52 protein-coding genes and 2 tRNA genes (1 of these 54 only partly in view) are annotated in these 57063 nt (G+C 68.0%); 29 read left to right on the forward strand and 25 right to left on the reverse strand.

Annotated features, from left to right (window positions below; all coding sequences use genetic code 11):
* Positions 1-1149: DUF4185 domain-containing protein (locus ACAM49_RS00005; protein ID WP_369633355.1), on the forward strand; the 1149-nt coding region annotated here is incomplete at its 5' end.
* A gap of 7 nt (positions 1150-1156) precedes the next feature.
* On the opposite strand, the gene ACAM49_RS00010 is transcribed toward ACAM49_RS00005, so the two are convergent.
* Genes ACAM49_RS00010 through ACAM49_RS00020 form a run of 3 tightly spaced genes read right to left on the reverse strand, consistent with a single transcriptional unit; the run spans position 1157 to position 3525 of the window.
* On the reverse strand, positions 1157-2041 hold the full coding sequence (locus tag ACAM49_RS00010) for a biotin-dependent carboxyltransferase family protein (RefSeq protein WP_369633356.1): 885 nt from the start codon (positions 2039-2041) through the stop codon (positions 1157-1159).
* Positions 2038-2757, reverse strand: a complete 720-nt coding sequence (locus tag ACAM49_RS00015; protein WP_369633357.1) for an allophanate hydrolase subunit 1 — start codon at positions 2755-2757, stop codon at positions 2038-2040. Before ACAM49_RS00015 ends, ACAM49_RS00010 begins: the two co-directional genes overlap by 4 nt.
* A 15-nt stretch (positions 2758-2772) precedes the next feature.
* Positions 2773-3525 carry a LamB/YcsF family protein gene (locus tag ACAM49_RS00020; RefSeq protein WP_369633358.1) on the reverse strand — a complete coding sequence of 251 codons (753 nt, stop codon included), beginning with the start codon at positions 3523-3525 and terminating at the stop codon, positions 2773-2775.
* A 130-nt stretch (positions 3526-3655) separates the two neighbouring features.
* On the opposite strand from ACAM49_RS00020, the gene ACAM49_RS00025 reads away from it, so the two are divergent.
* Positions 3656-4567, forward strand: a complete 912-nt coding sequence (locus ACAM49_RS00025; protein ID WP_369633359.1) for an NAD-dependent epimerase/dehydratase family protein — start codon at positions 3656-3658, stop codon at positions 4565-4567.
* 17 nt (positions 4568-4584) lie between these two features.
* On the opposite strand, the gene ACAM49_RS00030 is transcribed toward ACAM49_RS00025, so the two are convergent.
* Genes ACAM49_RS00030 through ACAM49_RS00050 form a run of 5 tightly spaced genes read right to left on the reverse strand, consistent with a single transcriptional unit; the run spans position 4585 to position 9342 of the window.
* A complete protein-coding gene (locus tag ACAM49_RS00030; RefSeq protein ID WP_369633360.1) occupies positions 4585-5742 on the reverse strand; it encodes a sulfate/molybdate ABC transporter ATP-binding protein in 1158 nt (385 codons plus the stop codon).
* Positions 5735-7354 carry a DUF885 domain-containing protein gene (locus tag ACAM49_RS00035; protein ID WP_369633361.1) on the reverse strand — a complete coding sequence of 540 codons (1620 nt, stop codon included), beginning with the start codon at positions 7352-7354 and terminating at the stop codon, positions 5735-5737. Before ACAM49_RS00035 ends, ACAM49_RS00030 begins: the two co-directional genes overlap by 8 nt.
* 10 nt (positions 7355-7364) lie before the next feature.
* Positions 7365-8165, reverse strand: a complete 801-nt coding sequence (locus tag ACAM49_RS00040) for an ABC transporter permease (RefSeq protein ID WP_369633362.1) — start codon at positions 8163-8165, stop codon at positions 7365-7367.
* On the reverse strand, positions 8162-8914 hold the full coding sequence (gene modA / locus ACAM49_RS00045; RefSeq protein WP_369633363.1) for a molybdate ABC transporter substrate-binding protein: 753 nt from the start codon (positions 8912-8914) through the stop codon (positions 8162-8164). The genes ACAM49_RS00040 and modA overlap by 4 nt, the downstream gene beginning before the upstream one ends.
* Before the next feature lie 14 nt (positions 8915-8928).
* A complete protein-coding gene (locus tag ACAM49_RS00050; RefSeq protein WP_369633364.1) occupies positions 8929-9342 on the reverse strand; it encodes a molybdopterin-binding protein in 414 nt (137 codons plus the stop codon).
* Positions 9343-9482: 140 nt separating this feature from the next.
* Here ACAM49_RS00050 and ACAM49_RS00055 point away from each other — a divergent pair, with 140 nt between their 5' ends.
* Complete coding sequence (locus ACAM49_RS00055) at positions 9483-10310, forward strand: hypothetical protein (protein WP_369633365.1); 828 nt, start codon at positions 9483-9485, stop codon at positions 10308-10310.
* A gap of 18 nt (positions 10311-10328) precedes the next feature.
* Here the strand turns inward: ACAM49_RS00055 and ACAM49_RS00060 are convergent, their stop codons facing one another.
* The gene (locus ACAM49_RS00060) at positions 10329-11795 is read right to left on the reverse strand and encodes a CCA tRNA nucleotidyltransferase (protein WP_369633366.1); all 1467 of its coding nucleotides are present in this window, start codon (positions 11793-11795) and stop codon (positions 10329-10331) included.
* A 173-nt stretch (positions 11796-11968) separates the two neighbouring features.
* Between ACAM49_RS00060 and ACAM49_RS00065 the strand changes: the two genes are divergently transcribed.
* From ACAM49_RS00065 to ACAM49_RS00100, 8 genes are all read left to right on the forward strand, one after another.
* Positions 11969-12523, forward strand: a complete 555-nt coding sequence (locus tag ACAM49_RS00065; RefSeq protein ID WP_040814463.1) for an NUDIX hydrolase — start codon at positions 11969-11971, stop codon at positions 12521-12523.
* The gene (locus ACAM49_RS00070; RefSeq protein ID WP_369633367.1) at positions 12520-15045 is read left to right on the forward strand and encodes a DUF6049 family protein; all 2526 of its coding nucleotides are present in this window, start codon (positions 12520-12522) and stop codon (positions 15043-15045) included. The genes ACAM49_RS00065 and ACAM49_RS00070 overlap by 4 nt, the downstream gene beginning before the upstream one ends.
* A 548-nt stretch (positions 15046-15593) precedes the next feature.
* Positions 15594-19409: a murein biosynthesis integral membrane protein MurJ gene (murJ, locus tag ACAM49_RS00075; RefSeq protein WP_369633466.1), complete on the forward strand. Its 3816-nt coding sequence runs from the start codon at positions 15594-15596 to the stop codon at positions 19407-19409.
* Between the two features lie 248 nt (positions 19410-19657).
* Positions 19658-20206: an RNA polymerase sigma factor SigM gene (gene sigM / locus ACAM49_RS00080; protein WP_369633368.1), complete on the forward strand. Its 549-nt coding sequence runs from the start codon at positions 19658-19660 to the stop codon at positions 20204-20206.
* A 101-nt stretch (positions 20207-20307) separates the two neighbouring features.
* A complete protein-coding gene (locus tag ACAM49_RS00085; protein ID WP_369633369.1) occupies positions 20308-21240 on the forward strand; it encodes a hypothetical protein in 933 nt (310 codons plus the stop codon).
* Positions 21241-21351: 111 nt separating this feature from the next.
* On the forward strand, positions 21352-22335 hold the full coding sequence (gene trxB / locus ACAM49_RS00090) for a thioredoxin-disulfide reductase (RefSeq protein ID WP_369633370.1): 984 nt from the start codon (positions 21352-21354) through the stop codon (positions 22333-22335).
* Between the two features lie 11 nt (positions 22336-22346).
* On the forward strand, positions 22347-22685 hold the full coding sequence (gene trxA / locus ACAM49_RS00095) for a thioredoxin (RefSeq protein WP_369633371.1): 339 nt from the start codon (positions 22347-22349) through the stop codon (positions 22683-22685).
* Positions 22686-22906: 221 nt separating this feature from the next.
* Positions 22907-24103: an N-acetylmuramoyl-L-alanine amidase gene (locus tag ACAM49_RS00100; RefSeq protein WP_369633372.1), complete on the forward strand. Its 1197-nt coding sequence runs from the start codon at positions 22907-22909 to the stop codon at positions 24101-24103.
* A gap of 71 nt (positions 24104-24174) precedes the next feature.
* On the opposite strand, the gene ACAM49_RS00105 is transcribed toward ACAM49_RS00100, so the two are convergent.
* The 9 genes from ACAM49_RS00105 to rpmH all read right to left on the reverse strand — a co-directional run bounded on the left by ACAM49_RS00105 (position 24175) and on the right by rpmH (position 30878).
* Complete coding sequence (locus tag ACAM49_RS00105) at positions 24175-24894, reverse strand: GNAT family N-acetyltransferase (RefSeq protein WP_369633373.1); 720 nt, start codon at positions 24892-24894, stop codon at positions 24175-24177.
* Between the two features lie 161 nt (positions 24895-25055).
* Complete coding sequence (locus ACAM49_RS00110) at positions 25056-26072, reverse strand: ParB/RepB/Spo0J family partition protein (protein WP_040814476.1); 1017 nt, start codon at positions 26070-26072, stop codon at positions 25056-25058.
* Between the two features lie 46 nt (positions 26073-26118).
* A complete protein-coding gene (locus ACAM49_RS00115; RefSeq protein WP_051179641.1) occupies positions 26119-27141 on the reverse strand; it encodes a ParA family protein in 1023 nt (340 codons plus the stop codon).
* 253 nt (positions 27142-27394) lie between these two features.
* Positions 27395-28153, reverse strand: a complete 759-nt coding sequence (gene rsmG, locus ACAM49_RS00120) for a 16S rRNA (guanine(527)-N(7))-methyltransferase RsmG (RefSeq protein WP_369633374.1) — start codon at positions 28151-28153, stop codon at positions 27395-27397.
* A gap of 109 nt (positions 28154-28262) precedes the next feature.
* Entirely contained in the window at positions 28263-28805 is a 543-nt protein-coding gene (locus tag ACAM49_RS00125) for a protein jag (RefSeq protein WP_369633375.1), read from the reverse strand.
* A 30-nt stretch (positions 28806-28835) separates the two neighbouring features.
* Entirely contained in the window at positions 28836-29939 is a 1104-nt protein-coding gene (gene yidC / locus ACAM49_RS00130) for a membrane protein insertase YidC (protein WP_369633376.1), read from the reverse strand.
* 4 nt (positions 29940-29943) lie between these two features.
* Entirely contained in the window at positions 29944-30255 is a 312-nt protein-coding gene (gene yidD, locus ACAM49_RS00135) for a membrane protein insertion efficiency factor YidD (RefSeq protein ID WP_083913986.1), read from the reverse strand.
* A 5-nt stretch (positions 30256-30260) separates the two neighbouring features.
* Positions 30261-30647 (reverse strand): ribonuclease P protein component, encoded by a 387-nt coding sequence (rnpA, locus tag ACAM49_RS00140; RefSeq protein ID WP_369633377.1) that lies wholly within the window; start codon positions 30645-30647, stop codon positions 30261-30263.
* Between the two features lie 87 nt (positions 30648-30734).
* The gene (rpmH, locus tag ACAM49_RS00145) at positions 30735-30878 is read right to left on the reverse strand and encodes a 50S ribosomal protein L34 (protein ID WP_033085250.1); all 144 of its coding nucleotides are present in this window, start codon (positions 30876-30878) and stop codon (positions 30735-30737) included.
* A 582-nt stretch (positions 30879-31460) separates the two neighbouring features.
* Between rpmH and dnaA the strand changes: the two genes are divergently transcribed.
* From dnaA to ACAM49_RS00210, 13 genes are all read left to right on the forward strand, one after another.
* A complete protein-coding gene (dnaA, locus tag ACAM49_RS00150) occupies positions 31461-33413 on the forward strand; it encodes a chromosomal replication initiator protein DnaA (RefSeq protein ID WP_369633378.1) in 1953 nt (650 codons plus the stop codon).
* Between the two features lie 812 nt (positions 33414-34225).
* Complete coding sequence (gene dnaN, locus ACAM49_RS00155) at positions 34226-35395, forward strand: DNA polymerase III subunit beta (RefSeq protein ID WP_369633379.1); 1170 nt, start codon at positions 34226-34228, stop codon at positions 35393-35395.
* A gap of 58 nt (positions 35396-35453) precedes the next feature.
* A complete protein-coding gene (recF, locus tag ACAM49_RS00160; RefSeq protein ID WP_369633380.1) occupies positions 35454-36662 on the forward strand; it encodes a DNA replication/repair protein RecF in 1209 nt (402 codons plus the stop codon).
* Between the two features lie 102 nt (positions 36663-36764).
* Complete coding sequence (locus ACAM49_RS00165) at positions 36765-37355, forward strand: DUF721 family protein (RefSeq protein WP_369633381.1); 591 nt, start codon at positions 36765-36767, stop codon at positions 37353-37355.
* A 399-nt stretch (positions 37356-37754) separates the two neighbouring features.
* The gene (gyrB, locus tag ACAM49_RS00170) at positions 37755-39797 is read left to right on the forward strand and encodes a DNA topoisomerase (ATP-hydrolyzing) subunit B (protein WP_369633382.1); all 2043 of its coding nucleotides are present in this window, start codon (positions 37755-37757) and stop codon (positions 39795-39797) included.
* A 53-nt stretch (positions 39798-39850) separates the two neighbouring features.
* Positions 39851-42364 (forward strand): DNA gyrase subunit A, encoded by a 2514-nt coding sequence (gene gyrA / locus ACAM49_RS00175; protein ID WP_369633383.1) that lies wholly within the window; start codon positions 39851-39853, stop codon positions 42362-42364.
* Positions 42365-42409: 45 nt separating this feature from the next.
* Positions 42410-43390: a DUF3566 domain-containing protein gene (locus tag ACAM49_RS00180; RefSeq protein ID WP_369633384.1), complete on the forward strand. Its 981-nt coding sequence runs from the start codon at positions 42410-42412 to the stop codon at positions 43388-43390.
* Between the two features lie 152 nt (positions 43391-43542).
* Positions 43543-43616 (forward strand) — tRNA-Ile (locus ACAM49_RS00185).
* A gap of 31 nt (positions 43617-43647) precedes the next feature.
* A tRNA-Ala gene (locus tag ACAM49_RS00190) sits at positions 43648-43720 on the forward strand.
* Positions 43721-43798: 78 nt separating this feature from the next.
* The gene (locus tag ACAM49_RS00195; RefSeq protein WP_218003181.1) at positions 43799-43906 is read left to right on the forward strand and encodes a DLW-39 family protein; all 108 of its coding nucleotides are present in this window, start codon (positions 43799-43801) and stop codon (positions 43904-43906) included.
* An 86-nt stretch (positions 43907-43992) separates the two neighbouring features.
* A complete protein-coding gene (locus tag ACAM49_RS00200) occupies positions 43993-45018 on the forward strand; it encodes an adenylate/guanylate cyclase domain-containing protein (protein WP_369633385.1) in 1026 nt (341 codons plus the stop codon).
* Positions 45019-45466: 448 nt separating this feature from the next.
* A complete protein-coding gene (locus tag ACAM49_RS00205; RefSeq protein WP_369633386.1) occupies positions 45467-46459 on the forward strand; it encodes an ATP-binding cassette domain-containing protein in 993 nt (330 codons plus the stop codon).
* Positions 46460-46509: 50 nt separating this feature from the next.
* Complete coding sequence (locus tag ACAM49_RS00210) at positions 46510-47304, forward strand: ABC transporter permease (RefSeq protein WP_369633467.1); 795 nt, start codon at positions 46510-46512, stop codon at positions 47302-47304.
* Between the two features lie 25 nt (positions 47305-47329).
* Here the strand turns inward: ACAM49_RS00210 and ACAM49_RS00215 are convergent, their stop codons facing one another.
* From ACAM49_RS00215 to ACAM49_RS00225, 3 genes are read right to left on the reverse strand one after another with little or no spacing between them, the layout of a single operon-like run.
* Positions 47330-47509, reverse strand: a complete 180-nt coding sequence (locus ACAM49_RS00215) for a hypothetical protein (protein ID WP_040802205.1) — start codon at positions 47507-47509, stop codon at positions 47330-47332.
* A 55-nt stretch (positions 47510-47564) separates the two neighbouring features.
* Positions 47565-49403: a glutamine--fructose-6-phosphate transaminase (isomerizing) gene (gene glmS / locus ACAM49_RS00220; protein WP_369633387.1), complete on the reverse strand. Its 1839-nt coding sequence runs from the start codon at positions 49401-49403 to the stop codon at positions 47565-47567.
* Positions 49404-49417: 14 nt separating this feature from the next.
* A complete protein-coding gene (locus ACAM49_RS00225; protein WP_040802209.1) occupies positions 49418-49687 on the reverse strand; it encodes a hypothetical protein in 270 nt (89 codons plus the stop codon).
* Between the two features lie 133 nt (positions 49688-49820).
* On the opposite strand from ACAM49_RS00225, the gene ACAM49_RS00230 reads away from it, so the two are divergent.
* Positions 49821-50357 carry a peptidylprolyl isomerase gene (locus ACAM49_RS00230; RefSeq protein WP_369633388.1) on the forward strand — a complete coding sequence of 179 codons (537 nt, stop codon included), beginning with the start codon at positions 49821-49823 and terminating at the stop codon, positions 50355-50357.
* A gap of 27 nt (positions 50358-50384) precedes the next feature.
* Positions 50385-51278 (forward strand): rhomboid family intramembrane serine protease, encoded by an 894-nt coding sequence (locus tag ACAM49_RS00235; protein WP_369633389.1) that lies wholly within the window; start codon positions 50385-50387, stop codon positions 51276-51278.
* On the opposite strand, the gene ACAM49_RS00240 is transcribed toward ACAM49_RS00235, so the two are convergent.
* Positions 51275-51718, reverse strand: a complete 444-nt coding sequence (locus ACAM49_RS00240; RefSeq protein WP_369633390.1) for a PH domain-containing protein — start codon at positions 51716-51718, stop codon at positions 51275-51277. The genes ACAM49_RS00235 and ACAM49_RS00240 overlap by 4 nt on opposite strands.
* A gap of 88 nt (positions 51719-51806) precedes the next feature.
* Positions 51807-52073 (reverse strand): cell division protein CrgA, encoded by a 267-nt coding sequence (gene crgA, locus ACAM49_RS00245; protein ID WP_040802213.1) that lies wholly within the window; start codon positions 52071-52073, stop codon positions 51807-51809.
* A 149-nt stretch (positions 52074-52222) separates the two neighbouring features.
* Here crgA and ACAM49_RS00250 point away from each other — a divergent pair, with 149 nt between their 5' ends.
* From ACAM49_RS00250 to ACAM49_RS00260, 3 genes are read left to right on the forward strand one after another with little or no spacing between them, the layout of a single operon-like run.
* The gene (locus ACAM49_RS00250) at positions 52223-52864 is read left to right on the forward strand and encodes an aminodeoxychorismate/anthranilate synthase component II (RefSeq protein ID WP_369633391.1); all 642 of its coding nucleotides are present in this window, start codon (positions 52223-52225) and stop codon (positions 52862-52864) included.
* A 13-nt stretch (positions 52865-52877) separates the two neighbouring features.
* The gene (locus ACAM49_RS00255; protein ID WP_369633392.1) at positions 52878-53561 is read left to right on the forward strand and encodes a RibD family protein; all 684 of its coding nucleotides are present in this window, start codon (positions 52878-52880) and stop codon (positions 53559-53561) included.
* Positions 53551-54012 carry a dCMP deaminase gene (locus ACAM49_RS00260; RefSeq protein ID WP_369633393.1) on the forward strand — a complete coding sequence of 154 codons (462 nt, stop codon included), beginning with the start codon at positions 53551-53553 and terminating at the stop codon, positions 54010-54012. Before ACAM49_RS00255 ends, ACAM49_RS00260 begins: the two co-directional genes overlap by 11 nt.
* A gap of 84 nt (positions 54013-54096) precedes the next feature.
* Here ACAM49_RS00260 and pknB read toward each other — a convergent pair whose 3' ends face one another.
* Together pknB and ACAM49_RS00270 are read right to left on the reverse strand one after the other, a co-directional pair.
* The gene (pknB, locus tag ACAM49_RS00265) at positions 54097-55992 is read right to left on the reverse strand and encodes a Stk1 family PASTA domain-containing Ser/Thr kinase (protein ID WP_369633394.1); all 1896 of its coding nucleotides are present in this window, start codon (positions 55990-55992) and stop codon (positions 54097-54099) included.
* A protein-coding gene (locus ACAM49_RS00270; protein WP_369633395.1) for a protein kinase crosses the window boundary here: on the reverse strand, positions 55989-57063 show its 3' portion. 521 nt of this gene lie beyond the right edge of the window; the window shows 1075 of its 1596 coding nt (coding positions 522-1596); its start codon lies beyond the right edge, outside the window; its stop codon occupies positions 55989-55991. The genes pknB and ACAM49_RS00270 overlap by 4 nt, the downstream gene beginning before the upstream one ends.

The raw sequence follows: 57063 nt of genomic DNA on the forward strand, positions 1-57063 counted from the left end.
CTGCCGCAGTTGCCGAAGGTGCAGTTCGATCAGATCCCCGAGACCGTCCCGATTCCGATGCCCGGCGGCGAGCCCGAGCCACCGCAGGCCCAGCCGACCCCTGCCATGCAGCCGCCGGCACCCGCGCCGGTCGCCGCACCCGTGGCCCCGCGCGAGCTGGACTCGCTGGACCTGGTGAATCAGGTGACCGGACACGGGTCGACCAATCGCACGGATATGCGCTGGTCGGTGGACGGCACCGATCTCGGAATCCTGTGGGAGACCAAACCCGGACAGATCGCGGTCGCGTTCGGCGACACCTTCGGCAAGGGCTGGGTGCCGCCCGCGGCGGGCACCTGGGACCAGGACTGGCGCAGCAACACCATTGCCTTCAGCAGCAATCGCGATCTGTCCCAGGGGCTGAAGCTGGACACCTTCGCCCAGGACAGCCGCTGCCACGCGGCCGAGATTCTGGGCAGCCGCAAGGTCGACAACTTCGAGGTCACCACCATCCCCACCTCGGGCTTCGCGCTCGAGGGGCGGCAGTACCTCACCTATATGTCGGTGGCCCGGTGGAGCCGCCACAAGCCCGGTATGTGGTGGACCAATCTGGGCGGGCTGGCCTGGTCCGACGACGGCGGCAGCACCTGGACCAAATCCGAATGGGCGCGCTGGGACAACTTCTTCGGGCTCGGACGGTTCCAGGTCATGGGCATGGCGCCGCACGACGGATACGTCTACATGTTCGGCACGCCCAACGGACGATTCGGGACCATCGGGTTGGCGCGGGTGGCGTCGGATCAGGTGCTCAACAAATCGGCGTATCAGTACTGGATCAACAACACCTGGGTGCCCGCCATCGGGCCCGACGAATTGCTGGCCACGCCACTGGTTTCCGGGACGGCCGGGGAGCTGTCGGTGCGCTATGACGAGTCGAGCGGACAGTGGCAGATGCTCTATCTGGATCTGGACCGGCACGCCATCGTGCTGCGCACCGCCGCGGAACCGCAAGGGACCTGGACCGATCCGGTCACCCTGGTCGACACCGACGACTATCCGTCGACCTATGGCGGATACATCCATCCGTGGTCGACCGGGAATGATCTGTACTTCACCATGTCGGCCTGGAACAGCTACAACGTGTATCTGATGCACGCGAAGCTGAAGTGACGCAGAGTTATTCGATCCTCCGGAACCGGAGCGGCTGACCCGGCCGGGCCTGCGCGACAGTGTCGACGTCGGCGTCCACCACCACGGCGATCACCGGATAACCACCGGTGATGGGGTGATCGGCGAGGAACACCACCGGCTGTCCGCTGGGCGGCACCTGGACCGAGCCCAATGCCATACCCTCCGTGGGCAATTCACCCTTCACGCTGCGCCGCAGATCCGGCCCGCTGCGCCGGTCCAGGCGCGCGCCGATTCGATCGGTGTCCGAGGACACCGACCACTCACCGGCGAAAAGCGCCGCGGCGTCGGCGAACCAGTCGGCGCGCGGACCCGGGACGGCGCGCACCGTGAGCAGGTCGTTGCCCAGTACCGGAACTGGCGCGACATCCACGATCGGCCAGCTGCGCGGCGGCTTCCCCACCGGCAGCAGATCGCCGGATCGCAGGGGTTCGGGGCCGATGCCCGAGAGGGTGTCGCGGCTACGGGAGCCGAGCACCGGCGCGACCTCGATGCCGCCGCGCACCGCCACATAGGTGCGCAGGCCGGTGGCCGCGTACCCCATCCGAAGCCGTTGCCCCTCTTCCATTTCCAGCACGCTGGCCGGACCCATCGGGCGGTCGTCGACGGTGACGGGGGCCGACGCGCCCGTCACGGCGACCGTCACGTGCCGCCGCGCCAGCAGCTCCAGGCCGCCCAGCAGCACCTCGATACCGGCCGCGCCCTCCGGATTCCCGACCAGCCGATTGGCCAGCCGCAGCGAGGCGCGATCCGCCGCACCGGCGGTGCCCACCCCGGAGTCGAACCAGCCCGGGCGGCCCAGATCCTGAATGGTGGCAAGCGGTCCCACCCGCTCCACCCGTAAACCGGGCTCGGAGATTTCAGTCGAATTCATGAGTGCGCCCCCACATCTACGAATCGAACCTCGGTACCGGCCCGCACCAGGGCGGGCGGATCCCGATCCACCTGCCACATCGGTAGTTCGGTGGTGCCGATCAACTGCCAGCCGCCGGGACTGCTGCGCGGGTAGACGGCCGAATAGCCACCCGCCAGCGCCACCGCGCCCGCCGGGATGGCGGTCCGCGACTGGGTGCGGCGCGGCACGCTCAACCGGCCGTCCGGGGATTCCAGATAGCCGAAGCCGGGCGCGAATCCCACGAAGGCGCAACGCCATACGGTGCCGGTGTGCTGTGCGATCACCTCGTCGGTGGTCAGCCCAAGCAGGCGGGCCACCTCGGCGAGATCCGCGCCGTCGTAGCGGACCGGCACTTCCAGGGGTTCGCTCGCCACATCATCGCCGTCCGTCGAGCGCTCGGCACGATCCGGCCGCCCGGGCAGTGCGCGACCGCCCGCGCTGACCCGCGCCGCCGCGTCGAGGTGAGCGAGCAAGGCCCGCAGCTGTTTTCGTACGTCCTCGGCGACGGCGGGTGAGGTCAGGGTGACCAGTACGGTTTCGGCGGCGGGCAGCACATCCACCACCCCGGCCGGGCGGGTACGCAAGGCCGACACCAGATCCGCGACCATTTCGCGCAGCGGCGGAATCACCAGCAGCGCACGGTCACCCGCCGCCCGTATCTCGCCCGCGATTTCGGATAGTTCGGGATCGGTCATGGCCGCTCACCCCGCTCAGGCGAAAGCCCGGACGGGCGTGCCGGATTCGTCGAGCGCGGCGCGAATCCGGCGGGCCATCTCGACCGCCGCCGGAGTGTCGCCGTGCACGCAGATGCTCGCCGCCGACACCGCCACCGTGCCGCCCTCCACGCTGGTGGCCTTGCCGTCGCGGGCGATCGACAGCGCCTGCGCCACCGCCGCATCCGCGTCGAGCACCGAACCCGGCAGTCCGCGCGGGGCCAGCAAGCCCTCCGGCGTGTAGGCGCGATCCGCGAAACCCTCACCGATGAAGGAGATTCCGGCCGCTTCGGCGGCGTGCTCGAGTTCGGTTGAGGCCGGGCCGAGCAGCGTCAGGCCGGTACCGAAATCACGCATGGCCGCGACGATGGCATCGGCGAGCGCGCGGTTGGCGGCGGCCTGGTGATACAGCGCGCCATGGGGTTTCACGTAGCGCACCCGGTCGCCGGCGGCCCGGGCGAAGCCTTCCAGCGCGCCGATCTGATACAGCGTCTCGTCGCGCAGATCGGCCGGGGTGACGGCGATGGCGCGGCGGCCGAATCCGGCCAGATCGCGATGGCCGACATGCGCGCCGATGCGGACGCCCTTCTCCACGGCCAGCGCGCAGGTGCGGCGCATGATGGCCGGATCCCCGGCATGGAAGCCGCAGGCGATGTTCGCACTGGTGACCACGTCCAGCATGGCGGCGTCATCGGCCATCACATAGTCGCCGAAGCCCTCGCCGAGGTCGCTGTTCAGATCCAGCGTCATATGCGTCCTCCAGCTGTCGTCGTGATCCGATTGTGGGCGCACCCGCATCCGGCGACAAGAATCTCACGCCCAAAACTGTGTCATGGCTCACACAGGTGTGGTGTCACTTTCCAGGGGCACCCCTTGTCCCATGGACATGAATGACACCAAGCAGATCCTCCTGGCCGGTGCGAGCGGAGTCCTCGGCGGACACATCGCCCGGGCCCTGCGGCAGCAGGGCTACACCGTGCTCTCGCTCGGCCGCGGCATGGGCAACGATGTCGTCGCCGACCTCATGAACCGCGATCAACTGCTGCGCGCGGTCGAAGGGGTGCGGGCCGACACCGTGGTGCACGCGGCCACCGCGCTGCGCAAGGCGCCCATGCGGCACCGGGACATGTTCGCCACCGACGACCTGCGCATCACCGGCACCGAGAACCTGGTGGAGGCCGCGGGACTGGTCGGCGCCCGGCGGATGATCGCCGAATCCATGGTCTTCGGCTACGGCTACCGCGACTTCGGCGACCACGTCATCACCGAATACGACGAATTCGGCCGCGGCGGCAAGGGAGCCGACGCGCGGCACCTGGAAGGCATGCGGGTCAAAGAGGACCTGATGCTGAATACCCCCGGCATCGAAGGCATTTCGCTGCGCTACGGCTGCTTCTACGGTCCGGGCGGCACCGAGGCGATCGTGGACATGCTGCGCAAGCGGCAGCTGCCCGCCGTCAACGACCACGGACGGGTACTGCCGTGGGTGAATCTCGTCGACGCGGGCACCGCCGTCGCGGCCGCCGTCGAGGGCGGCGTGCCCGGCGCGGCCTACAACATCGTGGACGACGGTCCGCTCGGATTCGGGGCGCACGTGCAGCTGGTGGCCGAAACCTTCGGCACCCCCAGGCCGTTCACCGTGCCGGGTCTGCTGCTGCGGCCGCTGTCGTACCTGTACGAGATGACCCGGGCGAGCATGCTGGTCTCGAATGCCAAGGCCAAGGCCGAACTCGGCTGGAAGCCGCAGTATCCGACCTGCGCCGACGGACTGCGCGCGCTGGCCGCCGCCTGAATCCAGGGGCTACCCGATCAATAGGGGTAGACGTCCACTTCGGTCGCCTTCACCGCGAAATACACATCCATTCCGGGGGTCAGCCCGAGCTGGGCCACGGCGGCGGGAGTCAGATCCGCCGCCAGGCCCGCGGCCGCCCCCGGACCGTCCAGCGCGCGCACCCGCACCAGGCCGCCGCGATCCTCCAGTTCGGACACCCGCACCCGGAACACATTGCGGGGACTGCCCTCCGGATGCTCCACATGCACCGCCACGGCCACCGGCGAGAACACCGCCGCCGCCCGGCCGCCGATCGGCCACTCGCCCTCGGACCTTCCGAAAACCTCCGACGTTCCCTCCACCACCGCGCCCAGACCGGCGCTGCCGCCGCTCGCCGCGGTGCCCAGAATCAGGTTCACGCCCGCGATCCGCGCGGCGAACCGGCTGCGCGGACGGGCCAGAACCGTTGCCACCGGACCGGATTCGATGACCCGTCCGGATTCGATGACGGCCACCCGATCGGCCAGGGTGACGGCGTCGATGATGTCGTGGGTGATGAGAATGGTGCAGGTCGGACGCGAATCCGGCAGGGCCACGGGATGTTCCGAACCCGCGCCCCCGATGGTGTCCCGCAGGACTCGCCGCAATAGGGTGCGCATGGCGGGGGCGGCGGTCACATCCAGTGCGGCCATGGGTTCGTCGAGCAGCAGGACCTGCGGATGCACCGCGAGCGCCCGGGCGAGGGCGACCCGCTGCGCCTGACCGCCGGACAGCGATCCGGGCGACCGCTTCGCGAATTCCCCGGCGTCCACGGCCCGCAGCCATTCGCGCGCCAGCGTCAGCGCCGCACTGCCGCGCAGGCCCCGGCTGCGCGGGCCGAAGGCCACATTCGCTTCGACCGACAGATGCGGGAACAGCAGCGCGTCCTGCGCCAGCAGCGACACCGCCCGCTGATGCGGCGGCACCGCAATGCCTTTCGCGGTGTCGGTGAGCACGCGGTCGCCCAGCCGGACCTCGCCCTGGTCCGGAACCACCAGGCCCGCGACCACATCCAGCAGGCTGGACTTGCCCGCGCCATTGGGTCCGAGCACCGCCAGCACCTCACCCGGCGGAACCTCCAGGGCCACCTGGAAATCCCGGTCGTCCAGCCGCGCCGAAACCGTCAGGCCCCCGGCCGGTTTCGACGGCTCAGCCATCGTCGACTCCCAGCAGGGTGCGCAGGTGACGCGGGGCGGGGGAGCCGTGGTCGAGCATGGCGTCGTGCCATTCGCGCTGGGAGGTGACCGTCGGGCGGTCGGCGGCCAGCGCCGCCACCTCGGTATAGCCGACGAAATAGGTGGAGAGCTGGGTGGAACTGAGCAGGGTGCGCCGCCATTTGCCCGCGGCCTCGCCCTCCTCCTGGAAGCCGCGGTCCAGCATGAGCCGCATGGCGTCGGCCCGCGTCATGCCCTCGCAGTGCACCGACTGGTCGAGGATGGCGTTGATGGTCATGCGCAGGTGGGACTTCAGCTGCTGCAGTCGCACCGGGAGACCGCCGAATCCGGTGTCCGCCATGAGCTTTTCGGTGTACACGGCCCAGCCCTCGATGAAGGTGCCGCTCCAGCACAGGGCGCGGATCGGGGTGGAGCCGCGGAAGCGGCGGGCCCGCGCGAGCTGGAGATAGTGGCCGGGCATGGCCTCGTGCACGATCAGATTGCGCATCATGTGGTTGTTGTATTCGCGGTAGAACGAGGTCACGCGGTCGGGCGACCAGTCCGCGGGGGTGGGTGCGATGGCGAAGAAGGTTGGCAGCTCGGCGGTTTCGAGCGGACCGACCGGATCGCAGTAGGCCACCGCCACACCGCGCGCGAACTCCGGCATCTCCTGGATCACCAGCGGATCGTCGACCAGGCTCGCCAGCTCGTGGTCACGGACGAAGGCGGTGGCCTCCGCCAGCGCGTCCGCCGCGACCGCCACCACGGTGTCATCGGCGGGATGCTCGGACGACAGGCGATCGATGGCCTTGCGCACGGTCTCGTCGTCCGGATTCGCGACACCCAGCAGTTCCCCGGCGGCGGCGCGGATTTCGCCGGTCAGCTGCTCGAGGTGCTGGTGGGCGCGCTCCAGGATCTCCCGCGAGCTCAGATTGGTGTCGAGGGTGTGCCAGAGCTTGGCCTCCCACAGCCGTCGACCCAGGCGCGGGTCGCGATCCGAGCCGTCCAGCCGCTCGGTGAGCCAACCGGTGAATTCGCCCAGCGCCGAGATGGCCTGGGCCGCGGCCGGTTCGATCTCGAAGCCGGGCGCCTCGGCCGCCAGTTCCGGGACCTGCTCGCGGATCAGCGCGGCCACCCCGCCGAACTGCGCGATCGCGGTCTCGACGTGCACGCGGGGTGAATCGGCGAGCACCGAGCGCGCCGTGGCCAGCGCGTCTGGCAGCGCCGTGAGCCGGGCGCGCAGCGCCTCCAGCCGCACCTCGGCGGGTGCGAACGGGCGCGCCAGCAGGTGATAGAGCAGCGGTCCGGGATTGTGCAGCAGGGGATTCCACTCGTGCTCGCGGGTATCGGAGAGCTCGAAGAGCATGCCGTCGACCCGCTGCTGCAGCAGCGCCAGATCGACCCGGTCCTCGGCACCCAGATCCTCGTCGTCGATCTCGGCCAGCGCGTGCGAGGCCTCCCGCAGCATGGCGACCCGGCCGCGCACCGCGGCCCGGGAGAAGTCGGGGAGCCGATCGTCGGCACGGTGATCACCGACCGAGGCGGCCAGGTGCGGATCGGCGGTCAGCAGCGCATCGACGATGCGCTGCGCGCGGGGCACGAAAATCGACGACATGCCAGCCACGCTAGCTCGCACCCGCGGGCGCTCGGTCCGCGGCGAGACCCGGACGGCGGTAGGCCACCAGCACGATCACCGCCGCCACCAGCACCAGCAGCAGCGAAAGCGCCACGGCGGCATCGGGATCGGATTCACGCTGCAGATAGATCTCCAGCGGCAGGGTGCGGGTCCTGCCCTGCAGGCTGCCCGCGAAGGTCAGGGTCGCGCCGAATTCGCCCAGCGCCCGCGCGAAGGCCAGGATCGTGCCCGAGATCAGGGCCGGGCGCAGCAGCGGCAGGGTCACCCGCCACCACACGATGGACGGGCGCGCGCCCAGCGTCGCGGCGATCCGCTCGTAGCGGTCGCCCGCGGTCCGCATCGCACCCTCCAGGGTTATCACCAGGAAGGGGAGCGCCACGAAGGTCTGCGCCAGCACCACGGCCGTCGTGCTGAACGCGATGCGAATGCCCATCGACTCCAGCTCCCGGCCCACCAGGCCGTGGCGGCCGAACAGGTACAGCAGGGCCAGGCCGCCGACCACCGGCGGTAAGACCAAGGGCAGCAACACCAGTGCGCGCAGCACCGGCATCAGCCGCCAGTCGAAGCGGGCGAGCACCGCCGCCATCGGCACACCCAGCAGCACGCACAGCACGGCGGCGGCGAGCGAGGTGCGCAGGCTCAACTCCAGTGCCACGCGCGAGGATTCGGAGGTGATCAGGCCGAAGAAGTGCGACCAGTCCACCGCCCCGGTCAGCGCCACCAGCGGACCGGCCACCAGCACGAAGCCGATGGCCGCCGGAAGCAGTAGCCAGACCGGGGGTTTGATCATGGCTTGCCGAAACCCGCCTGCTGCAACGCCTGCTGGCCCTCCGGACCGGTGACCAGCGTGACGAAGTCCTTGGCCGCGGCGGCGTTCTTCGAATCCGCCACGGTGGCAATCGGATAGGTGTTGACGGCCTTGGCCGATTCCGGGAAGTTCACGGTCTGCACCTTGCTGCCCGCCCCGGTCGCGTCGGTGACATAGACCAGTCCGGCATCGGCCTGACCGGAGGTCACCTTGGCGAGCACGTCGGTCACCGAGGACTCCTCGCTGACCGGCGAAATCGCCACGCCCGCATCGGTGGTCACCTTCTTGGTGGCCGAACCGCAGGGCACCTGCGGCGCGCACACCACCAGACGCAGGCCGGACTGCGACAGGTCCGCGAGCGAGTTGATGTGCGCCGGATTGCCCGGCGGCGTCACGATGGTCAGGGTATTGGTGGCGAAGGTCTGCGGCTTGTCGGTGATCCGGCCGCCCTTCACCGCCTTGTCCATATTGTTCTGGTCGGCCGAAGCGAAGACATCCGCGGGCGCGCCATTGTTCAACTGCGCCACCAGATCCGAGGAACCGGCGAAGGAGAAGGTCACCTTGGTGCCGGGGTGCGCGGCCTCGTACTGGGTGCCGAGCTGAGTGAAGACCTGCTTGAGCGAGGCGGCGGCGAAGACCGTGATGGTCTTGGTGTCACTGCCGGTCGAGGAGTCGGAGCCACAGCCCGACAGCAGGCCCGCGCCGAGCACCGCGGTCGCGGCCAGCGCCACACCGGACTTCGAAACTAGGCCGTGCCACCGGCCTCGGCGGCCGTCTCCACGACCACCGTGGTGGCCTTGACGCTCGCCCACGCCACGCTCCCCGGCTGCAAGCCCAGCTCGCGAACCGACTCGCTGCTCATCAACGAAACGACTGTGAACGGTCCGCATTGCATCTCCACCTGTGCCATCACGGTATCGGCCACCACCCTGGTGACCAGTCCCGGAAACCGATTGCGTGCCGAACTGGCACTGCCCATCCGGGTCTGCGGAGTGCGGGCCTGCTCGACGGCCAATTCCGCGAGCTGCTTGCCATCCACCACCAGGCGACCGGATTCGTCCTTGCGGGCCGACAACGTTCCACTGTCGATCCAGCGGCGCACGGTGTCATCGCTGACGCCCAGCAGCTGGGCGGCATCGCGAATCCGAATTTCGGGCATATAGGGAAGGATATGTCCGCAGATGCGGAACTACTAATCGTATATATCCGTAGATACGGATCAAGCGACAGGAATCGGTGTTCCTGTTCACGCTTCCGACACCCACACCCCCATCGCCCGCCGGTACGCTCGAAGCAATCATGGCCACGTATTTCGATCCGAAGGCCTGGTCGCCTCTGCGCGCGGTGGACCTGGGGATGGATCTCGGAAGACGCTTGTTCGACCAGAGCTGGCTGGATCAGTGGACGAGCTTCACGACCGCCTGGCTCGAGCCGGCCGCCGACTTCGGCGCCGGGACGGTCACCGCGCTGATGCCCGATGTCCTGATGACGCTGCTCTCGGAGGGGATCCTCAGCCAGTTCGGGGGGCGGGAGGTCAGCGCCACCCTGCTCGGCCACGATCTGCGGGCCACCCTGCACACGCTCAAGGTGCGCAGGCGCGGGGCGCATTTCCAGACCAAGACCGTGCTCACCGGACTGCACTGGAACCGGCATCCCATCGAGGAATTGACCGTCATCGCGCACGGGGTGCGGCTGGTGCCCGGCGTGCCCACCAAGGTGCGGACCTCACAGCTCGACCTCAATGGCGTGATATCGCTTGCGGCGCTATTGGATTGGATCAACGGCTGGCAGCCCGACTGGGAGCTGGCACCCGCTCCCGACGGGCTGATCCTGGCCAGGCATCGCCGCCGCCGGATCAAGGCGCTCGCCGAGGCCGAGGTCACCGACAATGTCCTGTCCATCACCGTGCATCAGGCACATTGGCGAAAAGTGCGCGCGCCCAAGCGATTCACGACCTTGAATCCGATTCCCTTGACCGGCTTGCCCAGTGAGGCACGGATCAAGCGGGCACAGCGCGTCGGCGATCACGTCATCTTCGCCGCGGACCTGCCCGCCATCACCGGATCGTTCGATCTGGCGCAGATCCGCTCGGCGATCGTCGCCGGGACCACACTCATCGTGTTCTGAACGGGAACCCCTGCGGGACTAGGACTTCTGGGTCGGCCACCACTCGAGCAGGGCGGCCTCGGCCTCGTCGCGGCTCATCGGTCCCCGATCCAGGCGCAGCTCCTTCAGGAAGCGCCACGCCTTGCCGACATCCGGACCCGGCTGCAGGCCGAGCAGTTCCATGATGGCGTTGCCGTCCAGATCCGGGCGCACCCGCGCCAGATCCTCCTGCTCGGCCAGCCGCGCGATCCGGACCTCCAGATCGTCGTAGGTCGAACGCAGCAGCGCGGCCCGGCGCTTGTTGCGGGTGGTGCAGTCGGCGCGGACCAGCTTGTGCAGGCGGGGGAGCAGCTCGCCGGCGTCGGTCACGTAGCGGCGCACCGCCGAATCGGTCCACTGGCCCTTGCCGTAGCCGTGGAAGCGCAGGTGCAGGTACACCAGCCGCGCCACGTCCTCGGTGAACTGCTTGGGATACTTCAAGGCGCGCAGCCGCTTTCGCACCATCTTCGCGCCCACCACCTCGTGGTGGTGGAAGCTCACGCCGCCGCCGGGCTCATTGCGCTTGGTGGGCGGCTTGCCGATGTCGTGCAGCAGCGCGGCCCAGCGCAGCACCAGATCCGGATCGCCCTGCTCCTGGTCGATGGCCTGGCGCAGCACGGTCAGCGAATGCTGGTAGACGTCCTTGTGCTGGTGGTGCTCGTCGATCTCCAGCTGCATGGCCGGCACCTCGGGCAGCACCCGCTCGGCCAGGCCGGTCTCGACCATGATGTCGATGCCGTCGGTCGGGTATTCGCCGCCGATCAGCTTGTCCAGCTCGGCGTGCACCCGCTCCGCGGTGATGCGATCGATCTCCGGGGCCATCTCGACAATGGCCGCCCGCACCCGCGGGGCCAGCTCGAAACCCAGCTGCGAGACGAAGCGTGCGGCGCGCAGCATGCGCAGCGGATCGTCGCGGAACGAATCCTGCGGCAGCGCAGGCGTATCCAGCACCCCGGCCAGCAGGTCCTCGATCCCGCCCAGCGGATCCACGAATTCCAGCTCGCCCAGTTCGCCGATGCGCACCGCCATGGCGTTCACCCGGAAGTCGCGGCGCACCAGATCACCCTCGAGGGTGTCGCCGAAGGTCACCTCCGGATTGCGCGAGACCCGGTCGTAGGAGTCACTGCGGAAGGTGGTGATCTCCAGCTGCTGCCCGGCCTTGGACGCGCTGACCGTGCCGAAGGCCAGGCCGCCGGTGTCCCAGAGATTGTCGGCCCAGCCGCGCATCATCTCCTGCACGACCTCGGGGCGGGCATCGGTGGTGAAGTCCAGATCGGTGCCGAGCCGGCCCAGCACCGCGTCGCGCACGCTGCCGCCGACCAGGTACAGCTGGTGATTGTGCTGGGCGAACAGTTCGCCCAACGGGGTCAGCACATCCGAGAGCCGACCCAGAGTTATCGCCGCCGCCGCCAGCAGGCGAGTACGACGATCCTCCACGGCTGCTTCCTCGGACTTCGGCGAAACCACGAGGACGGAGCTTAGTCGCTCGGGTGTCCGATCCCCGAAAAGCATCCGGCCACCCGCGGCCGGGACCCGGCGTGCCGCCCCGTGACCGGCGTCTACCTGCTGCGAGAGCTCCGTATATATGGGAGGCACCGCGGTGGGGCGGGCGTAGCGGTCATCACCTATAGACTGGCGCAGTGTCCCCGGCCGATCGCGCGAACAGTCGACGCCGCCAGCCTCGGCGGCGCGGTTCGGGCGGTAATGCGGCCAAATCCACCGGCGCGGCGAAACCGCGCATGCGCACCGTCCGCGAGACCTCCGCGGGCGGCCTCGTGGTGGACGGGCTCGACGGCCCCAGCGAAAAGCGCTGCGCCGCCCTCATCGGCCGGACCGACCGGCGCGGACGCCTGCTCTGGTCGCTGCCCAAGGGGCATATCGAAGAGGGCGAGACCGCCGAGCAGACCGCGATTCGCGAGGTGCAGGAGGAGACCGGCATCCACGGCACCGTGGTCGCCGAACTCGGCAGCATCGACTACTGGTTCGTCACCGAGGGCCGACGGGTACACAAGACCGTGCACCACTATCTGATGCGCTCGCTCGGCGGTGAACTCTCCGATGCCGACGTCGAGGTCACCAAGGTGGCCTGGGTTCCCTTGAGCGAACTGGACTCCCGGCTGGCCTACGCTGACGAACGCAGGCTGGCCGAAGTAGCCAACCGGCTGATCGACCGGATGGAGAACGGCAGACAATGACGCGTGCGGGATCGCAGCGCACGCTGCTTTCACTCGTCGCGGTAATGCTGGCGGTGCTCACGACACTGGGGCTCGGACCCGGAATCGGCACGCCCATTGCCGCCGCCGAACCCACCGGCAGCGGGAACGGACAGTCCAGCGGGCCGAAATTCCTGAAACTGTCGCTGGATTCGGTCACGCCCACCGCCGTCACCGCCACCAGCGACCCCTACTTCGTGGTGTCGGGGACCGTCACCAATATCGGCGATCGGCCGGTGGACGACGTCAGCGTGCGCATTCAGCGCGGCGCGGCGGTCACCAGCCCCAGCGGGCTGCGCTCCGCGCTGCGGCTGGACCAGATCAACTACGACGTCAACGGCGAATTCCAGGATGTCGCAGAGCGATTGACGCCCGGGCAGCGCAAGCAGTTCAGCCTGACCGTCGCCCTGCGCGCGGGAACCGAACTGCCCAGCGGGATCTCGTCGGTCGACATCACCGCGCCGGGCGTGTACCCGCTGCTGCTCAATGTGAACGGGCAGCCCGCCTACGGCGGCCAGGCCCGCCTCGACGACGCCCGCTTCCTGCTGCCGGTGCTCGGCGTGCCCGGCGGCGCCGACGCCAAACCCGCCGCCGCCCAATCCTCCTCGACCGCGCTGCCCGCCGCCGACGCGCCGCCGGTGGCCACCACCATGCTGTGGCCGCTCGCCGACCGCCCCCGCCTGGTGGCCGGGCGGCCCGGCTCACCGGACGGACCGGCACTGCTCACCGACGACGACCTGGCCGCGTCACTGGCCCAGGGCGGACGGCTCGATCAATTGCTGTCGGCGCTGGAGAGCACCGTCAAACCCGACAGCGGCCGCGACCGCACACTGATCAACGCCATCTGCCTGGCCGTGGATCCGGACCTGCTCAACACCGTGTCGGATATGACCAGGGACTACCTGGTGCTGGCCAGCCCCTCGGATCCGGAGGGACCCACCCGGACCGGCACGGGGACCCACGCCGCCAAGGCCTGGCTGGAACGGCTGAAGGCGCTCGCGCACGGAATGTGCGTGGTGGCACTGCCGTTCGCGCAGGTCGACCCGAACGCGCTGGCCGCCGTCGGGGACGTCACCCTCGCCGACCGGGCGCTCAACGCGTCCGCTGATCGCGTCGACGAGCTGCTCTCGGTGAAATCGCTGCGCGGCGTGGCCGTTCCGGACGCGGGCACCGTGGACACCGAGGGCGCCACGCTGTTCGCGCATCACGGATACACCAGCGCGGTGCTCGCCGACAGCGCGGTCACGACCGGCGAGGGACGCGCCAACCTCACCTCCACCAAGGCACCCGCAGCGCCGGGCGCGACCACCGCCGAAGCCGGAACACCCGATGTGGTGAACCTGGCCGACGTGACCCTGCCGCCCGCCGCCGGTGCGACGCCGCCGCCGGTGCCCGCCGACCTGCGCGGCGTCACCTTCGACATCTGGGCCGCGACCGCGCTGGCCGCCATCGGATCCAATCCGCCGACACCGCCTTTCACCCCGGACAAGGTCCGCTACGACGTCACCAACGACTCCCGCGCCGCCCGGCTGCAGGACGCGCTGGGTGCCATCGCCTGGACCTCGCTCAATCCGCAACCGGGGCGGCCGCGTTCGGCGCTGCTGGTGCCGCCGCAGCAGTGGGGCGCCAACCGCGACGAGGCCTCCGCCGTGCTCGGACAGCTGGACCTGCTGCTGAAGAACAATCTCGCGACCCCGCGGCCCTTCACCGAACTGCTTGCGCAGCAGCCGGATCCACAGCCCTACGGACTCGACTACCTCAGCGCCGCCGCCGACGAGGCGGTGCCCGCGCACTTCACCGAACCCGTGCACCAGCAGGCCCAGCGCATCACCGAGCTGATGAGCGCGCTGGTCGACGTGCCGCAGCAGGAACTCAGCCCGCACGACTTCCTCACGCCGCTGCGCGACGACCTGATCCGGGTGCTGACCCTGTCCGACCGCCGGGCCGGCGCCTCCGCCGCGGACACCAATGCCCAGCGCCGCCTGGACCAGACCACCAAGACCATGGACAACCTGTTCGGATCGGTGACCGTGCTGCCGCCGGGCGGCGTCTACACCCTCGCCTCGGAACAGAGCCCGCTGCTGCTGGTGGCCCGCAACGACCTGCCGGTGGCCATCCGGGTGCGCTTCAAGATCGACGCCCCGGCCGAGACGAACATCACTGATATCGGCGAACAGCAGCTGCCCGCCAAGGGAAATCGGTCCTTCCAGATCCCCACCGAGGTTTCCGACAGTCGAAACCTGGTCATTCCCATCGGACTTACCACACCCGACGGCGTGCCGCTCGGCAATGCGGTGTCGGTATCGGTGCGATCCAACGCCTACGGTCAGGTGTTGGCAATAATTACTGCGTGCGCGTGCGCACTGCTGCTCCTGCTGGTCGGCCGCCGACTGTGGCACCGCTTCCGCGGCCAGTCCGACCCGGCCGACGAGGGGTTCGACCCGAGCACACGGCAGAGCAGGCGCGCGCGTAAGCGGGAGTTGAAACGACAGGAGGCACGGTGAGCGAGTACGGCGGGCCGCGCTCATCCGGCCGACCCGAGGGACCGGACGGGCCGCCGCCCCGGCGCGCGCCCTCGGCCCCGTGGGAACGCGGTGTACCCGGCGAACGCGGTGTGCCGCGCCGACCGCAGGGACCCGCCTCGGGGCAGCAGCCCCGGGTGCCAGGTCAGCAGTACCCGCCCTCCGGACAGCAGCCCCGGGTACCGGGTCAGCAGTATCCGCCCTCGGGCCAGCAACGCGCGGTTCCCGGTAATCCGCAAGGGAATCCGGGCCGTCCCTATCCGGGTCAACCGTCCGGTCCGCAACGGCAGGTGCCGCCCGGACCCGAATCCGGGCCCATCATGCACCGGCCCCGGCAACAGCCGCCGCAGCCGCAACCGGCACGACGACCCGATCCCGCGGCAGGACGCATTCCGCCCGAGGAGCGCTACCACTGGGGACACCAGGGCGGCGAGGGCAATCGCCCGCCCGGCCCCGGCCCCCAGCGCTACCCGACGCCGCCGATGTCGAATCCGCGACCGGGACCGCCGAGCGGAACCCAGCGGCAGGTCATGCCGCGCCGGCCCGCGGCGACCGCGGAAGTCGTTGAGAAGCCGGACAACTCGAACGCCAAGCTGGTCCGCGACTCCGGGTCGATGGCCATCGCCACCCTGCTCAGTCGTGTCACCGGCTTCGGCAAGCAGCTGCTGCTGCTGACCGTGCTCGGTCCGGCCATCGCCTCGGCCTTCACGGTCGCCAGCACCCTGCCCGCCATGATCTCCGAGCTGCTGCTCGGCGCGGTCCTCACCGCGATCGTCGTGCCCACCCTGGTGCGCGCCGAAAAAGAGGACGCGGACGGCGGTGCGGCCTTCGTCCGACGGCTGTGCACGGCCGCGTTCACGGTCCTCGGCATCGGCACCGTCATCGCCCTCGTCTCCGCGCCCCTGCTGACCAGCCTGCTGGTACCCGACGACGGCAAGGTGAACTCGCCGCTCACCACCGCACTCACCTATCTGCTGCTGCCCGCCATCCTGCTCTACGGCATGTCGGCACTGCTGATGGCGATCCTCAATACCCATCAGGTGTTCAAACCCGGTGCGTGGGGACCTGTTCTGAACAACCTCGTGGTGCTGGCCGTGCTCATCGTCTACTGGCTGCTGCCCGGTGAGATCACCCTCGACCCGGTCCGGATGGGGGAGCCGAAACTGCTCCTGCTCGGCATCGGCGTCACCTTCGGCGTCGTCGTCCAGGTCGCGAACCTGCTGCCGGCCATCCGGCGCGAGGGCATCGATCTGCGACCGCTGTGGGGAGTCGACGCGCGGCTCAAACAGTTCGGCACCATGGGCGCGGCCATCATCCTCTACGTGCTGATCAGTCAGATCGGCTGGATGGTCAGCACCCGCGTACTGTCCGGCGTGGACACCGCCGGTCCCGCCATCTACCAATTCGCCTGGCTGCTGCTGCAATTGCCGTGGGGCGTGCTCGGCGTGACGCTGCTGACCGCGATCATGCCGCGGCTCTCGCGCAATGCCGCCGCCGACGACACGCCCGCGGTGGTGGACGATCTCGGCACCGCCACCCGGCTCACGATGATCGCGCTGATCCCCATCGTCACCTTCATGACGCTGGCGGGACCGCAGATCGGCACCGCGCTGCTGTCGTACGGCCGATTCGGCGCGCATGACGCGCACCGGCTCGGCGAGGCCGTTTCGTGGTCGGCGTTCACCCTGATTCCCTACGCGCTGGTGCTGATTCACCTGCGCGTGTTCTACGCGCGTGAACAGGCCTGGACACCGACCTGGATCATCCTCGGCATCACCGGTGTGAAGATCGTGCTGTCGGTAATGGCGCCGATGTTCTTCTCCGATGACATGGTGGTCGTCGCGCTCGGCGCGGCCAACGGCCTCGGCTTCGCGGCCGGTGCCCTCATCGGCGGCTGGCTGCTGCACCGCAGCCTCGGCGATCTCCGCATGACCAATGTCGAGCGCACCATCAGCCGGGTGGTGCTGGCCTCGGCGGCGGGCGGCGCGGTAATGCTCATCGTGGACAAGGTCATCGGCCTGAACCGGCTGTCGGAATCCTTCGGCGGCATCGGCTCGATCATTCGGGTCGCACTCACCGCCATCGTCATGTTCGGCGTGGCCTTCGGCCTGATGCGACTGCTCGGTATCCCCGAGATCGTGGCTATCACCGTCGCCGTCTCGCGCCGGCTCGGCTTCACGCCGCCCGCACCGGATCTCGATCTCGACGGCACGCCGCTCGAGGACATCCACGAGACCACCCTGCTGCCCAAGCCGGATCTGCGCGCCGCGCCGTACTACTACCGCTTCGACCCGTACCTCGACGCGCAGACAATGGTGCTGCCCGTCATCCGGCCCGATGCGGTTGACATCACCGGGACGGGCGAGTTCCCGTACCCTGTTCCGCAGGCAAACGCAACTGCCCGATCCGGCATGCCCGCGGACGGTCCCCGCGGCAAACAGGAGAGTGGTTTCCGCATGACATCGGATGCCGACGCGGCGGTTCCGGCTCCTGCACATCGGTCTTCGACACACCACGGCGAAGGAGGAACGAGGGTGAGCGACGACGCGGCGGGCAGTGTCCCGGCCGCCGAATCCGCATCGGCCGCGGGCGGCGGGCTCTCCACGGACACCCCTCCGCCCGGCGAGTCCGGCGGAAAATCCGGTGGCCGTGCGGAATCCGCAGCCCGCTCCGGCGGCAGCGGCGATCGGGCGGAACCCGAGAACCTACCGGAGGAAGAGGACCACCCGGGTCCCGAAACCGGTGTGTACGAGGCCGTCTCGCCGATGATGCCGCCCATGCGGGTGGAATCGCCGAGCAAGCGCATCCAGCGCGGCCCCAAGCTGCTGCCCGGCGCGTCCGTGGCGGGCGGCCGGTACCGGCTGCTGGCCAGCCACGGCGGCGCGCGCGGACTCAAGTTCTGGCAGGCCCTCGACGTGAAGCTGGACCGCGAGGTCGCCCTCACCTTCGTCGACGCCGATCAGCAGGCCACCGACAACTCCGGACACGATGGGCCGCAGGCCATTCTGTCCCGCACCCTGAGACTGGGCCGGATCAACTCGCCCGGCCTGGCCCGGGTGCTGGACGTGGTGCGCGGCTCCTCCGGCGGCATCGTGGTGGCCGAATGGACGCCCGGCCGCTCGCTCAAGGAGATGGCCGACACGGTGCCCTCGCCCATCGGCGCGGCGCGCGCGGTGCGGGCGCTGGCGGCGGCGGCCGAAATGGCCCACCGCGGCGGCGGTTCGCTGTCCATCGACCATCCGGACCGGGTGCGGATCAGCGCCTCGGGTGATGCCGTGCTGGCCTTCCCCGGCACGCTGTCGGACTCGGACGCCCAGTCCGATGTGCGCGGCCTCGGCGCCATGCTCTACGCGCTCATCACCGCGCACTGGCCGATTCGGCCCGGTGGCATCTCCGGCACCGCGATCACCGTCGGCGGGCTGCCGCTGGCCGATTTCGGGCCGGACGGAACCCCGGTGGAGCCCAGGACGATTCGGCCCGAGGTGCCCTTCGAGATCTCCGCGGTCGCGGTGCGGTCGCTGGAGTCCAACAAGGGCGTGCGCACCGCCGCCACCGTCCAGCACGTGCTGGAGCAGGCGTCGGTGGTCGATCAGAAGACCGATTTCATCCCGGTGCTGCGGCTGGGTCAGAAGCCGCCGAGCGCGCCCGACGAGACCCTCGCCGATCCGGAACTGCTCGCCGCCGAGAAGGAACGCTCACAGCGGATGATGTGGATCCTGGTCGGGCTGGGTGTGCTGGCCGCGCTGGTGGTCGGCGTCATCATCTGGTGGCTACTGAGCGTGTTCGCGCCCGGCTCCTCCAACGCGCCGCTCAACGAACAGCGCAATATCGGCCTCACCACGTCCGCGACCCCGCCGCCCGGCCCCGGCTCGTCCCAGACCCCGGCCGGCGCCCCGGCCACGGGCGGGGTGCCGGTGCCGGTCACCGGCGCCACGGTGTTCTCCCCGGAGGGCACCCCGGACAATGTCGGCAGCGTCGGGGCGGTGCTGGACAACAATCCGGCCACCACCTGGCGCACCGACGCCTACTTCCAGCAGTTCCCGGCCCTGAAGAAGGGCGTGGGCGTGCTGAGCACCCTGGGCAGCCCCAGCAAGCTGACCAAGGTGATCATCGAATCGCCCGCGTCCGGAACGCAGGTCGAGATCCGCACCTCGCCGACCGCGTCGCCGACCCTGGACCAGACCCAGCTGATCGGGTCGGCCATGCTCGGCGACGGCACCACCGAGATCCCGGTGCGGGCCGACCAGCCCGCCCGGTACGTGCTCATCTGGATCACCCAGCTCGCCAACAACGGGGGACAGTTCCAGTCGTCGATCGCCGAAGTCCGCTTCGAATCGGCGCCGTAATTCCACGCTCGGCTCGACCCGCTCCACCGGGGGACACCCAGTTCGACACCGGTCGGTGACCGCACCCGGCCCGCACATTCCGACGGTTCTCATCCGTCCGATTCGCCCGAACAGCCCGCCTACCAGGGCTTTTTTCGCGCGATCCATTGCTACCGAATCGTTATCGTCGATATGATCTTGCGTACTCTCCACCTGTCCGAGGGGATGCATTGTCGTCAGCGAACGAACTGTCTGCAGCGAACGACTACGTGAATGCACGGCAGGTCAGCGATCGCGACCTGCTGGCCGCCCATGTCGGCGGCGCACCGTACGCCTTCGCCGAACTGATCCGCCGCCACCACGACCACCTCTGGCAGACCGCGCTACGCGCCTCCTACGGGCACGAGGACGCCGCCGACTCGCTCCAGGACGCCCTGCTCTCCGCGCACCGGGCCGCCGCCGCCTTCCGCGGTGACGCCGAGGTGCGCAGCTGGCTGCACCGGATCGTCACCAATGCCTGCCTGGACCGCATCCGGCGCAACAAACTGCGCCGCACCGAACCGCTGCCCGAGGACAAGGCGGACGAACCGCGCTGCCCCCGCGACGATTTCGCGGCGCTCGAGGCCAGTCTGCTGGTCGACGCGGCCCTGTTCCAGCTGCCCGCCGAGCAGCGCACCGCCCTGGTCGCGGTGGAGCTCGAGGGCTATTCGGTCGCCGATGCCGCTGCGCTGCTGGGCATTCCGGAGGGCACGGTCAAGAGCAGGTGCGCCCGCGGGCGGCGGCGACTCGAAGCACACTTCCGTTCGATGAACACCTGAATTCCGGTAGAACACCGCAATATTGGTGGAACCTTGTACGGTTCCGCTGCGTCAGATACAAAGACAGGTCTGCGATTCCACACGAAAGCCCTGGAGGGGCAATGGAGGAAACAGGAGGAGCACTCGCGGGTACCACCGTGCCCACGCCGCCCTTCTCCACCGAGCTGCTCGCCGATCTGCACGGCGGCGTGCTCCCGGCCGACCAATCCGAACGGCTCTGGCCCGCGGTCCGCCAGGACCCCGAGGCCATGCGCTATCTCAACGCGCTCGACCGCGTCGACGACCGCCTGCACGACCTCGGCCGCGACGAGCACATCGCCCACCCCATGCCCCCCGAGGTGGCCGACCGGCTCGAGCGCATGATCTCCGACCTCGCCACGGGCGACAACACTCCCGCCGGCGGCGGCCCGGAACGGCTCGCCACCGTCACCCGGCTCCCCATCGCGCCGCCACCGGTCGTCCGCTCCACGCATCCGGCCCCGGCGGCCACCGCGCCCATGCCGATCCTCAACGGCTCCTCCATCTTCGATACCGGGCGGCTCGACCCGCGCGACCTCGAGGAGCACGAACCCGTGCCCGACCCCGAGGAGTACTCGGAACCGGGTGAGCCGGTACCGCTGGAGCGCCCGTCCCGGCGCCTGCGCTGGCTCACCGTCGCCGCCGCCGCGGCTGCGGTCGTCGCGGGCGCTGTGGTCGCCGTGGACGCCCTGGGCACCCGCCCGGCGACATCCGGCACCAAACTCGCCGCCGACGCCACCCTGGACGCGAGCATGCCGCCCGGAGCGCTGCTGACCGCCATGGGCCACCACGACATCAGCGGCCCCCTGGCCACCGGCAACGCCCTCACCGACTGCCTGCGGGCGGCCGGTCTGGACCGGCAGGTGCTCGGCGCGCGAACCGTTGTGTTCTCCGGCACACCCGGGGTGCTGGTCCTGCTCCCGGGACCCAAACCGCCGCAGATCACCGCCGCCGTGCTCGGAACCGCCTGCGGCCCAGGCCATCCGCAGGTGCTCCAACGCGCCGATATCGGCTGACGTCCGAGGTCGAACGGGCGCGGGAACAACAGCGTTTAGGCTGTTGTTGACCGACACGCTCACGCTCGACTAATTCGAGCCAATCTGCACAACTGCTTCGGAGGGCCCACCTTGAGCACGCCTGTTCGCGACCTGATCATCGTCGGTTCCGGTCCGGCCGGGTACACCGCCGCGGTGTACGCCGCCCGAGCGGAACTGGAACCGCTGCTCTTCGAGGGCACCCAGTTCGGCGGCGCGCTCATGACCACCACCGAGGTCGAGAACTTCCCCGGCTTCCGCGAGGGCATCATGGGCCCCGACCTCATGGAGGAGATGCGGGAGCAGGCCAAGCGGTTCGGCACCGACATCCGCACCGAGGACGTGGACGAGCTCGACCTGCGCGGTCGGATCAAGAAGGTGACCGTCGGCGGCGAGGTCTTCCAGGCCTACGCCGTGATCCTCGCCATGGGCTCCGCTGCCCGCTACCTCGGCGTCCCCGGTGAGCAGGAGCTACTCGGCCGCGGCGTCAGCGCCTGCGCCACCTGTGACGGCTTCTTCTTCAAGGGCCAGGACATCGTGGTGGTCGGCGGCGGCGACTCGGCCATGGAGGAGGCGACCTTCCTCACCAAGTTCGCCAGCTCGGTGACGATCATCCACCGCCGCGAGGAGTTCCGCGCCTCCCGCATCATGCTCGAGCGCGCCAAGAACAACGACAAGATCCGTTTCCTGCTGAACTCGGAAGTCGTTGCGGTGCATGGTGATAACAGCGTCACCAGCCTGACCGTCCGCGATACCCGCACCGGCGAGACCTCCTCGCTGGCGGCCACCGGCCTGTTCGTCGCCATCGGCCACGACCCGCGCAGCGAACTGGTGCGCGGCCAGGTCGATCTCGACGGCGAGGGCTACGTGGAGGTCAAGGGCCAGAGCACCTACACCTCGCTGCCGGGCGTCTTCGCCGCCGGCGACCTCGTCGACCACACCTACCGGCAGGCCATCACCGCCGCCGGTACCGGTTGCCGCGCGGCCATCGACGCCGAGCGCTGGCTCGCCGACCAGGGTGACATCACCACCAACACCCTCGATCACGCCGGTGCGCCGGTGGAAGTGAACAACTAAGGAGCAAGGCTATGTCCGACGCCAAGACCTCGGCCACCAAGACGGTGACCGACGCCACCTTCGCCGATGAGGTGCTGCTCAGCGAAAAGCCTGTGCTCGTGGACTTCTGGGCGGCCTGGTGCGGCCCGTGCAAGATGGTCGCCCCGGTGCTCGAGGAGATCGCGGCCGGCCATGCCGACAAGATCACCATCGCCAAGCTGGACGCCGACAACAACCCGGAGACCGCCAAGCACTACGGCATCCTGTCGCTGCCGACCATGGTGCTGTTCCAGGGCGGCAAGGAAACCAAGCGGATCGTGGGCGCAAAGGGCAAAGCGGCCCTCTTGCGTGAACTGCAAGAAGTTCTTTAACGACGCTGGATAGAATTTCGGCGCCGGCGGGGGCTCCCTGGTTCCACGGGAGCTTCCGCCTTCGGCCCCTGACCCCGGCACCGGGGTTAGGATGCCTGCACTCGACAGTTGCCGAAATTCGGTCCGGGTCTGAAACAATCATTCGACGCTCCGGTCGTGCGAAGGTGTGAACCGCCGCATGAGTGGGTACCCGGGTTGGCGGAAGGAAAGGGCTCTCACGCATGCACCGACTTCGTCACGGCGATACAGGACCAGCCGTAGCTGAGGTTCGGAGCACCCTGGCAAGCCTCGGGTTCCTGCATTCCCACCCCAATACCGACCCGTCGGGTCCGATCGGGGAGTACTGGAAGGACGCCGACGCGACCTTCGACCATGATCTGGACTCCGCGGTGCGCGCCTTCCAGCAGCATCGCGGCCTGCTGGTCGACGGCGTGGTCGGCCCGGCCACCTACCGTGCGCTCAAGGAAGCCTCCTACCGGCTCGGCGCGCGCACCCTCATCTACCAGCTCTCCGCCCCGCTGTACGGCGACGATGTCGCCACCCTGCAGCGGCGACTGCAGGACCTGGGCTTCTACGTGCACCGGGTGGACGGCTACTTCGGGCCGCACACCCACGACGCGCTCACCTCGTTCCAGCGCGAGATCGGCCTGTCCTCCGACGGCATCTGCGGTCCGGACACGCTGCGCTCGCTGGACCTGCTGGGCGCGCGCGTCACCGGCGGCAACCCGCACCGCATCGCCGAGGAAGAGGTGGTGCACCGGGCCGGGCCGCAGCTCACCGGCAAGCGCATCGTCATCGATCCGGGCCTGGGCGGGCCGGACAAGGGCGCGGCGGTGCCGACCGAATTCGGTGACGTCTACGAATCCGAGATCCTCTGGGATCTGGCCAGCCGCCTCGAAGGACGCATGGCCGCAACGGGTATGGAGACCTTCCTCTCGCGGCCGTGGGGCGCCAACCCGTCCGACGCCGAGCGGGCGGAGACCTCCAACACCTTCGACGCCGACCTGATGATCTCGCTGCGCTGCGCCAGCAATGACAGCGGTTCCGCCAGCGGCGTGGCCAGCTTCCACTTCGGCAACTCGCACGGGTCGACCTCCATGATCGGGCAGGTGCTGGCCGGGTTCATCCAGCGCGAGATCGTGGCGCGAACCTCGCTGCAGGACTGCCGAACCCACCCGCGCACCTGGGATCTGTTGCGGCTCACCAAGATGCCGACGGTTCAGGTCGACATCGGTTACCTCACCAACGATTACGACGCGTCGGTGCTGACCAATCCCCGCATGCGCGATGTGATCGCCGAGGCCATCCTGATCTCCGTCAAGCGCCTGTACCTGCTGGGCCAGGACGATCAGCCCACGGGGACTTACACATTCGCCGAACTGCTCGCAGAGGAATTGGCGGCCGCAGACCGGCTCTGATGTTTCACATGAAACAAACCCCTCCAACCCTTTCGGGCTGGAGGGGTTTTTCGTAGGTGCGCTGTTCCGGCCTATCGGGTGGCGATGCGGGTCGGCATGGTGAGTTCCGCCGCCGCGAGGAGCTGATCGAGCGCGCGCTCGACGTCTTCCTTCCACAGGTGCTCGTGATCCAATTCCAGTCGCAGCCGCGGGAATCGGTGATGCGAGGCCACCACCTTGAAACCGACGTCCTCGAGGAAGTCGGCCTCGATCATGCACTGCTCCGGCGAGCATCCGGACGGGGTCGGAGCGGGGGAGCGGCGGGGTGAGCCGATCCGCTCGCGCAGCGTCATGGACCCGATGGCCGGCATCGAATTGGTCGGCGGATCCTTCCGAATGCCGAACGCCTCGATGGCCCGGACACCGCGGCGCACCAGATCGGCCACCACGGCCTGGATCAGCTGATGGGCTATGTCGGTGTCCTGGAACGGCATTTCGGCGCTCAGCGTGGTCAGCAGCACCGCGTCCGGGCTCACGGGGGAGGTGGGGAAGAGACCGGCGCGCGGCACCGCGCTCGGCGGCGCGTACAGCGCGCAGCCGGCCGACTTGTCCTCCACCATGGCGACCTGCCCGCAGGAGCCCCACTGCAGCATCACGGTGGAGAGCCAGGCCTCCTTCTCGAAGGTCGGGTCGCTGAAGTCATGGGAATCCGCCGCCACCGCCGGATCGATCTCCCAGAACACGCACCGTCGCGCATGTACCGGAAGTTTGTCGAGTCCGCCGAGGGTAAGTGCGGTCACGCTGGTCGACACCGCTCTGCTCAGCCTCCAGCTGTCCGATTCATCCACACTCACGCCACATCACACAGTGCTCGCCAAAAAGAATAAGCGATCAACGCTTTACGCCTCTCCAGGGCCGTTGACCCCGAACGTCACAGTGACGTTTCCGTCGCGACCCTCGGGATGGACCCTCTCTACGGCTTCGACTGCTCCATGAGACTGACGATTCGCTCCAGATCGTCGATGGAGCCGAACTCGACGGTGATCTTGCCCTTGCGCTTGCCGAGCTGCACCGTGACGCGAGTGTCGAAGGACTCCGACAACCGCTCGGCCACATCCTGTAGGCCCGGCATCTGAATCGGCTTGCGCTTGGGCGCCGGGGGAGCGAGCTCCGGATCCGGGTTCCGGTTGGCCAGGGTGACGGCCTCCTCGGTGGCGCGCACCGACATGCCCTCCGCGACGATGCGCGCGGCGAGCGCCTCCTGCGCATCGGCACCCGCCTCCAGTGCCAGCACCGCACGCGCGTGGCCGGCCGACAGCACGCCCGCCGCCACCCGGCGCTGCACCGGAATCGGAAGCTTCAGCAGCCGAATCATATTGGTGACGACCGGACGCGAGCGCCCGATCTTCGCGGCCAGTTCCTCGTGGGTGACGCCGAACTCCTCGAGCAGCTGCTGATACGCGGCCGCCTCTTCGAGCGGGTTCAGCTGCACGCGATGGATGTTCTCCAGCAACGCGTCCCGCAGCATGGAGTCGTCCGCGGTCTCGCGCACGATGGCCGGAATGGCCTCGAGCCCCGCCTCCTGGCTGGCCCGCCAGCGCCGCTCGCCCATGATGAGCTGATAGCGCGGCTCCGGCAGGGTCGCCATCTGACGCACCACGATGGGCTGCATCAGACCGAACTCCTTGATGGAGTGCACCAGTTCGGCCAGCGCCTCCTCTTCGAAGACCGAGCGCGGCTGCTTCGGGTTCGGCTCGATCTGCAGCGGCGGGATCTCCCGATAGACCGCGCCCGCATCGGGGGCGTCGACCGAATCCACCGGATCCGGGACGCGATGCAGATACGCCGAGGCGGGCTGCGGCCCGACCGGGTCGATGCCGATGACGACATTGGCGGCGGCACTGCCGAGCCCGCCGGGCGTGGTCGCCGGGCCGGTCGGAATCAGTGCCGCGAGCCCGCGCCCCAGTCCACCCTTCTTCGCCTGACTCATCGGCCTACCGACCCCTTCCGTTGTTCACCGACACCGAGAAAATCACTTACACACCGGATTGTGCGTCGGAAACCGGCGCAACCGCGTTCTGGCGCGCCGTACGCGAAGCGATCTCACGTCCGGCGTCGAGGTAGCTCATCGCACCCCGCGAGCCCGGATCGTAATCGAGCACGGTCATGCCGTAGCCGGGAGCCTCCGACACCTTGACGCTGCGGGGGATGACCGAGCGCAGCACCGCGTCGCCGAAGTGCGAGCGCACCTCCTCGGCCACCTGGTCGGCCAGCTTGGTGCGGCCGTCGTACATGGTGAGAACGACGGTGGAGACATGCAATTCGGGATTCAGGTGCGCCTGCACCAGACCGATATTGCGGAGCAGCTGACCCACGCCCTCGAGTGCGTAGTACTCGCACTGGATGGGGATCAGCACCTCCTTGGCGGCGACGAGCGCGTTGACGGTGAGCAGACCCAGCGACGGCGGGCAGTCGATCATCACGTAGTCGATGTCGTACCCGGCGAGGTTGGCCTCCTGGATGGCGGCCTTGAGCCGGCCCTCGCGGGCGACCATGGAGACGAGTTCGATCTCGGCGCCGGCCAGATCGATGGTCGCCGGAATGCACAGCAGCCGTTCATTGTGCGGGCTCTGCTGGATGGCGTCGCTGACCGAACACTCGCCGATGAGGAGTTCGTAGCTGGAGGGGATGCCCGAGTGATGCTCGATGCCGAGGGCGGTGCTGGCGTTGCCCTGGGGGTCGAGATCGATGACGAGCACCCGCATGCCCTGAATGGCGAGCGCGGCGGCCAGGTTCACGGCGGTGGTCGTCTTGCCCACGCCGCCCTTCTGATTGGCGATGGTGAGGATGCGCTGTTCCTTGGGCCGCGGAATGTGCGCGTTGGTGCCCGACAGCACCTGGCTCGCCCGCTGCGCCTCGGCGGCAATCGGAGTCTCGGTGGGGGAGATGTTTCCGAACGGAGTGCGGCTGAACTCGTCCGTGTCGAAGGGACCGCTATCGAGCATGCCGGGCACCCGGGACGTTGTTTCCCGTGAAACATTCGCCGGACGATTGGACATACAGGCTCCTAACCCCGAGAACTCAAAGACACGTGGCCGAGCAAGATTTCGCGCACCTGGCAGCAACGGCCGCGACGCTGCGTTGTTACCGAGGGCTGGCTCGAATCGGCTGGAAGTCGTTCACGCTCGACGTTCACTAGCTTGCCAGTAGAGGACACAATACGGAAGTTGAACGGGCACCTTCGCGCCGCGACACACTCAAAAGCGGCAAAACTGTTCATGTTTCACGGGAAACATCGCGCCGCGAGCTTCGTCAGTGACGCTTCGGGCGGTTGGTCCCGGGCCGCCCGCTCTTGCGCTCCGCCTGTCCACTCTTGCGCTCCGCGCGGCGCTCGGCACGCGCCAGCCGCTCGGCACTGATGACGAAGGTGGGCGTCTCCAGCACTCCCACACCGCATTCCAGAACCTCGGCGTGCCCCGCGCCCGCTTTGGTGAGATCGTCCCGATCGCGTTCGAGTTCCTCGGCGGCGCTGATTCCCTTGAGCGCCAGCATCCGTCCGTGCTCGTGCACCAGCGGCATGGACCACCCCGCCAGCTTCGCCAGGGGAGCGACCGCGCGGGAGGTGACGACATCCGCGCCGCCCGCCTCCTTCTTCACGCCCGCCTGCTCGGCCCGGCCGCGCACGATGAGGACATTGTCGAGTCCGGCCTCGGCCACGAACTCGGCCAGGAAGACGGTCCGACGAAGCAGCGGCTCCACCAAGGTGATTCGAAGATCGGGCCGGGCGATGGCGAGCGGGATGCCGGGCAGACCCGCACCGCTGCCGATGTCGACCACGCGCACGCCCTGGGGGATGAGATCGCCGATCACCGCGCAGTTGAGGATGTGCCGATCCCAGAGCCGGGGAACCTCGCGCGGACCGATCAGGCCGCGCTCCACGCCCGCGGTCGCGAGCGCGGTGTAGTAGAGCCGAGCCTTGTCCAAGCGCTCACCGAAGACCACCGCCGCCGCGGCCGGGGGTTCGACCGGACCGGGAGCGGTCATCTCGGTCTCTGGTTCCACGTGAAACATCCTTCCGAATAACCGAACTCGCGGGGACTGCGAACAAGCCGCGGGACTGCGAATAAGCGTAGGGCCCCCGAGTCCGTTCGACTCGAGGGCCCTACGTCATGTCGCCGTGTCAGGCGGGGAGAACCACCACGCGGCGGTTGGGCTCCACGCCCTCGCTCTCGCTCACCACTCCGTCGAGGGCGGCCACGGCGTCGTGGACGATCTTCCGCTCGAACGGGGTCATGGGGGAGAGGGCCTCACGCTCACCGGTTTCCAGCACGCGCTTGGCGGCCTCGGTGCCGAGCGTGCTCAGCTCCGAGCGGCGGTTGGCGCGCCAGCCCGCCACGTCCAGCATCAGCCGGCTGCGCACACCGGTCGCCTGCTGCACGGCCAGCCGGGTGAGCTCCTGGAGCGCGTCCAGCACCTCGCCGCGACGGCCGACCAGCTTCGCCAGATCCTTACCGCCGTCGATGCTGACGACCGCACGGTCACCCTCGACGTCGAGGTCGATATCGCCGTCGAAGTCGAGCACGTCGAGCAGCTGTTCGAGGTAGTCGCCCGCGATCTCGCCCTCTTCGATGAGCGCTTCCTCGGCGTCGGTCGCGTCGGTCGCCTCCGGTGCCGCCGTCGCAGCCGTCACAGTGGGATCCCCTCCGTCGGTTTCAACAGTCATGGTTGTTTCCTTCATCTGGAGTTGTAAGTCTCAGCGACGCCGCTTCTGGTTGGCCCGGCCGCGATTTCCGGACCGCTTCTTGCCCTGTCCGGGCTTGGCGCCGGGGGAGGGCTTGGAACCATTCTGGGACGCCTGCGGCGCATCGGCCTTCTCGAGATCGACCGCATCCTCGACGGCGTCGGTCTTGGCAGCCGACTGCTTCTTGCGAACATCGACCGGCTTCGCGCCCGGCTTCGGAGCGTTCTGCGCGCGGCGCTCGAGGGCCGCCTGCTTCTTCTCCGTTTCCTCTTTCTCGATCTTGCCGAAGACGAGGTGCTGCTGACCGTAGGTCCAGATGTTGTTGGACACCCAGTAGAGCAGGATGGCGACGGGCAGGAAGGGACCACCGACGAGCACGCCGAGCGGGAACACGTACAGCGCCAGCTTGTTCATCATGGCGGCCTGCGGGTTGGCCGCGGCCTCCGCCGACTGCCGTTCCACCGAGGCGCGCGCGTTCATGTGGGTGGCGATACCGGCGATGATCATGAGCGGAATCGACACCGCCGCGATGGCCACCTTGCTCGGCAGACCGACGTCACCGTGGACGAAGGCCTCCATCTGCGATACGGGCTGCGTTATGTACGACGACAGCGGAGCGCCGAAAAGCCGGGCGGCCAGGAAGGATTGGACGTCGCCCGGGCTGAAGATGTAGTTCGCGGTGTTGGCGTTCTGCTCGACGGTCATGCCGCCGCTGTGACCGAAGCCGCCGAACCCGGCGGAGCCGACCCGGTTGAACGAACGCAGCACATGGAACAGGCCGATGAACACCGGCACCTGCAGCAGCACGGGCAGGCAGCCCATGAGTGGGTTGAAGCCGTGTTCCTTCTGCAGCTTCTGCATCTCGACCGTCATCTGCTGACGGTCGTTCTTGTACTTCTTCTGCAGTTCCTTGATCTGCGGCTGCAGTTCCTGCATCTGCCGGGTGGTGCGGACCTGCTTCACGAACGGCTTGTAGAGCACGAGCCGCAATGTGAACACGAGGAACACCACGGCCAGTGCCCAGGCGAATCCACTGTCTTTGCCCAGCACATACCCGAATGCCTGGTGCCAGAACCACAGAATGGCCGACACCGGGTAATAGATGAAGTCGAGCACGGCTCTATGCACTCCCGTCGTTCGTATCGCCGGTCACCGCGGGCGATGACCCTTCACAAGCTGATGCCGCGTGCCGGTGCTTGCGCTCCGGTACGGGGTCCCACCCACCAGGGTGCCAGGGCGCACATTTCGCCAATCGGACGGCCGTCAGTCCGAGACCGACGAACAGTCCGCGGGTGCGCAACGCCGTCACCGCGTACTCGCTACAGGTAGGAGTGAAGCGGCACACCGGCATACGGGTGGGGGAGATATAGGTCCGATACAGCTCGATGAGGAATATCAGAGCTTTGGCCGGTAAGCGCGCAGCGGCGCGCAGTCCGTTCACGACTCGCTACCGACAGGGAGGGTGCCCAGCTTGCGCAGGCCGCTCCGCAACTGCCGCAGCAGTTCGTCGGAGGGCGCGTCGGCGGCACCCGGCAGGGCGCGAATGACAATGTCTGCGCCCGCGGGCAATTCGGCCGTCAAGGTCGCGCAGATATGACGCAGGCGGCGGGCCACCCGGTGGCGTGTAACCGCCGGACCCACCGCCTTGCTGACGATCAAGCCGAAGTGCGGACCGCCCACCCGGATATCCGGGGTCGGCCCGCCGACTTGGTCGTCGTGTAGCAGTACGTGCACAACGAGGTCCCGTCTCCCGATTCTCCGGCCCTGACGCACCGTCCGGGAAAAGTCGATGCGACGGTGCAGCCGGTAGGGCTCAGGCAGCACCTGAGCATCCAGCGGAATGCGGGCGAATGGGGGACCGGAGACCGGACGGCGAGTCGCTCATACGACGCCGCATCCGGGATTACCGAATCAGGCGGTCAGCTTGGCGCGGCCCTTGCCACGGCGCGCCGACACGATGGCGCGGCCCGCACGGGTGCGCATCCGGAGACGGAAGCCGTGGACACGCGCCCGACGACGGTTGTTCGGCTGGAACGTCCGCTTGCCCTTGGCCACGGTCAACACTCCTCTAGGTGGTGGACGTCCGGTGACGCCCGAAGCTGTTCGGTGAAACGGTGCTCTCGACGAACGGGAGTCCGTCGGCGCAATACCCTTGTCGGCACGGGCAGCAGACAGCCGCCACCGCACCATAGGGTGACTGTAGAAGGGTACTTACCCCCTGGACGAGGGTCAAACTCGGGGGTAGGAGCCCGGTTTTCGCTGGATACCGCACCAGCACCGCTGACGCACAGCGCGATTGGATCGATCGTTCCGCGCGCCGCTTGCTGGGGGTTCGTGTGTCGGGCCGGGGTTCGTGTACGGTCCTTTCCAGGCCTTCGACGGTACCTCCGTTGCGACCGCGGTTGACTTTGCCAGCTGATAGCTGTGAACCCGCAGGTACGCGCCAGATTCGGGGAATCAGACACGCGGTCGCGTGTATCCCCAGGTTTTCCACATCTGTGGATAATTGTGTGGAAAGACCCCTGGAGTGGCATATTCGTAGGGCCGACGGTGCCTCGCCTACGCCCGGTTACTGGGGGAGCCGAGCAGTGCGAACCGTCTGCTCCAATCGACCTATATCCGGGGAGGACTGCGTTCGTGGACGACGAGCAGAATGTGCTGACGGCTGTCTGGCCGGAGGTGATCGCCGAATTGGCGAGTGGCTCCGCGGATGGGGAGATCCAGCCGGTCAGCAAGGCTCACAAGGCGTGGCTCAACACTATCGAACCGATCACCTTCGCGCAGGGATTCGCCCTGCTCTCGGTGCCGGGCACGATGGCGCAGGTCACGGTCGAACGTGATCTGCGGGAGCTCATTCTGCGATCCCTGGCCCGCCGCGGTCTCCAGGTCGAGGGCCTGGGCGTGCGCATCCGCGCGCAGCAGAACCCGCCGGCCGGTCGCTCCGGGAATACTCCGCGCCACGCGCGCATGACCTCGCGGCCCGAACGACCGCGCGAACCCGAGCCCGCGCCGCCCGCGTATCAGCCGGAACCGCCCCTGGTCGAGCGTCCACAGCAGATGTACCAGGCGCCCCAGGAGTACGCGGCCCCGCGCTACCTTCCTCCCCAGGACTACCCGGCCGAATACGACGATCGGGATGCTTATCCACCGGTGGAATTCGGCCAGGCACAGATGGCCGAAGAGTTGCCGATGCCGGTCGGCGAGCCGCCGACGCCGCCGCGCCGCCGCGAGAACCACCGCAGCGCGCCCAAACCGCCGGGACAGGAATCGCTGTTCTCGCCCGAGCCCGACGACGAACCGGTCCGGCCCGCACCCCAGCGCTACGCGGACGAACCCGCGGCCCAGCGCTACTCCGACGAACCGGCGCCGCAGCGCTACGCGGATGAGCCCGCGCCGCAGCGGTATTCGGACGAGCCCGCCCCGCGCTATTCCGACGAGCCGGCGGCCCGCCGCCCGGTGGACGAGCCGCACGACGACGAGCCGGTGGTCAATGTCCGCAATTCGTGGCCGACCTATTTCAACCGGACGCCCGAGCGCGAACCCGCGCCCGCCGCGTCGTCCTCGGCCAGTCTGAACGCCAAGTACACCTTCGACACCTTCGTCATCGGCGCCTCCAACCGGTTCGCGCACGCGGCCGCGGTGGCCATCGCGGAGGCCCCGGCGCGCGCCTACAACCCGCTGTTCGTCTGGGGCGCTTCGGGTTTGGGCAAGACGCACCTGCTGCACGCGGCCGGGCACTACGCCCAGCGGCTGTTCCCGGGCATGCGGGTGAAGTACGTCTCGACCGAGGAATTCACCAACGACTTCATCAACTCACTGCGTGACGACCGGAAGGTGGCGTTCAAGCGCCGCTACCGCGAGACCGACATCCTGCTGGTCGACGACATCCAGTTCATCGAGGGCAAGGAAGGCATCCAGGAGGAGTTCTTCCACACCTTCAACACCCTGCACAACGCCAACAAGCAGATCGTGGTGTCCTCCGACCGCCCGCCCAAGCAGCTGGCGACGCTGGAGGAGCGGCTGCGCACCCGCTTCGAGTGGGGCCTGATCACCGATGTGCAGCCGCCGGAGCTGGAGACCCGCATCGCGATCCTGCGCAAGAAGGCGCGCATGGATCGCCTGGACGTGCCGCACGACGTGCTCGAGCTCATCGCCAGCCGGGTGGAGCGCAATATCCGTGAGCTCGAGGGCGCGCTGATCCGGGTCACGGCGTTCGCGTCCCTGAACGGGCAGCCGCTGGATCTCTCACTGGCGGAAGTGGTGCTGCGCGATCTCATGCCCGACACCGCGACGCTGGAGATCACGGCGGCCACGATCATGGCCGTGACCGCGGAGTACTTCAACACCACGCTGGAAGAGCTGACCGGTCCCGGCAAGGCCCGCCCGCTGGCGCAGGCCCGGCAGATCGCCATGTACCTGTGCCGTGAGCTGACCGACCTATCCCTACCCAAGATCGGTCAGGCCTTCGGCCGCGACCACACGACGGTCATGTACGCCGAGAAGAAGGTGCGCAAGGAGATGACCGAGCGCCGCCGGGTGTACGACCAGGTTCAAGAACTCACAGCCCGAATCAAACAGCGTTCGCGCTGATCCACAGTCCACAGGACCCCACGTCGTCTGACGTGGGGTTCTTTGTTTTCACCGGTTGTGGATTCCTCGAGGAGTCCTCGAGGAAGGCTTGTGGACTCCTCGAGGATTCCCACTGTTGTCCACGGGGTTGCGCACAGGTCGCCACTCACACCCGTGCACAGGTGGTAGTCCACAGAACTAACAGGCGGATTCATCCTCGAGGTCTGAGCAGCGGGGATGCGCGATATGCCCTGGGGATTCCTCGAGGAGTCCTTGTCAGGTCCTCGAGGAATCCTCGAGGTAGTCCCCGGTTTCATCCTGATGTGGGCTACCGGGCCTCGAATGGGGGAGCAACTCGAGGATGACTCGAGGATCAATGTGGAACAGCGGATCGACTCCACAGCCACTCGCTGTTCATCCTCGAGCCACCCAGACGACATCCACACGACGCCGCACGCCCCCACCAGCGAAAACGGCCGAAGTCCACAGAACTAACAGGACCTACTACTACTTCAGTTATTCATCTAGAGAAGGTCTTTCTAAAACAGGGTGTGTGGAAACTCGGGTTGGGAGGGCACGGTCGGGTGGGCAGCCCCTCCACACCCGATCGGGAGGCAAGGAGAAGAGGAGCGATCCAAGGAGTTTCAGGGGCAACTCCCCTGAGAGCCCACGAGAGTTCTGTGCAGACCTCATGGGATAGCTCGGAGGGTCGGCGTTGGCCGTTACGCCCCTCGCGGGTACGGTTCACTGTCAGTCCCCTGTGCCACACTGCGTAGGCGGCTGATTCAGATCAGCAGAGTTCACGAATCCACTGGGAGAGGACAGACCGGGCGATGGAGCTTGCAAGCATGAAGTTTCGGGTCGCCCGCGAGGACTTCGCCGAATCCGTAGCCTGGGTCGCCCGTAGCCTGCCCTCGCGGCCTCCGGTGCCCGTGCTCGGTGGCGTACTTCTCGTGGCTGACGAGGATGGCCTGACGGTCTCCGGCTTCGACTACGAGGTCTCCGCGCAGATGCGCGTGGCCGCCGAGGTCGCCGGTCCGGGTCAGGTGCTGGTGTCGGGCCGCCTGCTGGCCGATATCACCAAGGCGCTGTCCAACAAGCCGGTCGACGTGTCGGTGGACGGCACCCGCGTGCTGATCGCCTGCGGCAGCGCCAAGTTCTCCCTGCCCACCATGCCGGTCGAGGACTATCCCCAGCTTCCCGAACTTCCTCCCCAGACCGGTGAGCTCGGGGTGGATCTGTTCTCCGAGGCGGTCTCGCAGGTGGCCGTGGCCGCCGGTCGCGATGACACGCTGCCCATGCTCACCGGTATCCGCGTCGAGATCGAGGGCCCCAAGGTGGTCCTGGCCGCGACCGACCGCTTCCGTCTCGCCGTGCGCGAGCTGGAATGGCAGCCGGGTCGCGCCGATGTGGAGACCGCGGTGCTGGTTCCGGCCCGCACCCTGTCCGAGGCCGCGAAAACCCTTGGTGCGTCCGATCAGCCGGTGCAGCTGGCCTTCGGCACCGGCACCGACGGCCTGCTCGGCATCGTGAACGGCGGCCGCCGCACCACCACGCGGCTGCTCGATGCCGAATTCCCCAAGTTCCGCCAGTTGCTCCCCAAGGAGCACACCTCCCTGGCGACCATCACGGTGAGCGCGCTGACCGAGGCCATCAAGCGTGTGGCCCTGGTGGCCGAGCGCGGCGCCCAGGTGCGGCTGGAGTTCTCCGAGGAGGGCCTGCTGCTCTCCGCCGGTGGCGATGACGCCGGTCGCGCCGAGGAGTGGCTGGAGGCCGAGTTCCGCGGTGAGCCGCTGACCATCGCCTTCAACCCCGGCTACCTGCTCGACGGCCTGTCCGCCTCGCATTCGGACCGGGTGACCTTCGGCTTCACCACCCCCAGCCGGCCCGCGGTGTTCCTCCCGGCTCCCGAGGAAGAGCCCGCGCAGCTGGAGTCGGGCGCGTTCTCGGCACTGTCGGGCAGCTACATCTACCTGCTGATGCCGGTGCGGCTGCCGGGCTGATCGGGCGGCTCACCTGTGCACAGTGTTGACAAACCTGTGAAAAACATGGACTGACCGGATGCACGTGCGTGCGCTGTCACTGCGCGATTTCCGCTCCTGGGAGGCCGCCGAGCTGGAATTCTCGCCCGGCAGAACGGTTTTCCTGGGCTCCAATGGCAACGGCAAGACCAACCTGATCGAGGCCATCGGTTATCTGTCCACGCTCGGCTCACACCGGGTGGCCGCCGATGCCCCGCTCATCCGGATCGGCGCGCAGAAGGCGCGGATCGGCGCGACGGTGGTCAACACCGGCCGCGAGCTCCGCGTCGACATGGAGCTGAATCAGGGCCAGGCCAATCGGGCCCAGATCAATCGCTCGCCGGTGCGGCGGCCGCGGGAGATCCTGGGCATCCTGCAGACCGTCCTGTTCGCCCCGGAGGACCTCTCGCTGGTGCGCGGGGACCCGGGGGAGCGGCGGCGCTTCCTGGACGAGCTGGCCACCGCGCGGCTGCCCCGGCTGGCCGGCGTGCGCGCGGATTACGACAAGGTGCTGCGGCAGCGCTCGGCGCTGTTGAAAACCGCTGGGCGCAATGCCCGTTCGGGGTCGCGCGGCTTCCGGGCAGGCTCGGAATCAGGCTCGGAGTTGAGCACGCTCGATGTGTGGGACGGGCATCTGGCGGGGCACGGCGCGGTGTTGCTGGCGCAGCGGCTGCGGCTGGTGCACGAGCTCTATCCACATCTTGCACAGGCCTATTCAGGTATCGCTCCCGAATCCCGGCCCGCCACAATCGCTTACCGAAGTGCGAGTTTGCCGCCGGAGCTGCTCGATCCCGCGCGTTCTCCACAGCCTGAGGACGAATCGGAGCTGGAAGCCATCCTGTTGCGGGAGCTGGCCGCCGCCCGTCCCAAGGAGCTGGAGCGCGGTGTCTGCCTGGTGGGTCCGCATCGTGACGATCTGGAGTTGATGCTGGGCTCGGCCCCCGCCAAGGGTTTCGCGAGCCACGGTGAGTCCTGGTCCTTCGCCCTGGCCCTGCGGCTCGGTGCGTTCGAACTGCTCCGGTCCGCCGGAACCGATCCGGTGCTGATCCTCGATGATGTTTTCGCCGAACTGGATCGGCGGCGTCGCACCGCATTGGCCGCGGTGGCCGCCGGAGCCGAGCAGGTGCTGATCACCGCCGCCGTGCCCGAGGACGTGCCCGCCGAATTGGAGGCCGCGCCATTGCGCGTGGAGACGACCGGCGAGGCCGATCACCGTGCGTCGCGAATAGTCGAGTCGGCGTCCATGTGACATCGGCGCCGGGATCGGTGAGTCCGTCGGTCCCATGCGGCAGAATCACGTGACGAACCGAAGGTGATCAACCGGGATTCCCCAGTGTGGAAGGAGCTGTGGATGGCTGACCAGCCGGAAGCCGACGACCGCGGGACTCCTCCAGCGAATGACACTGCCGCGGGCCCGGAACCGGAGCTGCGCGGTGTCGATCTGGCCCGGCGAGCTCTCGAAGAGGCTCGTGCCGCGGCCCGGGCGGCCGGGAAATCGGTGGGCCAGGGGCGCGCCTCGCCGCGTCAGGGCGGTATCCGATCGCTGCGGCGTCGCCGCACCGGTTGGTCGGGCGCGCATCCGGACGAGCGTGATCCACAGACCCTTTCGGCTCTCGCCATGCAGCTGGCCAAGGGCCGCGGCTGGTCCGGCAAGGTCGCCGAGGGCACCGTCTTCGGCCGCTGGTCCAGCGTGGTGGGGGAGGACATCGCCGCGCACGCCACGCCGATCTCGCTCGAGAACGGCATTCTGAGCATTCAGGCCGAGTCCACCGCCTGGGCCACCCAGCTGCGCATGTTCCAGTCGCAGATCCTGGCCAAGATCGCGGCCGCGGTCGGCAACGGCGTGGTCAAACAGCTCAAGATCAATGGCCCGACCGCCCCGAGCTGGCGGCACGGCGACCGGCACGTCAAAGGCCGAGGTCCGCGCGACACCTACGGATAGATCTTGTTTCACGTGGAACGTTTCGGTCTCGCCGCGGCCCGCTGCGAGATCGATTCGAACCCTCGCGCAAACGGTCTCCGGGCCACGCGCGCATCGCCCGCTGAGGCTTCCGGAACCCCCCACACCCATAACCGGTCATATCGTTGGTCGATTTCATGACCCTACGGCCCACTCAGGGGTGTCATAGGTGCGTTCTCTGTCGGTCGTACCAGTAGGATGGGGGAGTAACTAGCGGCGATACCTCCCGGCGCGTTCCGTAGCGCCCGCGCGTGAGCCCCCGTAATTCTCGAGCAGACACTGCCTGGTGCTCGAGCAGACAGTGTCTGACGGCTCAACGCGTGCCACCGCACTGCGCCGGGAGGATCAGCAAGTAAGGAGAGCTACCCACCAGTGGCTGCCATGGACTCCAACGCAGAAGGCTCGACCCCGCCGAAGAACGGCAAGCCGTCGAACTACGGTGCCGAATCCATCACCGTCCTCGAGGGCCTCGAGGCGGTTCGCAAACGCCCCGGTATGTACATCGGTTCCACCGGTGAGCGGGGCCTGCACCACCTGATCTGGGAGGTCGTCGACAACTCCGTCGATGAGGCGATGGCCGGGTACGCCTCGCGCGTCGATGTCACGCTGCTGGCCGACGGCGGTGTCGAGGTCGTCGACGACGGCCGCGGTATCCCGGTCGCCATGCACGCGCAGGGGGTGCCGACCATCGAGGTCGTCATGACCCAGCTGCACGCCGGCGGCAAGTTCGACGGCGAATCGTATGCCGTCTCCGGCGGTCTGCACGGCGTCGGCATCTCGGTGGTGAACGCGCTGTCCACCCGCCTCGAGGCCGATGTGGACACCGACGGCTTCCACTGGAGCCAGGAGTACAAGGACTCCAAGCCCGGGAAGCTGGTGCAGGGCGGCGCGACCAAGCGCACCGGCACCACCATCCGGTTCTGGCCGGATCCGGAGATCTTCGAGACCACCACGTTCAGCTTCGAGACGGTGGCGCGCCGCCTGCAGGAGATGGCGTTCCTGAACAAGGGCCTCACCATCACGCTGACCGATCAGCGGGTGGCCGAGAGCGACGTCATCGACGAGGTGGTCAGCGAAACCGCCGAGGCGCCCAAGCATCTCGACGAGAACGCCCCGGCCGCCGAGCCGAAGGTGAAGACCCGGACCTACCACTACCCGGGCGGTCTCGAGGACTACGTCAAGCACATCAACCGGACCAAGACGCCGATCCACAACTCGATCGTGGCGTTCACCGGCAAGGGCACCGGCCATGAGGTCGAGGTCGCGATGCAGTGGAACTCGGGCTACTCCGAGTCGGTCCACACCTTCGCCAACACCATCAACACCCACGAGGGCGGCACCCACGAGGAGGGCTTCCGCGCGGCGCTCACCACGGTGGTGAACAAGTACGCGAAGGACAAGAAGCTCCTCAAGGAGAAGGAAGGCAACCTCACCGGTGACGACATCCGTGAGGGTCTCGCCGCCATCGTGAGCGTCAAGATCGCCGACCCGCAGTTCGAGGGCCAGACCAAGACCAAGCTCGGTAATACCGAGGTGAAGTCCTTCGTCCAGCGGACCTGCAACGAGCACATCTCGCACTGGTTCGAGGCCAACCCGGCCGATGCGAAGACCATTGTGCAGAAGGCGGTTTCGTCCGCCCAGGCGCGGGTCGCGGCCCGCAAGGCGCGAGAGCTGGTGCGGCGCAAGTCCGCCACCGATCTGGGCGGCCTGCCGGGCAAGCTGGCCGACTGCCGTTCCAAGGATCCGAGCAAGTCCGAGATCTACATCGTGGAGGGCGACTCCGCCGGTGGCTCGGCCAAGTCCGGCCGTGACTCCATGTACCAGGCGATCCTGCCGCTGCGCGGCAAGATCATCAATGTGGAGAAGGCGCGCATCGACCGCGTGCTGAAGAACACCGAGGTCCAGTCCATCATCACGGCCTTCGGCACCGGCATCCACGACGAGTTCGACATCGCCAAGCTGCGCTATCACAAGATCGTGCTGATGGCCGACGCCGACGTCGACGGCCAGCACATCTCGACGTTGCTGCTGACCCTGCTGTTCCGCTTCATGCGCCCGCTGGTCGAGCACGGTCACGTGTTCCTGGCCATGCCGCCGCTGTACAAGCTGAAGTGGCAGCGGTCCGAGCCGGAGTTCGCCTACTCCGACAAGGAGCGCGACGGGCTGCTGGAGCGTGGCCTGGCGGCGGGCAAGAAGATCAACAAGGACGACGGTATCCAGCGCTACAAGGGTCTCGGTGAGATGAACCCGAAGGAGCTGTGGGAGACGACGATGGACCCGAGCGTCCGCGTCCTGCGTCTGGTCACCCTGGACGACGCGGCTGCCGCCGACGAGCTGTTCTCGATCCTGATGGGTGAGGACGTCGAGGCCCGGCGCAGCTTCATCACTCGGAATGCCAAGGACGTGCGATTCCTGGACGTGTAGCCGCCTGCCTGCACTCGGATTCGCCCCAAAAGACTTCCTACGGAGACTAATTCATGACTGACACCACGCTGCCGCCCTCGGGCGGCGACCGCATCGAGCCGGTCGACATTCAGCAGGAGATGCAGAACTCCTACATCGATTACGCGATGAGCGTGATCGTGGGCCGCGCGCTGCCCGAGGTGCGCGACGGCCTGAAGCCGGTGCACCGGCGAATTCTCTACGCGATGTACGACAACGGGTATCGGCCCGACCGCGGATATGTGAAGTCCGCGCGCCCGGTCGCCGACACCATGGGCAACTACCACCCGCACGGTGACACCGCGATCTACGACACCCTGGTGCGCATGGCGCAGCCGTGGTCGCTGCGCTACCCGCTGGTCGACGGCCAGGGCAACTTCGGTTCCCGCGGCAATGACGGCGCGGCCGCCATGCGCTACACGGAGTGCCGCCTGACGCCGCTGGCGATGGAGATGCTGCGCGAGATCGACCACGAGACGGTCGATTTCATTCCGAACTACGACGGTAAGACGCAGGAACCGACGGTGCTGCCGAGCCGGGTGCCCGCCCTGCTCATGAACGGCTCCAACGGTATTGCCGTCGGTATGGCGACGAACATCCCGCCGCACAACCTGAACGAGCTGGCCGAGGCCATCTACTGGGCGCTGGAGCATCACGACGCCGACGAGGAGACCACCCTCGCCGCGTGCATCGAGCGCGTGAAGGGCCCGGACTTCCCGACCGCCGGCCTGATCGTGGGTACCCAGGGCATCATCGACGCCTACACCACCGGTCGCGGTTCGGTCCGCATGCGCGGTGTGGTGGAGATCGAGGAGGACAACCGGGGTCGCACCACGATCGTCATCACCGAGCTGCCGTTCCAGGTCAATACCGACAACTTCATCAACGCGATCGCCGAGCAGGTCAAGGACGGCAAGATCGCGGGCGTCTCCGACATCCACGACGAGTCCTCCGACCGCGTGGGTCTGCGCATCGTCATCACGGTGAAGCGCGACGCCATCGCCAAGGTGGTGCTGAACAACCTCTACAAGCACACCCAGCTGCAGACCTCCTTCGGCTGCAACATGCTCTCGATCGTCGACAAGGTGCCGCGCACGCTGCGCCTGGATCAGATGATCCGGCTGTACGTGAACCACCAGTTGGAAGTCATCGTCCGGCGCACCCGCTACCTGCTGCGCAAGGCCGAGGAGCGGGCTCACATCCTGCGCGGTTTGGTGAAGGCGCTCGATCAGCTGGACGCCGTGATCGCGTTGATCCGCCGCTCGGCCGACACCGAGACCGCGCGCACCGGCCTGATGCAGTTGCTGGAGATCGACGAGATCCAGGCGACGGCCATCCTCGACATGCAGCTGCGCCGCCTGTCCGCCCTGGAACGGCAGAAGATCCTCGACGAGTTGGCCAAGATCGAGGCCGAGATCGCCGATTTGAACGACATTCTGGCCAAGCCGGAGCGGCAGCGTTCCATCGTCCGCGACGAATTGGCCGAGATCGTCGACAAGTACGGCGACGAGCGCCGCACCAAGATCATCGCGGCCGACGGCGACGTGCAGGACGAGGACCTGATCGCCCGCGAGGACGTGGTCGTGACGATCACCGAGACCGGCTACGCCAAGCGCACCAAGACCGACCTGTACCGCTCGCAGAAGCGCGGCGGCAAGGGCGTGCAGGGCGCGGGTCTCAAGCAGGACGACATCGTCAAGCACTTCTTCATCACCTCGACCCACGACTGGCTGCTGTTCTTCACCAACAAGGGCCGGGTGTACCGGGCCAAGGCGTACGAGCTGCCCGAGGCCAACCGCACCGCGCGCGGCCAGCACGTGGCCAACCTGCTGGCCTTCCAGCCGGACGAGAAGATCGCCCAGGTCATCCAGATCAAGTCCTACGAGGACGCGCCCTACCTGGTGCTGGCCACCCGCAAGGGCCTGGTGAAGAAGTCGAAGCTGACCGATTTCGACTCCAACCGCACCGGCGGCATCGTGGCGGTCAATCTGCGCGATGAGGACGAATTGGTCGGTGCGGCACTGTGTTCGGCCGAGGACGACCTGCTCCTGGTGTCGGCGCACGGCCAGTCCATCCGCTTCAACGCCAATGACGAGGTGCTGCGCCCGATGGGCCGCGCCACCTCCGGCGTGCAGGGCATGCGCTTCAACGCCGACGATGAACTGTTGTCGCTCAACGTGGTTCGCGACGAAGAGGGCATCTATCTGCTTGTCGCGACCGCCGGTGGGTACTCGAAGCGTACGGCCATCGACGAGTACACGGCGCAGGGTCGCGGCGGCAAGGGCGTGCTGACGATCCAGTACGACGAGAAGCGTGGCAGTCTTGTCGGTGCGCTCATCGTCAATGACGAGGATGAGCTCTACGCGATCACCTCCGGCGGCGGTGTCATTCGTACGCTGGCGCACCAGGTTCGCAAGGCCGGGCGTCAAACCAAGGGCGTGCGGTTGATGAACCTGGGCGAGGGCGATACTTTGCTCGCGATCGCTCGGAACGCGGATGAGCCCGACCAGGTTGCCGAAGATGACACCAGCGGTTCGGCGAAGCAGTAGTTTCACCACAGCAGCGGCGGCACACACGGATCGAAGGATTCACCATTGACCACGAATCAGCCGAATGACCAGCGCGGTCATGCCAATGGCGTGACCGAGAGAATCGCCCCGTCCCCGATTCCGCCGCGGCCCATTCCGCGGCCCGGCGGGAATGAGGGCGGTGCGCCGCAATCACCCGAATTGTCGGACCACTCCGGCGATTTCGGGCCGGAAGGTAACAATTCGGCAGAGGCCGCCTCCGCGGATTCCCCGGACGCACAGGGCGGTTCGCCCTTCCAGGAGGGTTGGTCGCAGCTGCCGCAGCGGGAGCCGCAGTCCAACCTGTACCGCCCCGGCCAGTCCGCGACCCCGGGCAGCACCGGCAGCCTCAAGGGTGGCGGCGGTCTGCAGGGCGGCGGTCTGCAGGGCGGCGGTCTGCAGGGCGGTGTCTCCAACGCGCGCACGACCGCCGACCTGGCGGCCAAGGCGGCGCGCAAGGAGGCGGCGATGGTGAAGTCCGTCGGCATCGACGGACCGACCCGCAGCATCGCCCGTCCGGAACTGGTCAAGGATCTGCCCGATCTGTCCGAGCTGCGGCACCCGCTGCCGCCGCCGGAGCCGATCGCGCCGGCCGGTCCGGTCTCGCCGTCCGCCCCCGCGGCGGTGGCGCAGGCCGCGGCCACCGGTGAGCCGCTGCGCGCCACCGTGCAGCTGCGCCACATCGACCCGTGGTCCACGCTGAAGGTCTCGCTGGTGATCAGCGTGGCCATGTTCTTCGTGTGGATGCTGGCGGTCGGCCTGCTGTACCTGGTGCTCGAGGGCATGGGCGTGTGGGAGCGCGTGAACTCCACCCTGGGCGACTTCGCCGACAGCTCCAACTCCAGCTCGGCGCTCATCGACGCGGGCTCGGTCTTCGGCTACGCCGGCGTCATCGGCCTCATCAATGTGGTGCTGCTGACCGCGCTGTCCACCGTGGGCGTGTTCGTCTACAACCAGTGCACCGATCTGGTCGGCGGCATCCAGGTCACCCTGGCCGATCCGGACTAGGCCGGGCCGACCAGAAGCACCGCTCTTTCGATCCGCCGCGACGGCCGGTCCGGTCTGCACTCGCAGCCCGCTGACCGGCCGTTTTGGTTATCGACGGTTGGGTACGGTAATCTTCTGCCTCGTTCGAGTTACACACTCCGAACACCCACTAAGGGCCTATAGCTCAGGCGGTTAGAGCGCTTCGCTGATAACGAAGAGGTCGGAGGTTCAAGTCCTCCTAGGCCCACTTACAGGTAAAGATCGAACTGCCTTCCCAAGGGGCCTTAGCTCAATTGGCAGAGCACTGCCTTTGCAAGGCAGGGGTTAGGGGTTCGATTCCCCTAGGCTCCACAAATTCGCCGCAGACCAATCGGTCTGCGGCTTTTGTCGTTCCGGTGGCCCGACTGTGGTTCCAGTACTGTGGATTTCATGAAATTCGTTCTCACGATCGTTGTGATCGCCGCCGTCGTGTTCGGAATCAGCAAGCTGCGTCAGCGCAATGACGCCGATCTCTGGCACGAGGTCACCACCCGCTGAAAGCTCCCACCGGGCCGGAAACTTCGCCATTGTGACACGGGACAAGCGGCGGTTTTCGGCCCGTTTCACGTCGTATCGTCGTGGGCATGGCGTCCACTGAGATCTCCGAGCTGGTGCAGTCCGTGGTGGAGCCGTACCTGCTCGGGGGTGCGCGCAAGTACGACCGGCAGCAGGTCTCGGAGCTGACGGGGCTGCCCAACTCGATCACCCGGCGGCTGTGGGTGTCGCTGGGCTTCCCGGCCGATCCCGACGACAACGCGGTCGAGTACAGCGACTCCGATATCGAGGCCGCCAAGACCTTCGCCAAGCTGAATGTGCTCGCCTCCGCGGACATTCACCGGCAGACCACCGCCGCGCGCACGCTGGGCCGGTCCATGGCGCGGCTGGCGGAGTGGCAGGTGGATCTGGTGACCGAGGAGATCCTGGCCCGCATCGCCACCATCACCAAGGAGAAACCGGACACCGATCCGGCCGAGGCCGCGCGCATCGCCACCGACGAGGTGGTGACCGAATTCGAGACGTTGCAGCGCTATGCCTTTCGGCGGCATCTGGACGCGGCGCTGGCCCGTTCCCTGGACGCCGGCTCGGTCGCGGGGGACACGCTGCGGGTGCTGGCCGTCGGCTTCGCCGATATGGTCGGCTACACCCGCCTGACCCGCCACCTGGAGCCCGATGAGCTGTCGGCGCTGCTGGAGGCGTTCGAGACGGCCACCAGCAATGCCATCGTGGCCAATGGCGGCTGGGTGATCAAGAACGTCGGCGACGAAGTCATGTTCGCGGCCGCCACGGCCGCCCAGGGCGCGCGGATCGCGATCGCGGTGCAGGAGGCCGCCGTCGCCTCGCACGGCGTGACCCAGGAATTGCGGGTCGGACTGGCCTACGGCAGTGTCCTGCAACGCTTCGGCGACCTCTACGGTTCGGTGGTGAACACCGCCGCGCGGCTCACCGGTGTGGCGCGTCCGGGCACCGTGCTGGTCGATGACGGGGTGGCCGGGGCGATCGAGGACGATCCGGAATTCACGCTGCGGCACCTGGCCACGGTGCGGGTGAAGGGGATCAACCGGCTGCACGGGCATGTGCTGCGCCGCAACATGATTCGCCCGCTCGTCTGACGGCGATTCCGACCCCGGCGCAACCGACCCCGGACATAGGGGCGGGCCTCGGCGAAGGGGGGGAGTTAGCCGAGGCCCGCGTTAGGTCGGCCCGGGGGGGAGGGGCCGACGGGAACGATCCTACGCGACGATTTCCGATTGTGTGGCTATCGGGGCACCGCGTTCCAAGATTTTTTCGAGGAAAAGATGTCGTACCCGAGTGGCAGCATGGGTTCGTGACCGAATTGCGTCCTTCGCCGAATTCGATTCGAGTAGCGCACTACTCGCGATCGAAGCCGATGGCCGGGCGGATCATCGATTCGGCCGCATCCCATACCGGCACCCCCGAGCACCGCCGGACCCCCATTGGGATGCGGCCACTTGCGTGCCGGGCCATACTGGCCGAGAGCGTTTGGTCTTGTTCGACCCTATTTGTGCAGTTCAGAGCCAGCGCATAGTCAGGAGAATCATGCCCGACGCCATAGTTGCCGAGGGACTGGTCAAGAAGTACGGCCGTCTGGTCGCACTCGACGGTCTGGACCTGTCCGTCCCCGAAGGCACCGTCACCGCCCTGCTCGGCCCGAACGGTGCCGGTAAGACCACCGCGGTGCGGGTGCTCACCACCCTGCTGATTCCGGACGCCGGCCACGCCACCGTCGCCGGTGTGGATGTTCTGAAGGATCCCCAGCTGTTGCGTTCGCGCATCGGCACCTCGGGGCAGTACGCCGCGGTCGACGAATACCTCACGGGTTTCGAGAATCTCGAAATGGTCGGGCGGCTCTATCACATGGGCGTGCAGCGCAGTAAGGAACGCGCGCGCGAGCTGCTGGACCGCTTCCGCCTCGCCGACGCCGCCGACCGGCCGGTCAAGGGCTACTCCGGCGGTATGCGCCGCCGCCTCGACCTGGCGGGCGCGCTGGTCGCGAATCCGCCGGTGCTGTTCCTCGACGAGCCCACCACCGGCCTGGATCCCCGTGCGCGCCTGGATCTCTGGGATGTCATCGAGGAACTGGTGGCGGGCGGCACCACGCTGCTGCTGACCACCCAGTACCTCGAGGAGGCGGACCGGCTGGCCGATTCCATCGCGGTCATCGACCACGGCCGGGTCATCGCCGAGGGCACCTCGGACGAGCTCAAGGCCATGGTGGGCGGCGACCGCATCGAGTTGGTCGTCGACCACGCGGACAATCTCGCCATCGCGCAGCGGGCCCTGGAAGGCTTGGCGCACGGGGAGATTCGGCTGGAGCCGAGCATGCGGCGCATCATCGTCCCGGTCAACGACGGGTCGCAGGCGCTGGTGGACGCCATCGGGCAGCTCACCAAACACGAGGTGAGCATTCACGATGTGGGTCTGCGGCGGCCCTCGCTCGACGATGTGTTCCTCTCGTTGACCGGGCACGAGGCCGAGGAACTGATCAACGGAAACCAGAAGGCCGATGAGAAGGTCGGAGGAGCCCGATGAGCGCCACGCTCGCTGTCGCCGAAAAGCCCTCGCTCACACAGCGACTCGCCATGCTGGTCAGTGACAGCCTGACCATCACCAAGCGCAATGTCATCAAGATCAAGCGCGTCCCCGACGTCCTGATCTTCACCACGCTGTCGCCGATCATGTTCGTGCTGTTGTTCGCGTACGTGTTCGGCACCGCGATTCAGGTGCCGGGCATGTCGGGCGGCTACCGCGAGTTCCTGATCGCCGGAATCTTCGCCCAGACGGTTGTTTTCGGCGGCACCTTCACCGGTCTGAGCCTGGCCGAGGACATGCAGAAGGGCATCATCGACCGATTCCGTTCGCTGCCAATGGAACCGGCGGCGGTCCTGATCGGGCGCACCAGTGCCGACGTGGTCATCAATATGGTGAGCCTGGTGGTGATGTCACTGGCCGGTCTGCTGGTCGGCTGGCGCATCCGCGGCTCGTTCCTGGACGCGGTGCTGGCCTACCTGCTGCTGTTGCTGTTTGCCTACGCCGTCTCCTGGATCATGGCGGTGATCGGCCTGATCGTGCGGGCGCCCGAGGTGTTCAACAACGCGGTGTTCATGGTGATCTTCCCGCTCACCTTCCTGGCCAACACCTTCGTGCCACTGGACAAGCTGCCCGCGCCGCTGAAGCTGTTCGCGAACTGGAATCCGGTGTCGGCCTTGACCCAGGCCACCCGCGACCTGTTCGGCAACACCAGCGCGCAGCTGCCGCCGCCCGATGTCTGGTCCATGCGGCATCCGGTGGCGACCACCCTGATCTGGGTGGTCGTGATCCTGGCGATCTTCGTGCCGCTGGCCGTGCGTCAGTACAAGCGCTCGGTCAGCCGCTGACCGAGCCCTACCGCTCGCCGCCGGGTCAGTGGGTGACCAGATCCGGTGTCGGCGCGGAGCCGTTGCGCGAATAGCCCAGGCGCGGCGGCTCCGCGGCCGGTGCCGGCGGCTGCGGGCGCTTGCTCACGAAGAACGCGATGACGCCGCCCGCAATCGCGAATAGGGCGGCCACGATGACCTTGTTACGAACGCTCCCCAGCTCCATCCGACCATGCTGGCACAGCAATGGAATTCGTGCACGGACTGGGGGCGCTCAGCGGTTACTCGACGGTAACGCTCTTGGCCAGGTTTCGGGGCTTGTCGACGTCCCGGCCCAGAGCCATGGCCGTGTGATAGGCGAGTAGTTGCAGCGGGATCGTCAGAATGATCGGATCCAGTTCGGCGCATACCGCCGGAACGCGAATTACGGCATCCGCCAAGCCATCCGGCAGATCGGTGTTGGTGACGGCGATGACGGGCCCGCCGCGCGCCTTGATCTGCTCGATGGTGGTGATGTTCTTGGCGAGCAATTCATCACCCGGCACCAGGACGATGCTCGGCATCTCCGGATCGATCAGCGCCAGCGGACCGTGCTTGAGCTCGGAGCCCTGATACGCCTCGGCGTGAATGTAGGAGATCTCCTTGAGCTTCTGCGCACCCTCGCGCGCCACCGGCCACGCGCGCACCCGGCCGATGAAGAACATGCTGCGCGCCTTGGCATATCGGGCCGCGATATCCGCGATGGCGGCATCGGCGGCCAGCACCGCGTCGATGGCGTCGGGCAGTGCGCGCAGGCCGTTGACGATGCGCTCGCCCCCGGCCGCCGACAGATCGCGGACCCGGCCGAGCAGCAGGGCCAGCATGGCGAAGGAGACCGTCATATTGGTCAGCGCCTTGGTGGACGCCACCGAGACCTCGGGCCCCGCGTGCAGGAACACGCCCGCACCGCATTCGCGGGCGATGGCGCTGCCGACCACGTTCACCGCGCCGATCACCCGGCCGCCCTTGCGCTGCAATTCCTGAACGGCCGCAAGGGTATCGATGGTCTCGCCGGACTGGCTGATGGCGACGTAGAGCGCGTCCGGATCCACTACCGGATTGCGGTAGCGGAATTCCGAGGCGGGTTCGGCGGTGGCCGGAATCCGGGCCAGCTCCTCGACCAGCTGCGCGCCCAGCTGGCCCGCGTAATAGGCCGAGCCGCAGCCCAGGAACACCACCTTGCTGATGCCGCGCAGCTCGCGCGCGTCCATATTGAGCCCGCCCAGGTGGGCGGTCGCGAATCGTTCGTCCAGCCGGCCGCGGAGGGCCCGGCGCACGGCGTCGGGCTGTTCGGCCATTTCCTTGCGCATGAAGTCGGGGTACCCGCCCAGCGCGTAGTCCTCCGCCGCCATATCGATGGTGGTGGGGATCTTGTCGGTGCGCCGGGCCTCGAGACCCAGTGTGCTGGTGCGGAATTCGCCGGCGCGCACGGTGGCCAGCTCGCCGTCGTCGAGGAATACCACGCGCTGGGTGTGGTGCACCAGGGCGGCCACGTCGGAAGCCACGAACATCTCGCCGTCGCCGACGCCGAGCACGATGGGGGAGCCGTTGCGGGCCACCACCAGTTCGTCGGGGCGGCGGGCGTCGAGCACCAGCAGGCCGTAGGTGCCCTCGACGCGGCGCATGGCGGTGCGCACCGCGTCCTCGAGGGTCTCGGCCCCGTCCAGGGCGGCGGCGACCAGGTGGGCGATGGCCTCGGTATCGGTGTCGGAGACGAATTCCACGCCCTCGGCGGTGAGGGAGGCGCGTAGTTCCTCGGCGTTCTCGACGATCCCGTTGTGCACCACCGCGATCCGGCCGGAGCCGTCGGTGTGCGGGTGCGCGTTGGCGTCGGAGGGTTCGCCGTGGGTGGCCCAGCGGGTGTGGGCGATGCCGACATTGCCCTTCAGCCGCGCGCCCTCGGCGTCGACCCGGTCGCGCAGGTCCTGGACCCGGCCCTGGGTCTTGGTGACGCGCAGGCGGCCCCGGTGCGGCACGGCCAGGCCCGCGGAGTCGTAGCCCCGGTACTCGAGCCGGTGCAGGCCCTCCAGCAGGACCGGGACGGCCTCACGATGCCCGATATAACCGACGATTCCACACATTGCGCGGCGGACTCCTACCCGTAGACGATGCGACGCAGCTGTCGTTCGGTGAATTCGGGGGCGGCCACCGGGCGCTGCGCGAGCTCGTCCGCCAGGCGCTGCCAGATCTCGGCATTGCGGACCTGGCGGCCCTGGAGTTCGGCATGTCTGCGGCGCACGAACTGCTCGGCGGTCTCGTCGAAGTATCCGGCGACGTCGGCGACCACGCGGGCGGCCACGGCGGTCGGCAGGCCGGTGGAGGCCGCCACATGGCGGACCAGATCGGCCGGAACCCCGTCATTCACCCGACCGAACTTGCCATGCCGAGCTCGGTTCCGCCACTTTTCTGCCCGAATTCGGGCAGGGAATCACACTGTGCGGCGATTTCGGCTGCTGGAAGTGTGCCGAATCGGGATGTGGATCGCGCCTGCACCTACGATGGCGGGCGTGACCTCACCGAATCAGACCGCCGTGGCCACCCTCCACACCAACCACGGTGACATCAAGATCTCGCTCTTCGGTAACCACGCACCCAAGACGGTCAAGAACTTCATCGGCCTGGCCGAGGGTTCCGCGCCGTACACCACCGCGAACGCCAAGGGCGAGAAGTCCGGACCGTTCTACGACGGCGCGATCTTCCACCGCGTGATCGACGGATTCATGATTCAGGGCGGTGACCCCACCGGCACCGGCCGCGGCGGCCCGGGCTACGAGTTCAAGGACGAATTCCATCCCGAACTCCGCTTCGACCGCGGCTACCTGCTGGCCATGGCCAATGCCGGGCCGGGCACCAACGGCTCCCAGTTCTTCATCACGGTCGGCGCGCAGCCGCACCTGAACCGGCGGCACACCATCTTCGGCGAAGTGGTCGACCCGGATTCGCGCAAGGTGGTCGACGCCATCGCCGCCACCTCGACCGATCGCAACGACCGGCCCAAGGACGACGTCGTCATCGAGAGCATCACGATCTCCTGAATCAGTCCACAGCGGAAAAGAACTCACATGCAACCCAAGCCGCCCGCACCCGTCTGCTACCGCCATCCCGACCGGCCCACCGGTCTGGCCTGCACCAGGTGCGGGCGTCCGGCCTGCCCGGAGTGCCTCACCCCGGCGGCGGTGGGGCAGCACTGTGTGGTGTGTGTCCAGCAGGGGCGCAATGACGTCCGGCCGGTGCGCAATATCGCCGGGACGGACGTGTCGCGGCAGATCCCGGTTCCGTACGTCACCTACGCGCTGATCGCGATCAATGTGATCGTCTTCGCGATCACGGCCTTCCAGGCGCAGAGCTTGGCGCACAACGACTTCTCGAGGCTGTTCCAGCGCTGGGAAATGGTGCCCGTTCAGGTCGGCAACGGCCAATGGGAACGGGTGATCGGCTCCGGTTTCCTCCACTACGGCCCGATCCATCTGCTCGCCAACATGTTCGCGCTGTACATGCTCGGTCCCTATTGCGAGGTGGCACTCGGCCGGGCGCGGTATCTGGCCGTGTATCTGGTGTCGTTGCTGGGCGGCTCGGCTGCCGTGATCGCGTTCTACGGTGCTCAGAGCCATTCCGCCGGTGCGTCGGGCGCGATCTTCGGGATCTTCGGCGCGGTGGCCGTGATCATGCTCCGGACCCGGCAGAACCTCACCCAAATCATGGTGCTGCTGGTGATCAACCTGGTCATCACGTTCGCGGTGCCGGGGATTTCGATCTGGGCGCATCTGGGCGGACTGGTGTGCGGCACCGCCGCGACCGCGGGGATCCTCTATCTGCCGCGGTGGGTCGGCGCGCGAGATACCAGGGTCGCCTTGAATATCGGCTGGGCGGCGGTCGCCGCACTGGGAATCGCCGCGATCCTGGTGACGGTGCTGACCGCGCCGTCGGGCGTGGTCCTCCCGTATATCCCGGCCTAGCGCGCCAGGTGAATTCGCAGCACCTCGAGGACATCCTCGGGGTGCGCGCCCAGATCCCAGCGGCCGAAGATCATGAGCTTCTCGTCGCCCTGATGATCCACATCCATCTCCAGCATGGGCATCTTCCGGCCGAGTCGCCGGTAGTTCACCACGCGGACGCGGAGGATCTGCTGGGGGGTGTAGCGCTGGGCGCCGGTCAGGCCGCGCACCACGACCTGCACCGGATTACCGGGTTCGACCGCCAGCCGCGGCCGCTGCCGCAGGCCCACGACGGTCATGAACAGCAGTCCCACGGCGGCCAGCCCGATGAGCAGGCGGCCGGGACCGTCGTTCGAAAGCAAGGCGGCCGCGGCCAGCACGATGCCGCCGATGCCGCACACCACGACCGCGGCCATGGGTGTGGACCAGGCCAGGCGGGAGGAGGGATCGGTCGCTGTCACTGTCCCCACTCCCTCCTCGAGTTGTCCACAAGGTCATCCACAGGTGTGTATGAATAACAATGATGTAAGGCACACGGCCGGCGGGGCACTAGCGCCAGCGCATGGTCATGATCAGGCCGACCACCATCAGGCCGAACCCGATCAGGAAGTTCCAGGCGCCCAGGTCGCTCATCCAGCTGATCTGCTCGTTGGCCAGGTAGTACACAAGCAGCCAGGCCAGACCGGCCAGCATGAAGCCCAGCATGATGCCGACGTACCAAACGGGCGACGGACCAGCCGACTTCACGCGCACAGGAGTGCGGCTCGCCGGGTTGATCGTGTAATCGGTCTTCTTCCGGACCTTCGACTTAGGCATGACGTCCTCGTATTCGGCGTTCTGTCTGCGTAGACATTATCCCGGCAACCCTGGGGAAAGTGTCGTTGGGGAGTCCCGGGGCGATTGTGGCGACACGGTTCGGCGGTATTGCATGCGACGGCGAGCGCCGCGCCCACTACTCTCGAATCATGCGTGTACTGGTCGTCGACAACTACGACAGCTTCGTGTTCAACCTTGTCCAGTATCTCGGACAGCTGGGTGTGGATGCCGAGGTCTGGCGCAACGACGACGATCGGCTCGCGGATGTGGACAAGGTTGTGCAGGACTACGACGGGGTGTTGATCAGCCCCGGGCCCGGCAGCCCCGATCGCGCGGGCGCGAGCATTCCGCTGGTGCACGCCGCCGCCAAGCACGCCACCCCGCTGCTCGGCGTCTGCCTGGGTCATCAGGCCATCGGCGAGGCCTTCGGCGCGACCGTGACCCGGGCCCCGGAACTGCTGCACGGCAAGACCAGCGATGTCTTCCACATCGGCGCGGGCGTGCTGGCCGGGCTGCCCGACCCGTTCACCGCCACCCGCTACCACTCCCTGACCGTCGTCGAGGAGACCATGCCGCCGGAGCTGGAGGTGCTGGGCCGCACCGAAACCGGCATCGTCATGGCCCTGCGGCATCGCGATCTGCCCATCCACGGTGTGCAGTTCCACCCCGAATCCGTGCTCACCCAGGGCGGGCACCGCATGCTCGCGAACTGGCTGGGCGTGTGCGGTGAGCGGCCGGCGGAGGGACTGGTGCAGACCTTGGAGGCGGAGGTCGCGGCCCTCGCCTCATGAGCGGGGCCGCCCGATGAGGCCGCACGTCATGCTGTCGGTGGCCGTCAGCATCGACGGGTACATCGATGACGCGAGCCCGGATCGGCTGTTGCTGTCCAACGCCGCCGATTTCGATCGGGTCGACGCGCTGCGCGCCGAGTCGGACGCCATCCTGATCGGCGCGGAAACCCTGCGCCGCGACAATCCACGGCTGCTGGTCAACAGCACCGATCGACGGCTGCACCGGGTGGCATCGGGCAAACCGGACCATCCCGTGCGGGTGATCGTCACGGCCGGTGGCGATCTCGATCCCGAACTGCGCTTCTTCCACAGCGGCGGCGAAAGGCTGGTCTACACCACCGATTCCGGCGCCGCCCGCCTCGGCGCGCGGCTGGACGGCCTGGCCGAGGTGGTATCGCTGGGCGCGGCAATCGATTTCGGGGCGCTGCTGGACGATCTGGGCAAGCGCGGACTGGAACGCCTCATGGTCGAGGGCGGCGGCTCCATCCACACCGCCTTCCTGTCCGGCGGCCTGGCCGACGAGATCTGGATGGCCGTCGCACCGCTGGTGGTCGGCGATCCGGCCGCCCCGCGCTTCCTCGGGCCCGCCGCCTTCCCGGGCGGCCCCAACCACCGCATGCAACTGGCCGATGTGGGCCGCATCGGTGATATCGCGCTGCTGCGCTATCTGCCGAAGGAGGATTCCGATGCCGGATGAGACGCGGCTGGATCGCGGCTGGATGCGGCACGCCATCGGGCTGGCGCGGCTGTGCCCGCGCAGCGAGACCGCCTTCGCGGTGGGTGCGGTCATCGTCGGCGCGGACGGCGTGGAGATCGAGCACGGGTGGTCGCGGGAGACCGACGAGAAGGTGCATGCCGAGGAGTCGGCGCTGAACAAGCTGGATCCCCGCGATCCGCGCCTGCCGCACGCCACGCTCTACAGCACCCTGGAACCCTGCTCGCAGCGCGCGAGCCAGGATCGGGCGCCGTGCACGGATCGCATTCTGGCGGCGGGGATTCGGCGGGTGGTCATCGCCTGGCGGGAGCCCGGCACCTTCGTGGACAACTGCGTCGGGGTGGAGCGGCTGCGCGAGCACGGGGTCGAGGTGGTGGAGCTGCCGGATCTGGCGGAGGAGGCCATGTCGATGAACCGGCATCTGCGCCTTTAGATTTCAATCGGCAAGGTTTCACATGAAACAACGAGGGTCCGCGGCGCTTGCCGCGGACCCTCGTTTCTCGTCATCGAATTCGGCTCACGGCGGGCCGAGCGACAGCACGCCGGTCGTGATCGTCACCGTCTGGGTCTTGCCCAGCGGCGAGCCCGCCGTCGGCTGCTGCGCCAGGATCCGCCCGACCTCGCCCGCGTTCAGCGTGCTCATGGTGTTCTGGCTCATCTGACCGTTCCAGCCCTTCTGCCGCAACATGTCCACGGCCTGCGCCGGGGTCAGGCCGCGCAGGTCGGGCATGGTCAGCTGGTCGCCGCTGGAGACCTGGACGGTGATATTGGAGCCCTTGTCGACGCTGGAGCCCGCGGCCGGATTGGTGGCGATCACCGTGCCCTTGGGCTGGTTGTTCGGAACCTCCTGGACGGTCACCTTGAGTTGCGCGGTGTCCGACAGCGTCGACTGCGCGACATCGATGGACTGGCCGACCACGTCGGGCACCCGCACCTTCTCCGGACCGGTGCCGATGGTGATGGTGACCTGGCCGTCGGAGTCGATCTTCTGGCCGCCGTCCGGGGATTGCGCGACGACCTTGTCCTTCTCGTCGACGCTGGAGGTCTGCTTCTTGATATCCGGGTTCAGCCGCAGCCCTTGCGAGTTCAGGGTCTGCTCGGCCTGCTGCTGGGTGAGGCCGGCCAGCTTGGGCACCGGCACCTGCTGCGGTCCCGCCGACACCAGCACGGTCACGGTGCTGCCCTTGTCGACGCGCGAACCGCCCAACGGCTGGGTGGCGATGACATTGCCCTGCGCCACCTTGGGATCGTTCTTCTGCTGGATGGCGACCGTGAAACCGGCCTTCTCCAGATCCCGTTGTGCCAGTTGGTAGTTCTGATTCGCCACGTCCGGCACCGCGACCTGATCCGGATGCGAGCCGCTGACCAGCATCCACACCAGCCCGGCCACCGCCGCGATCGCAGCGAAGGCGAGGATGGCGATGAGCGCGGTGCGTTTGCGCGGACTGTCCTCGACCAGTTCCTGTTCGGTGGTGTCGTCGCGGCGTTCGACGGTGCGGTAGCTGCGCGGCGGCGGCAGTTCGTCGTCGAAGCTGCGGTCCTCGTCGGTCATGATCATGGGCGCGGTGGGCTTCTGCCCGCCCAGCACCCGGATCAGGTCGGCGCGCATCTCGGCCGCGGTCTGATACCGGTTGGCCGGGTTCTTGCTCATCGCCTTGAGGATCACCGAATCGAGTTCGCGCGGCACGCCCGGATGCACCTGCGACGGCAGCCGCGGATCCTCCCGGACATGCTGGTAGGCCACCGCGACCGGCGAGTCGCCGGTGAAAGGCGGTTCGCCGGTGAGGATCTCGTAGAGCACGCAGCCGACCGAGTACACGTCCGAGCGCGCGTCCACCTGCTCGCCGCGCGCCTGCTCGGGCGAGAGGTACTGGGCGGTGCCGATGACGGCGGCCGTCTGGGTCATGGGGTTGGAGCTGTCGGCGATGGCCCGGGCGATGCCGAAGTCCATCACCTTCACCGCGCCCGCGCGGTTGATCATGATGTTGGCGGGCTTCATATCCCGGTGCACGATGCCGTTGCGGTGCGAGAAGTCCAGCGCCGCACACACATCGGCGATCACCTCCATGGCGCGCCGGGGCGGCAGCGGACCCTTGCCGCGCACGATGTCGCGCAGGGTGTCGCCGTCCACGTACTCCATGACGATGTAGGGCAGCGGGCCGCCGTCCACCTCGGCCTCGCCGGTGTCGTACACCGCCACGATGGCCGGATGGTTGAGCGCCGCCGCGTTCTGCGCCTCACGCTTGAAGCGCAGGTAGAACGTGGGGTCGCGGGCGAGGTCGGCGCGCAGCACCTTGATCGCGACATCGCGGCCGAGCCGCAGATCCCGGGCCTTGTGCACCTCGGACATGCCACCGAACCCGATGATCTCGCCCAGCTCGTAGCGGGAGGAGAGGTTCTTCGGGGTCGTCATGGCAATCCTTGCTGCGGGACTGTGGATGAATAGGGGTCCTGCGTGTAGAGCGGCCCGCGATTACTGCCCGGACTCACCCCGCCATTGGGGACGGCGCCGCCGGGATTCGCGCCCGGAGTCACTGGCCATGATGGTATGTCGCCCTGCTGCCACGGCCACTTATTGGTGGTGGTCGGCTTCTGCGGCGTGGTGGTCGGCGCCGTGGTGGTGGGCTTCGGCGGAGTCGTGGTGGTGACCGGCGGCGGTGTCGTCGTCGGTTCCGGCGTGGTGGTCGGCGGCGGTTCGTAGGTGGTGACCGGGGGCGGCGGCACCGGCTTTTCCCTCGTGGTCGTGGTCGGCGGGGGAGTGGTGGTGGTCGGCGGGACCACCGGCGGGGCCACCACGGCACTGGTCTTCGGGGGCGGCGTGGAGTCGTGGGTGTTGCTGCTGGCCAGCACGATGCCGATACCCGCGATCAGGATCAGCACGCCGACGGCCAGACCGGCCATGGCCTTCTGGCCGTTGGTGAAGCGCCCGGACGAGCCGTCGTCGGCGGGCCCGGTGAAGGTCATCGGTCCCACGGGCGTGCGGGGTCCGGACATGACCGTGGTCGAGGTCGCCGGGGCGGCGGGCGGCTGCCGCATCGGTTGCGGCGGAGTCGGATAGCGCGTGGTGGCCTGATCGGACCGGGCGCCCGGAATGATCATGGTCGGCCCGGGCGGCAGCACCCGGGTGGCCCCGGTCATGGGCGTGACCGGAATACCGCCGGGCGGCGTGGGTCTGCGCCCGGAACGCACCGCGGCCACCGCGTCGGCGAATTCGCCGCCGTCGGTGTAGCGCTGGCTCGGATCCTTGGCCATGGTGATCTCGATCAGCTCGCGCACATTCGGCGGCAGATCGGCCGGCAGCGGCGGCGGGGCCTCGCGCACATGCTTCATGGCTACGGTCAGCGCGCCGTCACCGGTGAACGGCCGCGCGCCCGAAAGCGCCTCGTAGCCGACCACACCCAGCGAGTACACGTCCGAGGCGGCGGTGGCGTCCTCGCCGGTGGCCTGCTCGGGCGCGATGTACTGGGCGGTGCCCATCACCATG

The organism is Nocardia sp. JMUB6875 (assembly GCF_041154655.1).
In the GTDB taxonomy this organism is placed as follows: Bacteria; Actinomycetota; Actinomycetes; order Mycobacteriales; family Mycobacteriaceae; genus Nocardia.

What these genes read in the sequence shown, in the direction of transcription:
- ACAM49_RS00165 (WP_369633381.1), top strand. Translation starts at nt 36,765, where the DNA reads ATGGCTGACCAGCCGGAAGCCGACGACCGCGGGACTCCTCCAGCGAAT.
- ACAM49_RS00125 (WP_369633375.1), bottom strand. Translation starts at nt 28,805, where the DNA reads ATGACTGTTGAAACCGACGGAGGGGATCCCACTGTGACGGCTGCGACG.
- ACAM49_RS00195 (WP_218003181.1), top strand. Translation starts at nt 43,799, where the DNA reads ATGAAATTCGTTCTCACGATCGTTGTGATCGCCGCCGTCGTGTTCGGA.
- ACAM49_RS00110 (WP_040814476.1), bottom strand. Translation starts at nt 26,072, where the DNA reads ATGAGTCAGGCGAAGAAGGGTGGACTGGGGCGCGGGCTCGCGGCACTG.
- ACAM49_RS00025 (WP_369633359.1), top strand. Translation starts at nt 3,656, where the DNA reads ATGGACATGAATGACACCAAGCAGATCCTCCTGGCCGGTGCGAGCGGA.
- ACAM49_RS00030 (WP_369633360.1), bottom strand. Translation starts at nt 5,742, where the DNA reads ATGGCTGAGCCGTCGAAACCGGCCGGGGGCCTGACGGTTTCGGCGCGG.
- pknB (WP_369633394.1), bottom strand. Translation starts at nt 55,992, where the DNA reads ATGACGACCCCGAAGAACCTCTCCTCCCGCTACGAGCTGGGCGAGATC.
- ACAM49_RS00040 (WP_369633362.1), bottom strand. Translation starts at nt 8,165, where the DNA reads ATGATCAAACCCCCGGTCTGGCTACTGCTTCCGGCGGCCATCGGCTTC.
- crgA (WP_040802213.1), bottom strand. Translation starts at nt 52,073, where the DNA reads ATGCCTAAGTCGAAGGTCCGGAAGAAGACCGATTACACGATCAACCCG.
- glmS (WP_369633387.1), bottom strand. Translation starts at nt 49,403, where the DNA reads ATGTGTGGAATCGTCGGTTATATCGGGCATCGTGAGGCCGTCCCGGTC.
- ACAM49_RS00200 (WP_369633385.1), top strand. Translation starts at nt 43,993, where the DNA reads ATGGCGTCCACTGAGATCTCCGAGCTGGTGCAGTCCGTGGTGGAGCCG.
- ACAM49_RS00205 (WP_369633386.1), top strand. Translation starts at nt 45,467, where the DNA reads ATGCCCGACGCCATAGTTGCCGAGGGACTGGTCAAGAAGTACGGCCGT.
- ACAM49_RS00115 (WP_051179641.1), bottom strand. Translation starts at nt 27,141, where the DNA reads ATGTCCAATCGTCCGGCGAATGTTTCACGGGAAACAACGTCCCGGGTG.
- gyrB (WP_369633382.1), top strand. Translation starts at nt 37,755, where the DNA reads ATGGACTCCAACGCAGAAGGCTCGACCCCGCCGAAGAACGGCAAGCCG.
- gyrA (WP_369633383.1), top strand. Translation starts at nt 39,851, where the DNA reads ATGACTGACACCACGCTGCCGCCCTCGGGCGGCGACCGCATCGAGCCG.
- ACAM49_RS00035 (WP_369633361.1), bottom strand. Translation starts at nt 7,354, where the DNA reads ATGTCGTCGATTTTCGTGCCCCGCGCGCAGCGCATCGTCGATGCGCTG.
- ACAM49_RS00210 (WP_369633467.1), top strand. Translation starts at nt 46,510, where the DNA reads ATGCTGGTCAGTGACAGCCTGACCATCACCAAGCGCAATGTCATCAAG.
- ACAM49_RS00050 (WP_369633364.1), bottom strand. Translation starts at nt 9,342, where the DNA reads ATGCCCGAAATTCGGATTCGCGATGCCGCCCAGCTGCTGGGCGTCAGC.
- ACAM49_RS00230 (WP_369633388.1), top strand. Translation starts at nt 49,821, where the DNA reads ATGGCGGGCGTGACCTCACCGAATCAGACCGCCGTGGCCACCCTCCAC.
- ACAM49_RS00070 (WP_369633367.1), top strand. Translation starts at nt 12,520, where the DNA reads ATGACGCGTGCGGGATCGCAGCGCACGCTGCTTTCACTCGTCGCGGTA.
- ACAM49_RS00250 (WP_369633391.1), top strand. Translation starts at nt 52,223, where the DNA reads ATGCGTGTACTGGTCGTCGACAACTACGACAGCTTCGTGTTCAACCTT.
- ACAM49_RS00085 (WP_369633369.1), top strand. Translation starts at nt 20,308, where the DNA reads ATGGAGGAAACAGGAGGAGCACTCGCGGGTACCACCGTGCCCACGCCG.
- recF (WP_369633380.1), top strand. Translation starts at nt 35,454, where the DNA reads ATGCACGTGCGTGCGCTGTCACTGCGCGATTTCCGCTCCTGGGAGGCC.
- ACAM49_RS00235 (WP_369633389.1), top strand. Translation starts at nt 50,385, where the DNA reads ATGCAACCCAAGCCGCCCGCACCCGTCTGCTACCGCCATCCCGACCGG.
- ACAM49_RS00010 (WP_369633356.1), bottom strand. Translation starts at nt 2,041, where the DNA reads ATGAATTCGACTGAAATCTCCGAGCCCGGTTTACGGGTGGAGCGGGTG.
- murJ (WP_369633466.1), top strand. Translation starts at nt 15,594, where the DNA reads ATGCCGCGCCGGCCCGCGGCGACCGCGGAAGTCGTTGAGAAGCCGGAC.
- dnaN (WP_369633379.1), top strand. Translation starts at nt 34,226, where the DNA reads ATGGAGCTTGCAAGCATGAAGTTTCGGGTCGCCCGCGAGGACTTCGCC.
- ACAM49_RS00020 (WP_369633358.1), bottom strand. Translation starts at nt 3,525, where the DNA reads ATGACGCTGGATCTGAACAGCGACCTCGGCGAGGGCTTCGGCGACTAT.
- ACAM49_RS00215 (WP_040802205.1), bottom strand. Translation starts at nt 47,509, where the DNA reads ATGGAGCTGGGGAGCGTTCGTAACAAGGTCATCGTGGCCGCCCTATTC.
- rsmG (WP_369633374.1), bottom strand. Translation starts at nt 28,153, where the DNA reads ATGTTTCACGTGGAACCAGAGACCGAGATGACCGCTCCCGGTCCGGTC.
- ACAM49_RS00100 (WP_369633372.1), top strand. Translation starts at nt 22,907, where the DNA reads ATGCACCGACTTCGTCACGGCGATACAGGACCAGCCGTAGCTGAGGTT.
- ACAM49_RS00260 (WP_369633393.1), top strand. Translation starts at nt 53,551, where the DNA reads ATGCCGGATGAGACGCGGCTGGATCGCGGCTGGATGCGGCACGCCATC.
- trxA (WP_369633371.1), top strand. Translation starts at nt 22,347, where the DNA reads ATGTCCGACGCCAAGACCTCGGCCACCAAGACGGTGACCGACGCCACC.
- ACAM49_RS00255 (WP_369633392.1), top strand. Translation starts at nt 52,878, where the DNA reads ATGAGGCCGCACGTCATGCTGTCGGTGGCCGTCAGCATCGACGGGTAC.
- ACAM49_RS00015 (WP_369633357.1), bottom strand. Translation starts at nt 2,757, where the DNA reads ATGACCGATCCCGAACTATCCGAAATCGCGGGCGAGATACGGGCGGCG.
- ACAM49_RS00055 (WP_369633365.1), top strand. Translation starts at nt 9,483, where the DNA reads ATGGCCACGTATTTCGATCCGAAGGCCTGGTCGCCTCTGCGCGCGGTG.